This window comes from Candidatus Thermoplasmatota archaeon, assembly GCA_035540375.1.
In the GTDB taxonomy this organism is placed as follows: Archaea; Thermoplasmatota; SW-10-69-26; order JACQPN01; family JAJPHT01; genus DATLGO01.
Genome location: DATLGO010000017.1, coordinates 1 through 54,074 on the forward strand (window position 1 = coordinate 1; position 54,074 = coordinate 54,074).

The 54,074-nt window shown below is 70.1% G+C and carries 57 protein-coding genes; 37 read left to right on the forward strand and 20 right to left on the reverse strand.

The window, feature by feature from the left end:
* The 5 genes from VM889_01915 to VM889_01935 all read right to left on the reverse strand — a co-directional run.
* The coding region (locus VM889_01915) for a hypothetical protein (GenBank protein ID HVL47292.1) at nucleotides 1-228 on the reverse strand (228 nt) is incomplete at its 3' end.
* Between the two features lie 64 nt (nucleotides 229-292).
* Nucleotides 293-1,078, reverse strand: coding sequence for a hypothetical protein (locus tag VM889_01920; GenBank protein ID HVL47293.1), 786 nt, complete (start codon nucleotides 1,076-1,078; stop codon nucleotides 293-295).
* On the reverse strand, nucleotides 1,075-1,776 hold the full coding sequence (locus tag VM889_01925; protein ID HVL47294.1) for a hypothetical protein: 702 nt from the start codon (nucleotides 1,774-1,776) through the stop codon (nucleotides 1,075-1,077). The genes VM889_01920 and VM889_01925 overlap by 4 nt, the downstream gene beginning before the upstream one ends.
* A gap of 100 nt (nucleotides 1,777-1,876) precedes the next feature.
* The gene (locus VM889_01930) at nucleotides 1,877-2,674 is read right to left on the reverse strand and encodes a glycosyltransferase family 2 protein (GenBank protein ID HVL47295.1); all 798 of its coding nucleotides are present in this window, start codon (nucleotides 2,672-2,674) and stop codon (nucleotides 1,877-1,879) included.
* Entirely contained in the window at nucleotides 2,671-4,365 is a 1,695-nt protein-coding gene (locus VM889_01935) for a glycosyltransferase family 39 protein (GenBank protein HVL47296.1), read from the reverse strand. The genes VM889_01930 and VM889_01935 overlap by 4 nt, the downstream gene beginning before the upstream one ends.
* Before the next feature lie 145 nt (nucleotides 4,366-4,510).
* Between VM889_01935 and VM889_01940 the strand changes: the two genes are divergently transcribed.
* From VM889_01940 to VM889_01955, 4 genes are read left to right on the forward strand one after another with little or no spacing between them, the layout of a single operon-like run.
* Nucleotides 4,511-5,833: a hypothetical protein gene (locus VM889_01940; protein HVL47297.1), complete on the forward strand. Its 1,323-nt coding sequence runs from the start codon at nucleotides 4,511-4,513 to the stop codon at nucleotides 5,831-5,833.
* Nucleotides 5,793-6,722, forward strand: coding sequence for a glycosyltransferase (locus VM889_01945; protein ID HVL47298.1), 930 nt, complete (start codon nucleotides 5,793-5,795; stop codon nucleotides 6,720-6,722). The genes VM889_01940 and VM889_01945 overlap by 41 nt, the downstream gene beginning before the upstream one ends.
* The gene (locus tag VM889_01950) at nucleotides 6,719-8,005 is read left to right on the forward strand and encodes an alkaline phosphatase family protein (protein HVL47299.1); all 1,287 of its coding nucleotides are present in this window, start codon (nucleotides 6,719-6,721) and stop codon (nucleotides 8,003-8,005) included. The genes VM889_01945 and VM889_01950 overlap by 4 nt, the downstream gene beginning before the upstream one ends.
* On the forward strand, nucleotides 7,980-8,999 hold the full coding sequence (locus tag VM889_01955; GenBank protein HVL47300.1) for a nucleotidyltransferase domain-containing protein: 1,020 nt from the start codon (nucleotides 7,980-7,982) through the stop codon (nucleotides 8,997-8,999). Before VM889_01950 ends, VM889_01955 begins: the two co-directional genes overlap by 26 nt.
* Here the strand turns inward: VM889_01955 and VM889_01960 are convergent.
* Together VM889_01960 and VM889_01965 are read right to left on the reverse strand one after the other, a co-directional pair.
* Nucleotides 8,899-10,110 (reverse strand): glycosyltransferase family 4 protein, encoded by a 1,212-nt coding sequence (locus VM889_01960; protein HVL47301.1) that lies wholly within the window; start codon nucleotides 10,108-10,110, stop codon nucleotides 8,899-8,901. The genes VM889_01955 and VM889_01960 overlap by 101 nt on opposite strands.
* Entirely contained in the window at nucleotides 10,107-11,216 is a 1,110-nt protein-coding gene (locus tag VM889_01965) for a glycosyltransferase family 4 protein (protein HVL47302.1), read from the reverse strand. Before VM889_01965 ends, VM889_01960 begins: the two co-directional genes overlap by 4 nt.
* 108 nt (nucleotides 11,217-11,324) lie before the next feature.
* Here VM889_01965 and VM889_01970 point away from each other — a divergent pair, with 108 nt between their 5' ends.
* Complete coding sequence (locus tag VM889_01970) at nucleotides 11,325-12,203, forward strand: hypothetical protein (GenBank protein ID HVL47303.1); 879 nt, start codon at nucleotides 11,325-11,327, stop codon at nucleotides 12,201-12,203.
* Between the two features lie 156 nt (nucleotides 12,204-12,359).
* On the opposite strand, the gene VM889_01975 is transcribed toward VM889_01970, so the two are convergent.
* Nucleotides 12,360-13,550, reverse strand: a complete 1,191-nt coding sequence (locus VM889_01975; protein ID HVL47304.1) for a heparan-alpha-glucosaminide N-acetyltransferase domain-containing protein — start codon at nucleotides 13,548-13,550, stop codon at nucleotides 12,360-12,362.
* Between the two features lie 55 nt (nucleotides 13,551-13,605).
* Nucleotides 13,606-14,796, reverse strand: coding sequence for a heparan-alpha-glucosaminide N-acetyltransferase domain-containing protein (locus VM889_01980; protein HVL47305.1), 1,191 nt, complete (start codon nucleotides 14,794-14,796; stop codon nucleotides 13,606-13,608).
* Nucleotides 14,797-14,882: 86 nt separating this feature from the next.
* On the opposite strand from VM889_01980, the gene VM889_01985 reads away from it, so the two are divergent.
* On the forward strand, nucleotides 14,883-15,635 hold the full coding sequence (locus VM889_01985; GenBank protein ID HVL47306.1) for a Sir2 family NAD-dependent protein deacetylase: 753 nt from the start codon (nucleotides 14,883-14,885) through the stop codon (nucleotides 15,633-15,635).
* Nucleotides 15,636-15,711: 76 nt separating this feature from the next.
* The gene (locus VM889_01990; GenBank protein HVL47307.1) at nucleotides 15,712-16,653 is read left to right on the forward strand and encodes a branched-chain amino acid transaminase; all 942 of its coding nucleotides are present in this window, start codon (nucleotides 15,712-15,714) and stop codon (nucleotides 16,651-16,653) included.
* Between the two features lie 41 nt (nucleotides 16,654-16,694).
* Here the strand turns inward: VM889_01990 and VM889_01995 are convergent, their stop codons facing one another.
* Nucleotides 16,695-18,659 carry an FG-GAP-like repeat-containing protein gene (locus VM889_01995; protein HVL47308.1) on the reverse strand — a complete coding sequence of 655 codons (1,965 nt, stop codon included), beginning with the start codon at nucleotides 18,657-18,659 and terminating at the stop codon, nucleotides 16,695-16,697.
* 361 nt (nucleotides 18,660-19,020) lie between these two features.
* Between VM889_01995 and VM889_02000 the strand changes: the two genes are divergently transcribed.
* From VM889_02000 to VM889_02010, 3 genes are all read left to right on the forward strand, one after another.
* Nucleotides 19,021-19,449, forward strand: coding sequence for a 30S ribosomal protein S12 (locus VM889_02000; protein ID HVL47309.1), 429 nt, complete (start codon nucleotides 19,021-19,023; stop codon nucleotides 19,447-19,449).
* A 5-nt stretch (nucleotides 19,450-19,454) separates the two neighbouring features.
* Entirely contained in the window at nucleotides 19,455-20,138 is a 684-nt protein-coding gene (locus tag VM889_02005; GenBank protein HVL47310.1) for a 30S ribosomal protein S7, read from the forward strand.
* Nucleotides 20,139-20,250: 112 nt separating this feature from the next.
* On the forward strand, nucleotides 20,251-20,613 hold the full coding sequence (locus tag VM889_02010; protein ID HVL47311.1) for a hypothetical protein: 363 nt from the start codon (nucleotides 20,251-20,253) through the stop codon (nucleotides 20,611-20,613).
* A 3-nt stretch (nucleotides 20,614-20,616) separates the two neighbouring features.
* Here the strand turns inward: VM889_02010 and VM889_02015 are convergent, their stop codons facing one another.
* Entirely contained in the window at nucleotides 20,617-21,444 is an 828-nt protein-coding gene (locus tag VM889_02015) for a fibronectin type III domain-containing protein (GenBank protein HVL47312.1), read from the reverse strand.
* Nucleotides 21,445-21,529: 85 nt separating this feature from the next.
* Nucleotides 21,530-22,408: a hypothetical protein gene (locus tag VM889_02020; protein ID HVL47313.1), complete on the reverse strand. Its 879-nt coding sequence runs from the start codon at nucleotides 22,406-22,408 to the stop codon at nucleotides 21,530-21,532.
* A 266-nt stretch (nucleotides 22,409-22,674) separates the two neighbouring features.
* On the opposite strand from VM889_02020, the gene VM889_02025 reads away from it, so the two are divergent.
* Genes VM889_02025 through VM889_02055 form a run of 7 tightly spaced genes read left to right on the forward strand, consistent with a single transcriptional unit; the run spans nucleotide 22,675 to nucleotide 30,076 of the window.
* Nucleotides 22,675-23,376, forward strand: a complete 702-nt coding sequence (locus tag VM889_02025) for a glycosyltransferase family 2 protein (GenBank protein HVL47314.1) — start codon at nucleotides 22,675-22,677, stop codon at nucleotides 23,374-23,376.
* Between the two features lie 31 nt (nucleotides 23,377-23,407).
* On the forward strand, nucleotides 23,408-24,595 hold the full coding sequence (locus VM889_02030) for a glycosyltransferase family 4 protein (GenBank protein HVL47315.1): 1,188 nt from the start codon (nucleotides 23,408-23,410) through the stop codon (nucleotides 24,593-24,595).
* A complete protein-coding gene (locus tag VM889_02035) occupies nucleotides 24,592-25,833 on the forward strand; it encodes an alkaline phosphatase family protein (GenBank protein ID HVL47316.1) in 1,242 nt (413 codons plus the stop codon). Before VM889_02030 ends, VM889_02035 begins: the two co-directional genes overlap by 4 nt.
* Nucleotides 25,805-26,857 carry a hypothetical protein gene (locus tag VM889_02040; GenBank protein ID HVL47317.1) on the forward strand — a complete coding sequence of 351 codons (1,053 nt, stop codon included), beginning with the start codon at nucleotides 25,805-25,807 and terminating at the stop codon, nucleotides 26,855-26,857. Before VM889_02035 ends, VM889_02040 begins: the two co-directional genes overlap by 29 nt.
* A gap of 26 nt (nucleotides 26,858-26,883) precedes the next feature.
* Complete coding sequence (locus VM889_02045) at nucleotides 26,884-27,714, forward strand: hypothetical protein (protein ID HVL47318.1); 831 nt, start codon at nucleotides 26,884-26,886, stop codon at nucleotides 27,712-27,714.
* Between the two features lie 17 nt (nucleotides 27,715-27,731).
* Nucleotides 27,732-29,027 (forward strand): hypothetical protein, encoded by a 1,296-nt coding sequence (locus VM889_02050; GenBank protein ID HVL47319.1) that lies wholly within the window; start codon nucleotides 27,732-27,734, stop codon nucleotides 29,025-29,027.
* Nucleotides 29,027-30,076 (forward strand): polysaccharide pyruvyl transferase family protein, encoded by a 1,050-nt coding sequence (locus VM889_02055; protein ID HVL47320.1) that lies wholly within the window; start codon nucleotides 29,027-29,029, stop codon nucleotides 30,074-30,076. The genes VM889_02050 and VM889_02055 overlap by 1 nt, the downstream gene beginning before the upstream one ends.
* Before the next feature lie 48 nt (nucleotides 30,077-30,124).
* Here the strand turns inward: VM889_02055 and VM889_02060 are convergent, their stop codons facing one another.
* The 4 genes from VM889_02060 to VM889_02075 are packed head-to-tail and all read right to left on the reverse strand — an operon-like array spanning nucleotide 30,125 to nucleotide 34,354.
* Entirely contained in the window at nucleotides 30,125-31,798 is a 1,674-nt protein-coding gene (locus VM889_02060) for a hypothetical protein (GenBank protein ID HVL47321.1), read from the reverse strand.
* Nucleotides 31,795-32,658 carry a hypothetical protein gene (locus tag VM889_02065; protein HVL47322.1) on the reverse strand — a complete coding sequence of 288 codons (864 nt, stop codon included), beginning with the start codon at nucleotides 32,656-32,658 and terminating at the stop codon, nucleotides 31,795-31,797. The genes VM889_02060 and VM889_02065 overlap by 4 nt, the downstream gene beginning before the upstream one ends.
* Nucleotides 32,659-33,459 (reverse strand): exosortase-associated EpsI family protein, encoded by an 801-nt coding sequence (locus tag VM889_02070; protein ID HVL47323.1) that lies wholly within the window; start codon nucleotides 33,457-33,459, stop codon nucleotides 32,659-32,661.
* A complete protein-coding gene (locus tag VM889_02075) occupies nucleotides 33,452-34,354 on the reverse strand; it encodes an exosortase/archaeosortase family protein (GenBank protein HVL47324.1) in 903 nt (300 codons plus the stop codon). Before VM889_02075 ends, VM889_02070 begins: the two co-directional genes overlap by 8 nt.
* A gap of 206 nt (nucleotides 34,355-34,560) precedes the next feature.
* Here VM889_02075 and VM889_02080 point away from each other — a divergent pair, with 206 nt between their 5' ends.
* From VM889_02080 to VM889_02090, 3 genes are all read left to right on the forward strand, one after another.
* The gene (locus tag VM889_02080) at nucleotides 34,561-35,229 is read left to right on the forward strand and encodes a hypothetical protein (protein ID HVL47325.1); all 669 of its coding nucleotides are present in this window, start codon (nucleotides 34,561-34,563) and stop codon (nucleotides 35,227-35,229) included.
* A 182-nt stretch (nucleotides 35,230-35,411) separates the two neighbouring features.
* Nucleotides 35,412-36,083 (forward strand): hypothetical protein, encoded by a 672-nt coding sequence (locus VM889_02085; GenBank protein ID HVL47326.1) that lies wholly within the window; start codon nucleotides 35,412-35,414, stop codon nucleotides 36,081-36,083.
* 117 nt (nucleotides 36,084-36,200) lie between these two features.
* A complete protein-coding gene (locus tag VM889_02090; protein ID HVL47327.1) occupies nucleotides 36,201-36,491 on the forward strand; it encodes a hypothetical protein in 291 nt (96 codons plus the stop codon).
* Between the two features lie 187 nt (nucleotides 36,492-36,678).
* Here VM889_02090 and VM889_02095 read toward each other — a convergent pair whose 3' ends face one another.
* Entirely contained in the window at nucleotides 36,679-37,020 is a 342-nt protein-coding gene (locus tag VM889_02095) for a hypothetical protein (protein HVL47328.1), read from the reverse strand.
* A 188-nt stretch (nucleotides 37,021-37,208) separates the two neighbouring features.
* Here VM889_02095 and VM889_02100 point away from each other — a divergent pair, with 188 nt between their 5' ends.
* The 3 genes from VM889_02100 (at nucleotide 37,209) to VM889_02110 (ending at nucleotide 39,523) form a co-directional block, all read left to right on the forward strand.
* Nucleotides 37,209-37,907: a hypothetical protein gene (locus tag VM889_02100; protein ID HVL47329.1), complete on the forward strand. Its 699-nt coding sequence runs from the start codon at nucleotides 37,209-37,211 to the stop codon at nucleotides 37,905-37,907.
* 307 nt (nucleotides 37,908-38,214) lie between these two features.
* Complete coding sequence (locus tag VM889_02105) at nucleotides 38,215-38,493, forward strand: winged helix-turn-helix domain-containing protein (protein ID HVL47330.1); 279 nt, start codon at nucleotides 38,215-38,217, stop codon at nucleotides 38,491-38,493.
* Nucleotides 38,494-38,506: 13 nt separating this feature from the next.
* On the forward strand, nucleotides 38,507-39,523 hold the full coding sequence (locus VM889_02110) for a CPBP family glutamic-type intramembrane protease (protein HVL47331.1): 1,017 nt from the start codon (nucleotides 38,507-38,509) through the stop codon (nucleotides 39,521-39,523).
* A 1-nt stretch (nucleotide 39,524) separates the two neighbouring features.
* Here VM889_02110 and VM889_02115 read toward each other — a convergent pair whose 3' ends face one another.
* Nucleotides 39,525-39,908: a hypothetical protein gene (locus tag VM889_02115; GenBank protein ID HVL47332.1), complete on the reverse strand. Its 384-nt coding sequence runs from the start codon at nucleotides 39,906-39,908 to the stop codon at nucleotides 39,525-39,527.
* 82 nt (nucleotides 39,909-39,990) lie between these two features.
* Between VM889_02115 and VM889_02120 the strand changes: the two genes are divergently transcribed.
* The 9 genes from VM889_02120 (at nucleotide 39,991) to VM889_02160 (ending at nucleotide 49,406) form a co-directional block, all read left to right on the forward strand.
* Nucleotides 39,991-40,635, forward strand: coding sequence for a hypothetical protein (locus VM889_02120; protein HVL47333.1), 645 nt, complete (start codon nucleotides 39,991-39,993; stop codon nucleotides 40,633-40,635).
* A 25-nt stretch (nucleotides 40,636-40,660) separates the two neighbouring features.
* Nucleotides 40,661-41,113 (forward strand): PaaI family thioesterase, encoded by a 453-nt coding sequence (locus VM889_02125; GenBank protein ID HVL47334.1) that lies wholly within the window; start codon nucleotides 40,661-40,663, stop codon nucleotides 41,111-41,113.
* A gap of 426 nt (nucleotides 41,114-41,539) precedes the next feature.
* A complete protein-coding gene (locus VM889_02130) occupies nucleotides 41,540-43,744 on the forward strand; it encodes an elongation factor EF-2 (GenBank protein ID HVL47335.1) in 2,205 nt (734 codons plus the stop codon).
* Between the two features lie 234 nt (nucleotides 43,745-43,978).
* The gene (locus tag VM889_02135) at nucleotides 43,979-44,536 is read left to right on the forward strand and encodes an MEDS domain-containing protein (GenBank protein HVL47336.1); all 558 of its coding nucleotides are present in this window, start codon (nucleotides 43,979-43,981) and stop codon (nucleotides 44,534-44,536) included.
* Between the two features lie 49 nt (nucleotides 44,537-44,585).
* Nucleotides 44,586-45,638, forward strand: coding sequence for a phosphoribosylformylglycinamidine cyclo-ligase (gene purM, locus VM889_02140; protein HVL47337.1), 1,053 nt, complete (start codon nucleotides 44,586-44,588; stop codon nucleotides 45,636-45,638).
* 146 nt (nucleotides 45,639-45,784) lie between these two features.
* A complete protein-coding gene (locus tag VM889_02145; protein HVL47338.1) occupies nucleotides 45,785-46,666 on the forward strand; it encodes a transketolase in 882 nt (293 codons plus the stop codon).
* Entirely contained in the window at nucleotides 46,666-47,616 is a 951-nt protein-coding gene (locus VM889_02150) for a transketolase C-terminal domain-containing protein (protein ID HVL47339.1), read from the forward strand. The genes VM889_02145 and VM889_02150 overlap by 1 nt, the downstream gene beginning before the upstream one ends.
* A 78-nt stretch (nucleotides 47,617-47,694) precedes the next feature.
* A complete protein-coding gene (locus VM889_02155; protein ID HVL47340.1) occupies nucleotides 47,695-48,153 on the forward strand; it encodes a hypothetical protein in 459 nt (152 codons plus the stop codon).
* On the forward strand, nucleotides 48,150-49,406 hold the full coding sequence (locus tag VM889_02160) for a VTT domain-containing protein (protein ID HVL47341.1): 1,257 nt from the start codon (nucleotides 48,150-48,152) through the stop codon (nucleotides 49,404-49,406). The genes VM889_02155 and VM889_02160 overlap by 4 nt, the downstream gene beginning before the upstream one ends.
* On the opposite strand, the gene VM889_02165 is transcribed toward VM889_02160, so the two are convergent.
* Nucleotides 49,407-49,601, reverse strand: a complete 195-nt coding sequence (locus VM889_02165; GenBank protein ID HVL47342.1) for a hypothetical protein — start codon at nucleotides 49,599-49,601, stop codon at nucleotides 49,407-49,409. It lies immediately after the preceding gene.
* 139 nt (nucleotides 49,602-49,740) lie between these two features.
* Between VM889_02165 and VM889_02170 the strand changes: the two genes are divergently transcribed.
* Genes VM889_02170 through VM889_02190 form a run of 5 tightly spaced genes read left to right on the forward strand, consistent with a single transcriptional unit; the run spans nucleotide 49,741 to nucleotide 52,767 of the window.
* Nucleotides 49,741-50,418, forward strand: coding sequence for a hypothetical protein (locus VM889_02170; protein HVL47343.1), 678 nt, complete (start codon nucleotides 49,741-49,743; stop codon nucleotides 50,416-50,418).
* A 38-nt stretch (nucleotides 50,419-50,456) separates the two neighbouring features.
* Nucleotides 50,457-51,134, forward strand: coding sequence for a molybdenum cofactor biosynthesis protein MoaE (locus VM889_02175; protein ID HVL47344.1), 678 nt, complete (start codon nucleotides 50,457-50,459; stop codon nucleotides 51,132-51,134).
* Nucleotides 51,131-51,685: a cyclic pyranopterin monophosphate synthase MoaC gene (gene moaC, locus VM889_02180; protein HVL47345.1), complete on the forward strand. Its 555-nt coding sequence runs from the start codon at nucleotides 51,131-51,133 to the stop codon at nucleotides 51,683-51,685. Before VM889_02175 ends, moaC begins: the two co-directional genes overlap by 4 nt.
* Nucleotides 51,682-52,200: a molybdenum cofactor biosynthesis protein B gene (locus VM889_02185; protein ID HVL47346.1), complete on the forward strand. Its 519-nt coding sequence runs from the start codon at nucleotides 51,682-51,684 to the stop codon at nucleotides 52,198-52,200. The genes moaC and VM889_02185 overlap by 4 nt, the downstream gene beginning before the upstream one ends.
* A 54-nt stretch (nucleotides 52,201-52,254) precedes the next feature.
* Complete coding sequence (locus tag VM889_02190; protein ID HVL47347.1) at nucleotides 52,255-52,767, forward strand: hypothetical protein; 513 nt, start codon at nucleotides 52,255-52,257, stop codon at nucleotides 52,765-52,767.
* Here the strand turns inward: VM889_02190 and VM889_02195 are convergent.
* A partial coding sequence (locus tag VM889_02195; protein ID HVL47348.1) for an FKBP-type peptidyl-prolyl cis-trans isomerase occupies nucleotides 52,757-54,074 on the reverse strand: 1,318 nt, incomplete at its 5' end. The two genes, VM889_02190 and VM889_02195, sit on opposite strands and share 11 nt — an antisense overlap.

A 54,074-nucleotide genomic window follows, 5' to 3' on the forward strand; every position in this document is an offset into this window, starting at 1 on the left:
GTGCCGCCAGAGCGAGACCTTGACCTTCGGCATCGCGAGTGACTCGACGCAGAGCCAGCCCGCGGGGGGCGGGAGGGCGTGGACCTCGAGCGGGGCGGCTTCGCTCACGCAGGGGACGGGGTCGCCGGACGGGTAGCGGAAGGCGCAGGGTGCCGGATCGGGGTCTCGCGGTGTTGCAAGACAACCGAGGACGGGAAAGGCCATCATGAGCGAGACGACGAGAATCACGTGACGGGGTTCGCGCGATTCGATGAATGGACCCCCCGATCGCATTTCCGCCCTTCGCAAAGCGTCAGTGGCCGAGCGCAACATCTTGTAGAATGTTGTTCGACGCATGGGGAGGCATGTGGAGAGGCGTTTGGCGACACGAATTCCCGACAGACAGAATATCGAGCGGTATGACACCGCGGCCGAAATTGTTCCAATGGATGGCAAGGGTGAAATCGGTGCCGTTCAGCAAGAGGTCCCTTGGTCCCCAGAACCCGTACGGACCGAGCATCATGGGGTCGAAGTAGAAGGTGCGGTCTTCTGCCCGGAGAGCCCAGAGAAGCCAGAGGTCCCCGTCTTTGGCGGTCCACTGCGGGTCCAATCTTGCTCCAGCGAGCACGGGTGTCTCCGTTTCGACGATGGCGGCAAACGCTTGAACAAGGACCTTTTCTGTGGCACGCGTGTCCTGGGGCAGAAGCATGATGGGATTGATAGGGACGGGGAACTTTGACAACGTGACCGGAGCACGTCCCTCCGGATCTATGGCGATGGCCAGCCCAACGTCACCCTTCGGCCACTCACCTTCGTAAGCGATCGCGAAACGAGCCGTCCGAACGTTCTCGTAAACCGCGAAATGACCCGCAGCCAATTTGCAGTACCACCCTGGCCCGTCGAGTGAATCAACGAGCGTCAAGTTCAACGTCGATGCTTCGCAAGTGCGCGCCGAACCATCGCGCCAGGTCTGATGACACACTGCGAAGTCATCGAGCCTGATTTGGGGCTCGCTTTCGACAGGAGCCACACAGCCCCCGATCAGGAGCGCCAACACGACGACCACGACCGGGGGCTTCGAACGATCAAAGTCGTTCATGCGTTGGTGCTACCACCACCGCGGAGGAGAGATTCAGAATCGAACGTGGTTCCAGCCCCGCATTCAAGGGATCCGCCAAGGGATGCAGATCCAGACGGCCCGGTGATCGAGACGCCGGCGCCGATTTCCCAACTGAAGCTGATACTGCACGAACTTGATCCGCTAAACCCGCCGGCCCCTGCATCGACGTAGAACTCCGTGGGACCGAGGCCCGCCTCGCCCAGAGGCCGGCAGACCCCGAGCTGGTCCTCGAAGAGCCGCGAGCGCGCGATCGTCATGCCGGTGCCGCTTGGACCCGGCGCCCCCCATTCGAGGCCGAAGACCCATTCATCTGCGCCGTTGTTGAGGTTGTTGGTTTGAAGCATCCATGAGGCCACGAGGTTCCCGAGAGGATCCTTGTAGAGCTGGAACCATGAATTCCCGTTGCCGGTGATAACCCCCGTGACGGGCGCAGCTGCACCGCAAACCGGCGCTTCAGGCTGCACGTCGCACGGTTCGCCGCAGTCAGGGATGCAGTCCGGATCCTCGCACGAGACGAGGCAGCCTCCGACCATCATGCAGTCGATGATGCACTCCGCCTGATCGCTGAGATCGTCCACCGGCCCGCGCTGAGCCGTGAAGCAATCCACGACCCCGGAATCCACCGGGTTCGCCGCCACACCCCCGGCGCCGACGAGACCCAAGACGATCGCGGCCACGAGCACCACTCCGAAGCGCCGACGTGCGAGCACACGACCAGAACCCCCCCCCGCACTTAACACTTCTCATGACCCTGTTTGGACCGGGTTCTTGCTTCCCTCACCCGAGGCGGCGCCCGACGAGCTTCGCGCCGATCCCGATCCCGTCCTTGAAGCGGCCGAGCTTCGTCTCGCCGATGCGGCGGCCGTAGCGGATGGGGAGCTCGCGGATGACGAGGCCCGCCTTCGCGCACTGCGCGAAGAGCTCCGCTTCGATCTCGAAGCGACGCGCGGTGAGCGGGAGGGCCGCGACCTTCTCGCGCCGGAAGCCCCACATGCCCGTGCAGACGTCCGTCGTGCGGACGCCGTAAAGGAGGGTCGCGAGCGTCGAGAGCGCGACGTTGCCGACGCGGTTCACGGTGCTCATGGCGCCGTCCTCGATCTCGCCCGCGAAGCGCGACCCCATGACGACGTCCGCGCCGTCCTCGAGCTCGAGGAGGAAGCGCGGCACGTCCTCGGCCGGGTAGGTCCCGTCCGCGTCGAGCATGACGACGTACGTTCCCTTCGCGTGGTCGAGCGCGGCGCGGAACGCGAGGCCTTTGCCCACGCCGGGCTGGAGGACGACGCGCGCGCCGAAGTCGCGCGCGATCTCGCGCGTCGCGTCCTCGCTCGCGCCGTCCACGACGAGGAGGTCCACGTCGAACCCGAGCGCGGCGAGGACGGGAAGCGGCAATTCGCGGAGCGTCGTCGCGATGCCGTCCTCCTCGTTGCGCGCCGGCAGGAGGATGGTCGCGACGCCGCGCGTCGCGCGATGGGCGGTGTCATCCTGGGCGATGGAATCGGGGGCGAGAAAGCGACGGCGCGCGTCCGCGAAGGCGGATTCCGCGCGCTCGTCCCCCCCGCGGGGGACGGCGCTCAAGCGAGGCCCTCCACGCGGACGAGCTTCGTCTGACCGTCCGCAGACGACCACCGCACGGCGCCCTGGTCGAGGAACCATGGGTGGTTGTTCTTCGTGGCGTTGAACGTGTGGAGGTCCCACCAGACGTACACGTCGCGGCCCCGCATGTCCTTGAAGAAGGACTCGCTCGAGGCGCGGTCCTTGTAGACTTCCGGCCGGTAGTGGACCTGCTCGCCCATGCGCTCCACGAGCGCCTTGAAGAACAGGTTGGACTGCCAGGAGCCCGTGACGATGACGACGAGCCGGTCGTCGTTCGCGAGCGACGCGGCTTCGCGGATGCCCTCGTACTGCTCGTCCTCGTAGTAGCGGTACCACGCGGGCGTGCCCTGCGCGACGGGAACGAGCGAGACGGCGAGAAGCGATGCGGCGACGACCGCCGTCACGGCGCGGCCCGCGCCCGCGATGGGGCGATCCCTCAGGCGCGCGAGGAGGGTCTCGACGACGGACCCGACGCCGAGGCCGCCGAGGATCGCCATCGCGAGGCCGAGGTAGACGGCGGTGCGGTGCGGCAGGTACCACACGTCGAACACGTCGACGACGGTGAAGGGGAGCGTCGCGAGCCCGAAGCCGAGCGCGGCGATGCCGGCGTGGCCCCGCGTTGCGGGCACGGTCGCGATGCCGACGACGGCGAGGGCGACGAGCGTCCAGCCGAACATCATCTCGAAGTCGACGAACATCGGGAAGTGCTCGATGCCCGCGACCCCGACCGTGATGCCGCCCGCGAGCACGAGACCGCCCACGACGCCCGCCGTCGCGGAGGCCGTCCCGCGGCCCGTGCGGGCGAGCCAGGCCGGGACGAGGAACGCGACCGCGAGCGCGAGCGGAATGGCGAGGACGAACCACGGCGGGAGCGCGGCGAACGCGTGCGTCGCGAAGGCGAGCGGCCCGGCGTCCCCGACGCCGTCGCCCACCCAGCGCTGACGGTCCGCGTCGTCGGCGAGCTTGTAGCTGTAGCTCATGAAGAAGAGCCCCGCCGCGACCACGGCGCCGAGCGCGGTCGAGAGGAGCGTGGGACGCGGCTCCGCGGCGACGGCCGAGACGACCACGTAGAAGCCCGCCGCGAGGGCCGCGACGACCATGATCCAGGGGTGCGCGAGCACGAGGGCCGCGCCCGTCACCGCCGCGACGGGGGCCCACGCGGGACCGTCGCGGCCGAGGCGCACGATGGCGAGGAGGAACCACGGAAGGAGCGCGAGGTCGAGCGCGGTCGGCGCGCCGAGGCCCGAGCGGAAGATGTGCTCCGGGGTCGCGGCCATGAGCACCGCGGCGACGACGCCCGCGACCGGGCCCGCCTGGTCGCGCGCGAGGAAGAAGACGCCCGCGACGCTGAAGGCACCGAGGACGGGCGCGATGAAGCGCAGGAGCGTCTCGTGGTCGATCCCGGCGCCGGCCGCGAGCGCCCCGACGAGCGCGTGGAAGCCGGGCGGGTACATGCCGACGCCGAGCGCGACGGAGTCGCCGAAGCGGCCGTTCGCAAGCCACTCCTTCACGAACACGATGTGCGTGTAGGGATCCTCGGCCGCGATGACGGGCGAGGACAGCGGGTCGCTCAGGCGCACGTAGAGCGCCGCGGCGAGGACGGGGACGAGGAGGGGGAGCGTCCAGAGCGCGCCGCGGGTCGAGGAGGCGACACCCAGTCGGGGAGTGACCATGGGCCAAGTACCCCTTCCCAGGCCGGGATTGGCGTTTGGGGTACAGCCTTCGAAGCCGGACACCCCGGGTCGCCGGCCCGGATGGCCCCGTGCGGGGGTTGCACGAGAACGCTTTTCCTCCCGCGCCATCCCCCGCGCACGGGTCATGCACGTCGCGGCCCGGCTGAGGGAACACTTCGCCTCGCCCCAGTACCGCAACGGGTACTTCCTCATGATGAACTCCGTCGTGGGGGCGGCAACGGGGGTCGCGTTCTGGCTCCTCGCCGCCCGGTCCGTGGAGCCCGCGGCCCTCGGCGCCGCGGCGGCGGCCGTGAGCGCGTTCACGCTCGCCGCGCTTCTCGGCAAGCTCGGCCTCGACGCGGCGCTCGTCCGCCGCGTGCCGGCGCTCGGTCCGCGCGGCCGACGGGCGATCCTCCTTCTCGCCCTCGCCGTGGGAGGCGGCCTCGCGGCGGCGGTCGCCCTCGCTTTCGCGCTCGCGCTCCCGTCGCTCGACCCGCAGCTTGCGGGCGTCGTCGGACGCGACGGGCTCGCGATCGCGCTCTTCGCGCTTTTCGCGGTCGCGATCGGGACCGGTTGGGTCTTCGACGCGTATTTCGTCGCGGAGCGCCGCGCCGGACGCTCCTTCGCGCGCAATCTCGTCTTCAACGCCGTCCGGCTTCTCCTGCCCATCCCGCTCCTCGCGATCCTTCCCGGTGGGTTGGCCATCGCCGCCGCGTGGGGCCTCGGCGCGGCCGTCTCCGCGGTCGCGGCCGCGCTCATCGCGCGCGGCGCCTTCGCGGCCCGCGGCGCGCGAGCGGACGAGGATCTCGCCGCGGCCCGGCCGGGCGCAGTGCTTCCCGACGCGGCCGCGAACTACGCGGTCAACGTCGGGGAGTTCCTCCCCTCCCTCGCCCTCCCGCTCATCGTGACGGCGGTCGCGGGCGCGGAGGCGAACGCCGCCTTCTACGTCGCGTGGACCCTCGCCGGCCTCGGGTTCCTCGCGAGCAAGGCCTTCGCGAACTCGGCCTTCGCGGAGCTCGTCGCGACGCCCGCGGACGGCGCGGGCGTCATCCACCGCTCCGTCCGCCAGCACGCGACCGTGCTCGTTCCCTTCGCGCTCGGGGGCATCCTTCTCGGGCCGGAGGCCCTCGCGCTCTTCGGTCCCGGTTACGGCGAGGGATCGCGGCCCCTCCTCGCGCTCTTGCTCGTCTCGCTCGCGTTCGTCGCCGTGAACAACCTCGCGATCACCGTGCTCCGCGAGGAGAACGCGAAGCCGCGTCTCGTCGCCTTCCCGGCGGCGCTCATGACGCTCGTCCTCGCGTTCTCCCTGGTCTCCATCCCGGCCTGGGGCGTCCTGGGCGTCGGCGTGGCGTGGCTGGCCGCGAACGCCGTCGCGGCGGTCCCCGCCTGGAGCATCGTCGCCCGTCGCGCGCACAGGAGGTGGACGCTTGCGGCCCTCGCTGTCGGTGGTCGTCCTCACCAGGAATGAGGCCGCGCACGTCCGCGAGGCGCTCGCGTCCCTCCTCGCGCAGAGCGACCCGGTCGACGAGATCGTCGTGGTCGACGCCGCAAGCGACGACGCGACGTGCGCGCTCGTCCGGGAGGCCGCCGAGCGGGACTCGCGCGTCCGCCTCATCGACTCCCCGCGCATCCTGGCCGTCGGGGAGGCCAGGAACCTCGGCGTCGCGGCCTCGAAAGGGGAATGCGTGGCCTTCATGAGCGCCGACGCGGTCGCCGATCCATCCTTCGCGGCGCGGGTGCGGGCGTCGCTTCGCGGCGCCGACCTCGTCTTCGGCCGTCAGGTCCACGCCCCGTTGCGCCTCACGCTCGCGGCCGCCGTCCGCGGCCTACGGTACCATCTCTACGAGCGGAAGCTTCCCGCCGAAGCGTATGCCTCGAACGTCGTCTCGGCCGCCCGGAGGGAGCTTCTCGAGCGCTTCCCGTTCGGCGCGTCCGAGGCGGATTCGGTGCTCGACGACGTCCTGCTCGCCCGTCGCGCGCGCGAAGCGGGCCTCGTCCTCGCGTACGATCCGACGATGGTGGTGCACCATCGCGACAAGGCGACGCTCGCCTCGGAGTACCGCAAGGTGAGACGGGAGGCGCGAGCCTGGGGCGCAACGCGGCGCGAGACGGGCGGACTCGACCGCGTGGTCGGCTGGGGGGCGCTCGTCCTCGTCGCCCTCGGGGGCGCCGTCTCGTACCCGCACACGATCACGCTCGCCCTCCTCGCGCTCGTGCTCGCGGCGCCGGCGCTCCGCCGGGTCACGCCGGGCGCCTTCGCCCGCTATCGGGGCTGGGCCCTCGCGGCCATCGCCGCGAGCCCTGCCTACGACCTCGCCTTCCTCTTCCATTACATCCAAGGAGCCATGAGCCGATGACCACGACGCCCACGTTCTTCCTCATCCTCGACGCCTGCCGACACGACTACATCACGCCCGAGACGACGCCGTTCCTCGCCGCGCTCCTCGAGCGCTCGAGGCGCGGATCGCTCGTCTCTCCCGCCGGATTCGCGCAGCGCACCGCGATGTTCACCGGGACGTACCCCGACAAGAGCGGCAACTTCAGCGCCTTCGGCTACGGTCCCGAGAACTCGCCGTTCGGTTGGCTCTCGAAGCTGGGTCCGCTCGCGCGATGGTACCGACCGCGCAAGGTGTTCTTCCCGGTGCGCCTCGCGATCAAGCACGCAAGCCGCCTCATCACGGGCAAGTACCACACCGATCCCGCATGGATCCCGCCGACCTTCCTCCCCAAGTTCGAGGTCGTCGAGGATTCCCGGCCCATCTTCGATCCGGGCGCGCTGCCCTCGACGAGCCTCTTCGACCGCCTTCGCGAGGACGGGAAGACGTTCTTCTACGGCGCGCACCCCGTGAGCGGCGACGACGAGGAGATCTTCTCGATGCTCCTCGAGCGCTTCGAGCGCCGCGTCGAAGACGCGCTGTTCGTCGCGCAGTTCTCGACGCTCGACGAGAACGGCCACCACGCGGGGCCCCTCCTCCCGGCGGGCCTCGAGCCTTCGGCGGAGCAGACGGACCAGGACCGCTCGCTCATGCGCCGCGAGCTCGCGGAGCTCGACCGGAAGTGCCGGACGATCCACACCTCGCTCGCCTCGAACTACGGCGACTTCAACTTCATGGTCGTCGGCGACCACGGCATGGCGCCGGTTCGGCGGCGCGTCGACGTGCTCGCGGCCCTCCGGACGCTCGACCTCGAGCCCGGGGAGGACTACACCGTGTTCGTGAACAGCACGATCGCGAACTTCTGGTTCGAGACCGAGCGCGCGCGCTCGGAGATCACCTCCGCGATGGAGCGCCTCGGCGGCGGCCGATTCCTCAGCCGCTCCGAGATGGAGGCGGAGCGCATCGGCTTCTCGACGCGGCGATACGGGGACGCGCTCTTCGCCGCCGATCCGGGCACGCTCTTCTGGCCCGACTACTTCCACGTCGTCGACTCGACGATCAAGGGCATGCACGGGTACATCGACAAGGCGGAGGAGACGTACTCGCTCCTCATGGTCTCGGGCCCGGGCATCGCGCCCGGCGAGATCGGCGCGCGGCCGCTCGTCGACGTCTTCCCCACGCTCTGCCGCCTCACGGGCGTGGAATCGACGGTCGACAGCGAAGGAAGGAGCCTCCTCGATGCCTCTCTCGTGCGCCGAGCTTGATTTCCCCTACACGGCGCGCGACACGCCCGCCCTCCGAGCCCGCATCGACCGCGACCTCGAAGCCGCCGTCCGCGCGACCGCGACGCGCGACCCGTCGGCCCGCGCGCTCGTGCTCACGGGAGGGTTCGCGCGGGGCGAGGGCAGCGCGCGCGAGGCGACGCCGCTCAACGACTACGACTTCGTGCTCGTGCGCGACCGCCCGGGCGGCGGTCCCGTCGCCTCGTCGATCGCGAAGGCGCTGGAAAGGGACCTCGGCATCAAGGTGGATCTCGTGCCCGTCTTCACGGGACGCCTTCCGTGGCTCGCCCCGAAGCTCTTCTGGGTGGAAACACGCGCCGCGGGCCGGGTCATCGCGGGTCAGTCGCGCGTCATCGACCTCATCCCGCCCTTTCCGCCGTCCACCATCCCGCTTTCGGAGGCGCGCCGGCTCCTCCTCAACCGGGCGGTCGGGCTTCTCGAAGGCTCCGCCTTCGGCCCCGAGGCGGCGCGGTGGCACGCGGCGAAGGCCGTCCTCGCGTGCGTCGAGGCGCGGCTCATCGCGCGCGGCCTCCACGACCCCTCGGTCGCGACACGGCTCGCCCGGTTCGAGGCGCTCGGCATGATCGACGAGATCCCGCTCGCGCGATGGGCGACGGCCTTCAAGCTCGATCCCGCCGCCCACGACGCGGTCGACGCGGACGCGACGTGGCGGGCCGCGAAGGACGCGCTGCTCGCCACGCATGCGCTCCTGTTCCCGTCCGCCGCGCGGGCGACGTTCGCGGAGGTCGCGTTCCACGCGGCGCGCTCGCGGAGGATCGCGCTCGATCCCTCGGGCGCGGTGCGGCGCGTCGCGCTCGCGGCGCTCGAATCGTGCGAGGGCCCCGAGGGCCCGGATCGCGCGAAGCTCGCCCGTCTCAACCTGAGCCTCGCCGGCCTCGGGGCGACGACGGCCCCGACCGACTGGCCCGGGTGGGTGAGCGCGTTCCTCGAGGTGCGCGCCGGGACGCTGCAATAGCCTCCTCGAAGAGGAGGTCGGTCGCCTCAGAGATGCCGCGCCAACCGTAACGGGAAGCGACGCGCGCCGCGCCCCGACGCCCGAGGTCCGACGCCCGGCCGGGGTCCCGCGCGAGGTCGCCGAGGGCCTCTGCGAGCGCGCCGGGGTCGCCCGGGGGGACGAGGATCCCGGTCGCCCCGTCCTCGACGAGCGAGGGCACGCCGCCCACGGCGCTCGCGACGACGGGAAGCCCACAGGCGGCCGCCTCCGCGGCCACCATGCCGAACGACTCGGCGTCGGTCAGGCTCGGAAGCGCGAGCGCTCCATGCGCGCGGTAGAGGTCGGCAAGGTCGGCGTCCGGCACGCGACCCGCGAAGGCGACGGGCAGGTCGAGGGCGAGCGCCTTCGCGCGCCATCCGGCCACCATCGGACCGCCGCCCGCCACGGTGAGCGTGAGGCGCGGGTCGGCGGCGTGGGCCCGGCGGAAGGCCTCGAAGAGCACGTGGAAGCCCTTCCAGCCGTAGGCCGGATCGAGCCGCCCGAGGTAGAGCAGCCGCGTGGGCTCGGCGGGCTTCGGCGCGGGATGGAACCGTTCGAGATCGACGCCCGGGGGAATGACGGTCGTCTTGTCGGCGTACCGCGCGAGGCGGTTCGCGGCGACAAAGGGACTCACGGCGACGATGCGGCGCGCGGCGCGGAAGGCCCACGGCTCGACGGTCGCGCCGAGCAAGCGGGCCGCGGCCTCGAGGCCGGGCCTTCCGCCCTTGAGCAAGCCGGCGTGGTACGTCGCGACGTACGGCGCGTTCACGAGGCGCGCGGCGAGGGCGGCGCCTTCGAGCGCCCCGGGAACCGGCCCGTGGCCGTTCACGACGTCCGGCCGCCAGGCCTTGACGAGGCGCGCGAGCCGCGAGGCCGCGCGCAAAGCGACGGGCGTGTTCGACACGACGGCCGAGGCCGGAAGACGCTCCACGAGAACGCCCTCGTCGTCCAAGGCATCGGGATCTTCCCGGGTGGCGGCGACGACGCGCACGTCGTGCCCGCGCGCGACGAGACCGCGAGCGATGCCGCGGGCGTAGTTCTCGAGGCCGCCCCCCTCGGGCGGCCACCAGGGCGTCGCGAGGACGATCCTCATGGCGCGGGCTCCGTCGCCGCTCGATAGGCCTCCTCGAGCCCCTTCGCGACGACCGGCCACGCGTAGCGGCGAGCGACGGCGCGGCGCAGGTCGTTCGCGGACGGGAGCGCCGCGCGCCCCTCGAGCACGTCGACGATGCGGCCCGCGAGGTCCTGGGCGTCCCCGGGTCGGGCGACGAGGCCTCCGAGCGACGCGACGTGGCGGACGCCCGGCAGGTCCGACGCGACGACGGGTGTGCCTGAGGCGAGCGATTCGAGAAGCGCGACGCCGAAGGCCTCCTGCGTGTTCACGCTCGGCAGCACCGTGACGGCGGCCTTCGCATAGAGCGTTGCAAGCGTTTCGTCGTCGACGCGACCCAGGAACGTCGCGTCCACGCCAAGGTTCCGAGCGAGATCCTCGAGCCCGTCGCGCAGCGGCCCGTCGCCCGCGACGACGAGCGGCGCGGGGCGGCGCGCCTGGACGCGGCGCATCGCGGACAGGAGGACGCTCACGCCCTTGTACGGGACGAGGCGGCCGACGAAGAGCACGTAGCCCTCGCGCCGCGAGGCGGGGCGGAACCGCGCGACGTCGACGCCGTTCGGGACGTGGACCGTCGGGACGCGCGACACGAGTCGACCAAGGCCCGCGGGCGGCTCCGGCGAGCGGTGCACGACGAGACGCGCGGCGGCCATCGCGCGGCCGAGCGTCGAGCCGTAGACGTTCGTCGCGAGCGCCATCGCGGTCGAGGTGGGCGCGACGTCGAAATGGTAGTCCACGACGACGGGGGGTCCGCCGCGCACGCGTGAAAGGAGCGGGACGAGGTCCGACATCGTCGGATACGTCGCAGGGACGTGCACGACGTCGGCGTCGAGGCGCGCCCACGCGAGCGACGAGAGCGGGGCGCGGAACGCGCTCGCGAAGCGGCGCACGGCTTCGACGCGGACGCCCTCGGGGGTCCGGGCCGTGTAGGGTCGGCGGGCGGTCGTCCACAGGGTGACGTCGTGGCCCCGCTTCGCGAGCGCCGCGGCGCTTCCGGCGAGGCTCGCCTCGACGCCGCCCGCGAGGCCCGACGGGTCGCCGGGTTCCTCGGGCGTCGGCGGGTAGGGACTGAGGAGCGCGACGCGCACGGCGCGCCGGCTGCCGATGCGCGGCAAGCGGTTTGTGGGTCACGCCTCGAAGGCCAAACGTGATGCCTGCGGCGCGCCATGCGGGCGGGCGATGGACGGTGCGCGCGCGTGAGGGTGCTCCACGTGAACAACCCCGCGAACGTCGGGTGGGCCCTGACGCGGGCGCTCCGGGAGGAAGGCATCGTCGCCGAGGTGCTCGACCTCTATCCGTCCCCTTTCGGATTCCCTTCGGACCTCGACGCCGACCAGCGCGGCGTGGGCGCATTCCTGACGGCGCCGCGCCTCGCCCGCCTCGCGGGCCGGTACGACGTCCTGCATTTCCACGACTGCTTCCCGCGCGCCTTCAGGCTCGGCGTCGCCCTCGCGTCGGCGAAGCCGAAGCTCGTCTTCCATCACCACGGGAGCCTCCTGCGGTCGGGCGCCGCTCGTCACGCGGACGCGCCCGGCGCGCACCTCGTCGCGACGCCGGACCTCCTCGGCCACCTCCCGAAGGCGCGGTACGTGCCGACCCCGCACGCGCCTCCGGTCGACCCCGTGTACCCTTCGGGCCGCGGCCCCATCCTCGTCGGACACTACCCTTCGAACGAATCCACGAAGGGGACGCCCGCGATCCGCGCCGCCGTCGCGCCGCTCGTCGAGGCCGGGCTCGCCCGCTTCGACGTGGCAAGCGGCCTCAAGCACCGCGAGGCGCTCGCGCGCATGGCCGCGTGCGACGTCGTCGTGGACCAGTGGCGACCGGACATCAACGCGCACGGCGTCGTGACCCTCGAGGCGATGGGCCTCGGCAAGCCCGTCGTGTGCTCGGTCGAGCGCGCATGGTACCCGGGCATTCCCGTGCTCGCGGGCGATCTCGAGGTCGCGCTTGCGGAGGCCGCCCGGCGACCCGAGCGCCTGCCCGAGATCGGTCGCGTGTCCCGGGCCTACGTCGAGCGCGTGCACGCGCCGAAGGCGGTCGCGGCGCAGCTCCTCGCCGTGTATGAAGGATGACCGCCCGGAGCGGGCGGGTGAGAAGGAAGGGCCCCCAAGAAATTAGAGGTGTTGCCGTACCTGTTGCTGGAGATGGGTGCCCTTGGGCCTGCGGGGCAGGCTTGATCCGATGACGGATCGGGGCTACTTAAACTCCTTCCCAACCCTCTGTTCGCTTCACAGGTAGCTCAGCCACCAGTCCTTGCGACGGCGCTTCACGTCCGCAAACCACGCGCACAGGGGATAGAGGAGGAGCACGACGCCGATCCAGACGGCGTAGACGACGGGCAGGTCGAAACCCCAGGTGGGCGGGAGCGCTGCGAAGAAGACGCCCACGAGAGGCCGCCAGTCGTGGCCGACCACGACGGCGAAGACCGGGACGAGGAGCCGGAGGATCCACAGATGGAGCACGTAGTAGAAGAGGGGGACGCGTCCGAAGGTGACGAAGATCCGGCTCCACGCGCCTTTCGCGCGGTCGAGGGCAGGAAGGATCGCGAGGGCAGGCCCGAGCGTCGCGAGGAGGAAGAGGAGCGAGGGCGGGTACTTCTGCACGTTCATGAAGTCCATCGCCGTGCGGACGGGGTCGCCCTGGTCGCTCCAGCCGCCCGGGTCGCCGTAGACCTGCGAGGCGCGCAGGACGAGGAAGAGCGCGACGGCCGAGAGCCCGATCGCGACGAGCGCCCGGTCGCGCATCGCGCGGTCCCCCGTGAAGAGGCGGCCCAGGCCGTATCCCGCGGCCATTACGCCGAACCAGGGGAGCACGGGATAGCCGGGGCGGATGAGGAGCCCGGGGACGGGCTCGACCGCGCCGCGCTCGTGGAGCATCTTCCACAGCCAGTCGAACGGCCCGAAATGGGCGGGAACGAGCGGGTCGGCGAGGTTGTGGAGGGCGAGGATTGCGAGGCCGATCGCGCCGACGACGCCGGGCCCGAAGCGCACGAGGAACGAGAGCGCGACCATCGACCACCCGATCGCCCAGATGACCTGCGCGATGATCGTGCCGAAGTTGAGGTCGAGGAACCAGCCGACGTGCACGAACGTCATCTCGACGACGACGAGCCACAGTCCGCGCGTCCACAGGAACCGCGGGAGGTCCACGCGCCCCCGCGATCCGGAGAGGAACGCCGCCGTCCCCGCGAAGAAGACGAAGACCGGCGCGGCGAAGTGGGTGATCCAGCGCGTGATGTAGTACTCGGGCGTCGTGACCGCGTGATCGAGCGGATTGAATCGCGCGAAGGTGAAGAATGCGCGGGCGTGGTCGAGCGCCATCACGACCATGACGAGGCCTCGCAGGAGGTCGATGCCCTCAAGACGGCCGGGGGCGGCCCGAGGCGCGCTTTGCGGACGGGCAGCTACGAGGGTCGCCACCGTCGTGCTATCGTGTCGCGCGTCATGAAACCTTGGCCGCAACGGCCGCGGCGGATCAGAGGTAGCTCAGCCACCAGTCCCGGCGGCGACGCTTGAGGTCCGCGAACCAGGCGCAGAACGGGTAGAGCAGCAGGACCACGCCGGCAGTGACGAGATAGACCACCGGCAGGTCCCAACCGTACCCTTCCGGGAACGTGAACTGCGGGATCGAGACGACCCGCAGCCCCGTGAACCCGCTGAGGTTCGCGAACACGATCGCGAGACCGTGGATGAGGATCAGGTGCACGACGTAATAGAACAGGGGCACGCGTCCCAGGGTCACGAAAAACGCCGCCGCGCGCCCCTTCGCGCGCTCGAGGAGCGGCAGCGCCGCGACGACGGGCCCCAGCGTGGCGAGGATGAAAAGGAAGGAGGGCGGATACTTCGTGACGGCCATGAAATCCATCGCGGTGCGGGCGAGGTCGCCGCGGTCGGCCCAACCGTCCGCATCGCCGTAGACCTGCGCGCCGCGCAGCACGAAGAAGAGCGCGACCATGCCGAGGCCGACGATGGGAAGGACGCGCGCGCGGCGTTCGCCGTCCCACAGGAAGACCTGGCCGAAGCCGTATCCCGCGGCGATGACGCCGATCCACGGGAGGACCGGGTAGAACGCGAGGATCATCGCGCCGGGCCCGAGCGGGATCACGCCGCCCTCATGGAGGAGGACCCAGAGCGGGCCGAGCGAACCGAAGTCGGACGGCACGAGGGGGTCCGCGAGGTTGTGGAGCGCGACGATGCCGAGGCCGATCGCGCCCGTCGCGACCGGGCCGAGGCGCACGAGGAAGGAGAGCGCGACCATGGACCACCCGATCGCCCAGATCACCTGGGCGGCCATCACGCCGAAGTTCAGGTCGTAGGTCCATCCGAAGTGGACGAAGGTCATCTCCACGGCGACGAGCCAGAGACCGCGGGTCCAGAGGAATCGCGGAAGCGCGGCCTCGCTCCTGCGTCCGTAGAGGAACGCGGCCGTGCCGGCGAGGAGCACGAACGTGGGCGCGACGAAGTGGGTGATCCACCGCGTCACGAAGTACTCGGGCGTCGAGTCGGCCCAGCTCACGGGGTCGAAGCGCGCGATCGTGAAATAGACGCGGACGTGGTCGATCGCCATGAGCACCATGACGACGCCGCGCAGGAGATCGATGCTCTCGAGCCGCCCCGCGGTCGAAGCGGCGTTCTCCACCGTCCGCTCCGCGAGGACTGTCGCCATCTCCGCCTCCCATCCGCGAGGACCGCGCGCGGGCATCAAGGTTTGGCCGCCGAAGACTCAAGGTCGAGGGACACCCTCGCCGGGTCGTGGACGACGCCATCCGCGCCCTCGCGCGCGCCGAGCGCGTCCTCGCCTTCACGGGCGCGGGCGTCTCGACGGCCTCGGGCATCCCGGACTTCCGTGGCCCCGACGGGCTCTGGAAGCGCTTCGACCCCGCCGAGTTCGAGTACGACCGCCTCGTCGCGGATCCTTCTCGGTTCTGGACGCTTCGCGCCAAGCTCGAGGCCGCGCTCAATCTCGAGGCTGCCCGGCCGAATGCCGCGCACCGCGCCCTCGCGGCAGCCGAAGGGTCGGGTCGCCTCGTGGGCGTCGTCACGCAGAACGTGGACGGCCTCCATCTCGCGGCGGGCACCTCGCCCGAGCGGCTCGTGGAGCTGCACGGCGCGGCGCGGGAGGTGCAATGCCTCGTCTGCCGCGCGCGGCATCCCGTCGCGGTCGCGCGCGAGGACCTCGCAAGGGGCCGCGTCCCGCCGCGGTGCCCCGCTTGCGGCGGCGCGCTCAAGCCCGGCGTCACGCTCTTCGGCGAGACGCTCGACGCGGCCGCGTGGGCGCGCGCCGACGCCTTCGCGCGACGCGCCGACATCGTTCTCGTCGTGGGTTCGAGCCTCGGCGTGTATCCCGCCGCGCTCGTCCCGCGCCGCGTCGTCGAGGCGGGCGGCGGGCTCGTCATCGTGAATCGCGAGCCGACGCCGTTCGACGACGACGCGGACGCCCTGGTCCGCGAGGACGTCGCGACGGCCTTGCCGCGGCTCATGGCGGGCGCGGGTCTCGTCCGGTAGCGGCGGCGGCACCGATGCGCGATTCCCGCGGGTCCGTCGGCGGAAGCCTTTTCAGCCCGCGCCGCGACTCGAAGTCATGACGGTCCGCACGCCCGCGTGGGCGCTCCTCGACGGCGAGCTCGTCTTGTGGGAGCGCGCGACGCTCCACGCCTCCACGCACGGATTCCTCTACGGCACCGCCGTCTTCGAGGGCGTGCGCGCGTACAAGCAGGAATCGGGCGGCGTCGCCGTCTTCGAGCTCGCGGCCCACAGCGACCGCCTCGCGCGCAACGCCCGCATGATGGGCTTCGCGGGCGCCCCCGACGGGACGACGCTCGCGGGGTGGACGCTCGACCTCCTTTCCGCGCTCGAGGCGAAGGAGGACCATTACATCCGTCCCGTCGTCTATGTCGGCGAGGGCGGCATCGGCATCCACCCGACGACCCAGAAGACGAAAACCGTCATCATGGCGACGCCGATGCAGAAGTACTTCTCGAAAGGCGTCCTCGCGGCGAAGGTCTCGAGCTGGATGCGCATCAGCGGGCGCGCGATCCCCCCGATGGGCAAGATCAACGGCGCGTACGCGAACTCCTACCTCGCGAGCAAGGAGGCGCGCGAGGCGGGCTTCGACGAAGCGATCCTGCTCAACGAGCGCGGCCTCGTGAGCGAGGGCTCGGGCGAGAACATCTGGCTCGTGCGCGACGGCGAGCTCGTGACGCCGGGGCTCGACGGGGACATCCTCGACGGCATCACGCGGCGCCACGTCCTCGACCTCGCGCGCGACCTCGGCCTCGTCGTGCACGAGCGGGGCGTCCCGCGCTCGGAGCTCTACGCGGCGGACGAGATCTTCTTCAGCGGCACGGGCGTCGAGATCAGCCCCGTGGGCCGCGTCGACCACGTGACGATCGGAAACGGCGAGCCGGGCCCGGTCACGCGCGCGATCCACGACCGCTTCCACGCCTCGATCCGCGGCCTCGTCCCGAGCTACGCGCGAAAGCTCACGCCCGTCGTTCCCGGACGCCAAACGAAGAAGACGTAGGCGAGCGGCATCGGCGGGTTTCGTCCGACCCCCGGCGGACGCTACCGCGATTTCCGGCGAAGGATGGCAAGCGCGGCCGCGATCGCGATGAAAAGCCCCGCGGCCGGCCCCGGGATCGGGATTCCGCCGACCGATTCCTGGGGCCGCTCCTCGAGCGTCACCGCGATGGGCGTCTCGCGATCGCGCACGATGGCCCCCTCGACCCCTCCGGCGCCGAAGCCTTCGCGAGAGGCCTCGATCGTCGCGCGCCCGGCCTTTGCCGCGAAGCGCGCGGTGCCGTTCGCGTCCGACGTTGCCTCCATCGTTCCGTTCGGGGTCTTTGCCACCACCTTCGCGCCCGCGATCGGCGCTCCGGTCGCGTTCACGACGCGGACGATCAGCGTTCCGACGGGCGCCTTCGCGGGGGTCTTCTTCTCGCCCGCGCCCGAGAAGAGCGGGCCGTCGAGGGCGTGGTTGAAGCGCTCGTTGTTCGAATAGGCCGCGTCGAGCGCGACGTTCGTGTCGTACACCATGATCGCGCCTTCGCGGCACCCGACGTCGAGCTTCGGACCCGCGCATCCCTCAGCGCCCCGCATGAGCGGGATGACGACCTGGGCGTACCCGTCGCCCGCGATGTCGGCGACGATGGGTCCGCGGCTCGCCTTCCACCCGCCGGGCGGGAACGGGATCCAGCCCTTCTCCTCGCCCGTCTTCGGGTCGTGAAGCGCGAGGCCGTCGAGCGCGAACTTCTGCGCCTCGACGACGATCTCCTGCGCGCCGTCTCCGTTCACGTCCGCGATCGCGACGTTCTTGTTGCTCCACGTCGCGTCCACGCCGACGCGCCACAGGAGCTTGCCGTTCCGCCCGTCGAGCGCGAAGAGGTTCGACGGGCGACCCGTCGTCTCCCAGTTGCCCGGATTGTGGCCGATCGTGTTCCAGTCGATCATGATCACGTCGAGCGTGCCGTCGCCGTTCGCGTCGAAGGGCGCCGCCTGCATGTAGTTCAGCGGGTTCGCCTCGGGGAAGCTCGACTTCCAGAGAAGCGACCCGTCGGGCTTGAGCGCGTAGATCGTCTGGTGCTGCTTCGTGTGCCAATCGGGCGCGCCGCCCTTCACGGCCTGGCGGGCCGCGAAGACGACGACGCGCGTGCCGTCCCCCTTGAGATCGAGCACCGCCGGCGCGACCGGAATCGATGCGGGGCGGGACCCGTGGGCCTTCGAGGAGAAGCTCCACCGGAGGTCCCCGGTGGCGACGTCGTAGGCCATCACGTCGCCGCCGTCCGTGGCGAACACGGCCTCGACGCGGCCGTCGCCGTCGAGGTCCTGCGCGATCGGCCCGCCGTTGCCGTCGTACGAGAGATTGTACCATGCGTACGTGTTGTTGCCCGTGAGCGCGTACTGCCCCGGCATGCCGTCGGTCTGCAGCAGGATGATGGTTCCGCCGCCTGGCGCCTTCGCGAGGTACGGCGCGCCGTCCGCCGAAGGCTGGCCCGGCCAAGGGTCCGCCTTCGGGAAGCGCTTGGTGTAGTTCGCGTCGAGCTCCGTCGGGTTCGGCGTCCGCTGCCAGAGCTTCGTGAACGCGAACGTCCCGTCCGGGTTGCGTCCCGCGAACTCGTACACGGTGACGACGCCCATGCTGTTCACCGACACGAGGTCGGGCTTCCCGTTCGCGTTCACGTCCCCCACCGCGACGCCGTTGATGTCGCGCGCGGCCCAGCCGGGCCAATGCATCGTTTCCAGGTCCGCGAGCACGCGCCCGTCGAGCACGTCGAGGACGTAGAGACGCAGGTTGTCGTTCTGGGAGATGAGCTCCATGCGCCCGTCCCCGTCGAGGTCGTGGAGGTTCATCTGGTGCGTGTCGAACGCCATGAAGGGGTGCAGGGGATTCGCGACGGCGTTCGTCACGAGGAGACGCTCCACGAGCGCGCCGCCCATGCCCGTCGGGCCCGGACGCTCGGCGGCGGTCCCAGGCGGGACGGCGGCGGCGACGAGCGCGGCGAGAAGGAGGACCGTGACGATGGGACGCAAGGGGAGACACCCGGGCGCGACGCCGGGGGAGGAGGCGGCCTCACCGTTGTGGTACAACGAGGGAATCGGGACCGGGAGCCGGGAGCCGGGAGCCGGGAGCCGGGAGCCGGGCGCCGGGCCCGGGAGCCGGGACCGGGAGCCGGGCGCCGGGCCCGGGAGCCGGGAGCGGGCGTCGGGTCCGGGACCGGGTCCGGGACCGGGAGCGGGACCGGGACCGGGTCCCGGCCCCCAGCCCCCAACCGTTATATATTCCAACCCGCCTCCGGCGCCTTACTCCACCGGAGAGCGCAGCTTGCGGACCTCCCCTTCGCGGGAACCGTTCGGCCTTTCCCTCGGAGCTGTACAGACGCCAGGTGAACACATGGCAAAAGGTCTCTTCGCCGCCCGGAAGCTCCAGGACGACCGGCAGAAATTCCGCTGGTCGGACCGGTATTACAAGCGCCGCACGCTCGCCCTCAAGGACAAGTCGGACCCGCTCGAGGGTGTCCCGCAGGCGCGTGGCATCGTGATCGAGAAGGTCGGGATCGAGGCGAAGCAGCCCAACTCGGCCATCCGCAAGTGCGTCAAGATCCAGCTCATCAAGAACGGTCGACAGGTCACGGCGTTCGCGCCGGGCGACGGCGCGATCAACTTCATCGACGAGCACGACGAGGTCATGATCGAAGGCATCGGCGGCCGCATGGGCCGTTCGTACGGTGACATCCCGGGTGTCCGCTTCAAGGTCATCCAGGTGAACGGCGTCGCCCTCACGGAACTCGTGAAGGGCAAGAAGGAAAAGCCGATGAGGTGATGTCGATGACGGACGAGCAGAACCCCGCCAACCCCGCCCCGCCCGCCGACACGGACGCCCCGCTCGAGGCCGCCGCCGAGGAGTCCCTCGCGCCGCAGCGCCCGGTCATCGTCGTTCCGAAGTTCCCGGTCCCGCCGCTCTTCGGCAAGTACGCCTTCGACGAGGTGTCGGTCTCCGACGTCTCGCTCGCGAAGTACATCAACCTCAGCCCGACGCTCGTGCTCCACACGAGCGCGCGCCACGCGAACAAGGCCTTCGGCAAGCAGCGCATCCACGTCGTGGAGCGCCTCATCAACGAGATGATGAAGACCGAGACGTGGACGGGCAAGAAGGCCTCAGCCTACCGCGCCGTCAAGGACGCGTTCGCGATCATCCACGAGCGCACGAAGGACAACCCGATCCAGGTGCTCGTGAAGGCGCTCGAGAACGCGGCGCCCCGCGAAGAGGTCACCCGCCTGCGCTACGGCGGCATCTCGGTCCCCAAGGCCGTCGACGTCGCGCCCTCGCGCCGCCTCGACGTCGCGCTCCGCAACATCACGTCGGGCGCGGTCGCGGCGAGCCACAAGAGCAAGAACCCCATCGCGCAGTGCATCGCCGACGAGATCCTGAAGGCCGCGAAGAACGACATGAACTCGTTCGCCGTGGGCAAGAAGGAAGAAGTCGAACGCGTCGCCAAGTCGGCGCGCTGAGCCGTTCGACCGGCCTACGCGGGCCGCGACGCGGCCCGCCTCTCTTTTTCCTCCCCCGGTTGCCCGAGCGGGAGCGCCGCAAGCTTTTCATTCGCCATGCCGATGAATCGTCATGCCGGGAAGGGCGAAGCGCACCGCGAAGATCTCGAAGAAGGCGAAGACCGCCGGTCGCAAGACCGCGATCGACGACGGCCGCCTCGAGGTCCGCAACGTGAACGTGCCGGGCCGCGTGGTCCGGCTTGACGCCACGAAATTCAAGGCCATCGAGAAGGCGCTCCTGGCTTCGCTCCCCCGGAAGGCGCCAGGCCTCACGCAGGCGGCGATGATGGAAGCGGTGGCCGCTCGCGCGCCCGCGGCGCTCTTTCCGGGGGGAGAGAAGGTCGGCTGGTGGACCAAGTCCGCGCAGCTCGACCTCGAGGCGCGCGGACGCGTGAAGCGTTTACCGACCAAACCCCTGACGTGGGTGCGAAATTGAGCGTCACGGGCGGCGCCGCGCGGCGACACCCACGATCGCGAGCCCCGCGAGCCCGAGCGCGAGCGTCGGGAGCTCGGGCGTCGGGAGCGCGGAGCTTCCGGACGGTTGCGCAACGGAAGGCGACGACAAGGCCCGCGGTCCCTCGAGGCCACCGGTGACGGCCGAGACCGCGTAGTAGTAGCTGGCGCCGGGCGCAAGGCCCCGGTCTTCGTAGCGGAGATCCGCCGTGAACGCGATCAGCATCAGCGCATCCGCGCGAACGCCCCGGTAGACGCGGTATCCCGTCGCCCCCTCGACGGCGTCCCACGTCAGGTCCATCGAGCCCGGTTCGGGGCCAGGCACCGCAAGCAGGTTCTGGGGCGCGCCCGGCGGGGTCGGCAGGACGGTCTCATCGACGAAATCGCCCTCCTCGCCGATCCCGACCGAGGGCGAAGCGCCGCCGGTTTCAAACGCATTCTCGGAGGAGGCCTGCGTTCGCGCTCCGCGCGAGGGCGCAACCGGGGGCGTCGCATCCGACGCGTCGTCGGCGCCGTCGTCGCCCTCCCCGGAAACGCCGTCCGGAGAGGTCGAGCCGACGGGGCCTTTCGGGACGCGCGCGGCGGGAGGCGCGGGCCCTGGGCCGGCCTCGTCGTCGGGTGACGCGGTCCCGACGAAGGTCGCGCCGCCCGCGACGGTGCCGACGAGGGCGTTCCAGGCCTTGAGGGCCCCGGCGACCACGTTTTCGATCAGACGGGCGACCGCGTCCGGATAGGCGATGGCCGCAAGCGAGACGCCGATGAGAAGGAGGGCGACGCCGACCGTCAGGATACGACGGCGGGGCTGGTTCGTCATGGGGATCGCGACCGCGATCCGCAGGCGAGGCCATAAGGAACCGTGGAAGCGGCGCATGGAAGGCCACCCCTCACCGGTCGTGACGTCAGGGGGCCCGGCGGCGGAGCGCGAGCCCGAGCACCGCGAAACCCGCGGCGCCCAGGACGAGCGTCGGGAGCTCGGGCGTCGGGAGGGTTTGCTCGCCCGAGGTCTGCGCGACGCTCGACGTCGTCGCGGAGAGCGGACCCGGAACGCCGCCCGTGAGCGCGGCGACGGCGTAATAATAGGTCGCGCCGGGTGAAAGCCCGGTGTCGGTGAACGTCGACGTGGACGTGGTGTCGAGGAGCGCGAGCGAGGAAGCCGTCACGCCGCGGTAGACCGCATACGTGGTCGCCGCGGCCGGGCTCCATGCGAGATCGATCTCGCCCGGGTTCGACCCGGGCCTCGCGACGAGCCCCGAGACGAGGACGGGCGGAGGCGGCGCGACGAGCGGCGTGGGCGAAGTCGTCGACGACGACGACGACGACGTCGAGGGGCCGAGGGGCTCGTTCGATCCAGCCGGGGAGCTCGGTGGGCTCGACGCGTCATCGGTCGAGGGCTCCTGGGTCGCGTTCCCGCCCTCGCTGTTTCCTCCGGAAGGGACCGGCGAGGACCCGCGGTCGTCGTCCGGTGCGTCATCCGGCGTGGGGCCGCCGACGGAGGGCGCCCCGGCGCCGGTCGAGGTCGGATCGAGCGCGTCCGGAGGGATGCCCGTCGACGGCCCTCCGCCCACGACCGAACCGAGGAGCAGGAGCCCCGAGGCCGAGCTGCCCGCGATGTATTGCACGATCGCGGCGGCGTGGCCGAGCGCGCGCGTGACCGCGCCTGCGACCTCGTTCGGCGCGAGCGCGAAAGCCGTCGCGAGGGCCGAAAGCAGAAGGATGAGCGTCCAGAAGACCGCCGGGAAACGGCGAGGCTTCCGGCGGAGAGACCCTGCTTCATCCATGGACGCGCGGTCCGTGGGCGGGGGGCTGCTTGAGCACGCCGCGCCTCACCTATGGAACTCATCTCTAGAAGCGCCCTCGGAACGGACCCGTCAGCGCATAGAGGTCAGTTACAGACTGTCCTTCACGAGAAGGCGTGCAGAAGGGCCAAGCGTCACTCCATGCACTGCAGCGCTGCCCTGGTTGGCACTCGGGCATTCAGGCTGGTTCCATGACTCCGATCCTTCAAGCTCCCGCGCAGATTCCCGTCTCCACCGAACGGCCGTCCGTGACGGCCGTCCCGGTCCGCGGCACGGTCACCATCCTGATTCCGACGAAGAACGAGGAAGCCGGCATCGGCGAGACGCTCCGCGCGATCCCGCTCGCGGCCCTCGCGCAGCAGAACTGGCTCGTCGACCTCCTCGTCGTCGACGGCTCGAGCCGCGACCGCACGCGCGAGATCGCCGCCAACCTGGGGGCGCGTGTCGTCGTCCGTCGCGGCAACGGCAAGGGCAACGACTTCCGCGCCGCCCTTTCCGCCATCAAGGGCGACATCGTGGTCATGATCGACGCCGACAACACCTATCCGGCGGAGGCGATTCCCGAGTTCGTCGAGGCCGCCGCGAACGGCTCGGACGTCGTCATGGGCACGCGCCTGAAGGGACGCATCGAGGAGGGCGCCATGACCTCCACGAACCGCTTCGGAAACCGCGCCCTCTCGCTCCTCGCCTCGGTCCTCTACGGTCGCCGCTGCACCGATGTCTGCACGGGCATGTGGGCCTTCAAGCGCAGCGCGCTCGATAAGCTCCACCTCAACGCCGAGCGCTTCGAGATCGAGGCGGAGCTCTTCGCGCAGAGCGCGAAGGCCGGCCTCCGCATCAAGGAGATCCCGATCCAGTACCGCCTCCGCAGCGGCAAGAGCGGGCTCAGCGCCTGGAAGGACGGTCCGAAGATCGCGGCGAAGCTCGCCCGGAAGCGGATCGTTCGATAAGTCTTTATCGAAGGTCGGCGAGGACGGGCCGTTGCGGATCTGTTTCATCGCCCCCTTCAATCCCGTCCCCCGCGAGGGGACGACGCAGGGCGGCCACATCGGCGGCGTCGAGCGGTACAGCGACTGCCTCACGCAGGAGCTCGCCGGGCGCGGCCTCGATGTCACCATCCTGTGCACGGGCGAGTCCAACGAGGTCACGCAACGCGGCCGCGTGCGCATCGTGCAGCGGCGCCGCGCGGGCGTCTTCATGCGCACGCCCTTCGGGTTCATCCTCGATGAGGCGATGAAGGACTATGATCTCTACCACGTCCCCGCGACGTATCCTTCGTACTCCGAGCTTCTTCCCCTTCTCGCGAAGCTCCGCGGGAAGCCCTCGGTGCTCGATTACCATTTCGACGTGCCGCCCATGGGCGCCGCCGTGAAGATCCTCGCGCCTCTCTACTACGCCTTCGCGAAGCACGCCTTCGCGACGACGGGCGCGATCATCCTGAAGAACCACGGCTACGAGATGACGTCGCCGGGCCTCCGCACGCTCCCGAGCGACATCTTCCGCGTGATCCCGAACGGGGTCGACACGGATTTCTACGCGCCGGTCGCGAACCCGACGCGCGACTACCTCCTCTTCGTCGGTCGCCTCGTTCCCTTCAAGGGCGTGGCGACCCTCCTCGAGGCGCTCGCGCTCGTCCCGGCCGCGGACCGCCTGCCGCTCAAGGTCGCGGGCTCGGGCCCCGAGCGCGCGAACCTCGAGGCGAAGGCGCGCGCGCTCGGCCTCGACGTCGAGTTCCTCGGATTCGTCACGAACGAGCAGCTGCGCGACCTCTACGCCAACGCGCGCGCGACCGTTCTCCCGAGCATCAGCCACCAGGAGAGCTTCGGCATGACGCTCATCGAGTCGATGGCCTGCGGCACGCCGGTCATCGCGAGCGAGCTGCCGGGAACCACGTACGTCGCGGCCTACGGCGGGAACCTGTTCGCGAGGGCCGACCCCAAGGATCTCGCGCGCGCCCTCGTCGAGACGGCGCGCGGCACCCGCGACGCGCCGCGCGGCCACGCGCTCGCGGCGGCCATCCGCGCGAAGTATTCCTGGGCCGGCGTCGCCGCCCAGATCCACGCGCTGTACCTCGAACTCGACGCCGCCGCGCGCGGCGAGCCGCTTCGCCGCGTTGCCGTCGAAGGACCCGCGCCCCCCGAGACAACGTCCGCGAGGGTCAGGCCGTGAAGCTCCTCGTCATCTTCCTCGACGGGTTCCACCCCGATTACCTCAAGCATCCGCGCGCCAAGGCGCTCGCGGACCTCGCGGCGCGAAGCGCCGTGAGCGAGATGGAGCCCGTGCTGGGGTTCTCGAACGCGAACAAGGTGTCGCTCTTCACGGGCACGGCCCCCGACGTGCACGAGCAATGGAGCTACTTCCAATACGCGCCGGACAAGTCTCCATTCAAGACCGCCGCGACGCAGGCGTTCCGATGGATCGACCACGTTCCGGGCGAGCTCCCGCGCAAAGGGCTCAAGTTCGCGCTGTCGAAGACCTACGTGGCGCGCTACGGCCGCGCGAGGGGTTATCCGAAGCTCAGCTGGGAGAACGTGCCGATCGGGCTCCTCGAGAACTTCGACCACACGGAGCGCGACCTCCTCAAGGGCGTCGGCGTCCCCTCGCTCTTCTCCATCGCGACCGCGCACGGCCACCGCTGTGCTTGGGTCGACGTGCCGTGGTATCCCAAGGACCGCCATCTCGCGAAGCTCGAGCACGCGATCCGCGAGAACGACGTGGTCGTGATGTACAACGCGAACATGGACGCCGCCGGCCACTGGTTCGCCCCCGAAGCGGGCTCCAAGTTCGATGCCTGGCTCGAGCGCACGGACGCGCTTGTCGCCCGCGCGCTCGGATGGGCCCGCGAGCATTGGGGCTCCGCGTTCGAAACGATGCTCGTCTCCGACCACGGCATGGCCTCGACGATGCGCCACGTGAACCTCCCGAAGATCCTCAAATCGATCCCGGGCCACGGCAGGGATTTCATCCCGTTCATCGACTCCACGATGGCGCGCTTCTGGTTCCACACGGACTCCGCCAAGCGCCGCGTCGAGGATGCGATGGCCGCGGTCGGAAACGGTCGTTTCCTCGACGAAAGCGACCGCCGCGCGCTCGGCGTCGACTTCGCGCACCGCGGCTACGGCGACGCCATCTACCTTCTCGAGCCCACCACGGCGTTCTACCCAGCCTACGTCTCGTGGGTGAAACCCCGCGGCATGCACGGCTACGATCCGCGCCACCCGACGCAGACCGCGGCGTTCCTGACGACGGGCCGCACGCCTTCCCCGCGGGTCCGCTCCACGACGCTCCTCAACGACATGCTCCACTCGATCGGCATTCGCGAGCACCCGCCGCCCACGCGCGGCGGGGCGACCGCCCTCACGGGGGAACGCCACGCCCATGCGTGCGCAGCGTGCGGCGGACATTGAGCGCGCGCTCGCGGAGCGCCTCGCCCGCGAGAACGGCGTGGTCTCCGTCGCGCTCATGGGGAGCTTCGCGAAAGGCAATCCCGCCTTCGACGAAAAACGCGGCGTGTTCACGAGCGACCTCGACGCCCTCGTCGTCGTGAAGCCGGCCGCCTACCCGCGCTTCGTGCTCAGGCAGCGGGCGATCGCCGCCTCGCTCGAGGGGGCGCTCCGCCTGTCCGTTTCCGTCGCGCCGCTCACGCCTCGCCTCCTCGCGACGGCGCCCGCGAGCGTCTGGTTCGCGGAAGTCCGCTTCGGAGGTCGCACGATCCACGGTCCCGACCTCCTCGCGACGATCCCGATCGCAAAGCCCTCGGACGTCGCGCCGACCGAGGGCGTCGTCGTGGCGCTGAACTACCTGCAGGAGCTCGCGCGCCTGCGCCTCGACGGCGCGAGCGGCGAGCCGGGTCACGTCGCGAAGGTCGCCCGGGCGCTCCTCGGGGCTTCCGACGCGCTTGCGGCCGCAGGCGGGTTCTACGACGCGGCGCTCGACCGCCGCGTTCAGGGCGTCCTCGCGTCGAAGGACCTCGAAGCGCGCGCGCCGGCCTTCCTCGCCCGCTTCCGCGACGCCTCCGCCCGCGCCTTCGCCGCGCGGCGCGACCCCGCGCCGCTCGAAGCAGTCGCATTCGAAGCCTGGTGGAACGAGGCGCGCGCGACGCTCGTCGACGCGACGCTCCTCGCGGCCGGCGCCGCCGAGCGCGACGCGCCCGACGCGGCGCGCGCGACCCTCGCGCAGGCCCTTCGCGCCGCGGACGGCCCGGGCGCCGCCCTCTCCTTCGCCATCCTCTCGGCCGTGCACGCGAAGCGTCCGTGGCCGCTCCTCGCCGTCGCGACCCGGAGGCCCGCCTCCGTCCGGGCCGCCCTTTTCGACGCGATGCGCGAGGCTCCGGGTCCAGGTTGGGCGGGGGTGGTCCAGCCCATCCTCGCGCGATGGCGCGCGGCGAGCCCGGCGTACACGCCGTTTGCGAGGCGTTTGAAGAACGTTTAAAGAGGGCTTCCACGATGGGACACGCCATGGGACCGGCCGGACGCAAGCCCGCGTCCTATGACCTCGCCTTCGCGGCGTTCGTGGCGGCCGCGGCCGGCATCGGGATCGTCATCACGAACCCGGTTTCGATGGTTGCGGCCGCGGTGTTGCTTGCGTGGGCGACCGGCTTCCTCGTGATTGAGACGGTGTGGCCCGGGCGCGCGGCCCCCGTCCATGGACGCGTCGAGCGCCATGCGCTCGCGGTCGGTTTCTCCCTTGTTGTCCCGCCCCTTGTTGCGGCTGCGCTGCACGTCGCAGGCAGCCTGGACCGGGCTAACTTCACCCTTGCATTCGGTTTGGTCTTCATCGGCCTTTGGGTCTCGGCGGCGCTTAGACGCGCCCGAGGCCCCTCCGAGCAGATTGCGCCGGTCCGGCCGGCGCGCGTGCCGCTTGCTCCCCGCGAGCGCGCCCTGACCATCGTGGTCCTCGTCCTCGGCATCGCCGCCGTCGCGGCCGTCGGAGCCAAAATCGCGGCGACGACGGATCCCGCGCCGCTTGCGCTTCACGTCGTGACGTCGGAGAACCGTATTCCCCTTCACCCCCACAACGTGACGGACGCCGACTCGCGGATCCTCTTCGCCATCGTCGACGGCGGGCCGATCGCAGAAGACGTCGTGGTCGTCGCGCGGATCACCAATGGAACGTGGAGCGAGACCCGCACGCTCGCGCTCGAACCCGGCGCTCGGCGGGTTGCCGAATTCGTTCTCCCCGATCGCGAGCCCGGTCCAGCCTGGATGGAAATCACCGCGACGGGCGCCGCGACGGGCGAAACGAGGGCGCTCCGAATTCTCGTCCGTTACGGGAATGAGGGACCTTGAGCGAATTGCGGACGCGCTTGAAACGCCTTCGGAGCGACCCGGTCCTCCAGAACACGGCGTATTTGGTGGCGAACTCGGCATCCCTCGCGGCCTTCGGCTTCGCATTCTGGATCTTCGCCGCCCGACGCTTCTCGCCCGAGGAAGTGGGCGTTGCAACGGCTCTGATCTCGACGACGCAGCTTGTGACGCTCCTCGCCTCCGCGGGAATGAGCTTCGCCATCCTTCGGCAACTCCCCCGCGCGGATCGAGCCGAACGCGACCGCCTCGTGAACAGCGCGCTTGCGTTCACAGCCCTTTTCGGCCTCGTAGCAGGCGTCCTCGCAGGACTTGCCTCGCGGCTGATGATCCCCGCTCTCGCGGAAAGCCTTGCGACCGCGGGCTTCGTCGCGGCCTTCGCGGGACTCGTCGCGTTCCAAACGCTGAGCGGCGTCGTCGATGCCGTCTTCACGGCCGTCCAACGCTCCAGCCTTGTCTTCTGGAAGAACAATGTGGGCAACGTATTGAAGATCGGACTTGTCGCGCTCCTTCCGGTCTCGCTGGGGGCGACCGGCGTCTTCGCCGCGAACTCAGTCCCCTTTGTCCTCACGGTCGTGGCGAGCCTGCTCGTGGCTTTCGCTTGGATCCTGAAAGGGTATCGTGTGATGACCGCTCCGGCACTGAAGACCGCCGCGGGTCTCATGGGATTTGGCCTCGTCGCCCACGTCGCTCATCTCCTCTTCATGGCGCCGCAGCTCGTGCTCCCGCTCATCGCGCTCGAAGCGCTCGGCGCCGCGGAGACCGCCTACCTCTACACGTCCTGGAAGCTCGCTGGACTCATGTGGGTCGTGACGACGGCGGCCTCGGGGCCCCTCCTTGCCTTCGGATCCGCCAACCCCCTGCTCTATCCCGCCAAGGCGCGGAGGACCCTCGCCGTGTCCGTCGGCCTCACGCTTGGCCTTTCGATCGTCGGCCTTGTCGCGGCTCCCTTCGCGCTCGCCCTCTTCGGCGGAGATTACGCCGCAAAGAGCGCTTCCCTCGTTGCCTACCTCTTGTTCTCGAGCATCCCGCTCGGCATCTTCGCCATCTATCAAGCGAGCCTCCGCGTGTACGCACGTACGACGGAACTCGTCGCCGCGAGCGCCGCCTTTGCGGCGCTCACGTTTGCGGCCTTTCTCTGGGTCACGGTATCGCCCACATTGGAGGGATACGGAATGGGTTGGCTCGCGGCGACAGGGGTCGCGGGTCTCGTCGCGACCTGGCGGCTTTTCGGCCCTGACGCCATCCTCGACGCCGGGATTGCACAGGCTCCGGCGAGTGCAGGGGCGGAGGATTGATGGACATGAAGGCAATCGACGGCGCGGAACGCCTGATGATGCGAATGAGCGAGCGCCTGCCTGCGAACGAACACCGCATCCTGGTCCTCGGATCATTTGGCTTCGGCAATCTGGGCGATGAAGCCATTCTCAGCATGCTGCTCGATGACCTCGCGGGTCGGGACCTCACGGTCGTATCGCGCGACCCCGACGCGACGCGCGCCATGCACGGCGTCCGTGCCGTGCAGGCGGTTTCTCCTGCCTCCGGTTGGGCTGCGTGGCGAGCCGATGCCCTCGTCCTGGGAGGCGGCGGCGTCTTCAGCGGGCTCGGCGGGAAGCTTACGAAGGGTCTCGCCTACTATATGCGGGGCTTCCAAGCGATCGGGAAAGCCATTCATTTCCACGCCCTTGGCATCTACCCGGACACGGATCCCGCGACGCTCCGCATCCTTCTCCCCGTTCTTCGAAAGGCCCGTACGCTTTCGGTCCGCGACGAGACCTCGCACACTTTCCTCGAGAGCCTCGGCATCCCCTCGACTCAGATTCCCGATCCCGTGACGGCGCTCGAGCCCCTCGGGCGCGAGGCAGCCGTCAAGGCGCTCGAGGCTGAAGGCATCGACGCGGGCCGACCATGGATCGGCGTTTCGCCGCGCCGCGTCCGCAAGAACCAGGAGCACCTCGAACGCGAGCTTCTCGGCGCGCTCCGGGCGCTCCAGGCTCGCGGACACCCGATCCTCTTCCTTCCAACGGCCCATTTCCCATATGGGACCTACACGAACGATCTGCATTTTTCCCGAGAACTCGCCGCGAAGCTCGACCCGCAGCTGACGGGTGTCGTCGCGGGTCTGCATCACCCGAAGCTCGCCGCGGCGCTGTTCCGGATACCCCGCGTGCACGTTCCCATGCGGCTCCATGCGATGATCTTCGCCTCGCGCGTGGGACGTCCGTCGACGGCGATCGCCTATGCGGACAAGGTCGCCGACGTCGCGGACGAGCTGGGGATCGGCCACGTTTCGATCCCTGAGCTCAATGCCGACGACCTTGTGCGTCGCGTCGAAGGTCTCCTTTGAAGTCGCCGCCTATATAGGGTGACGTCCCGCGGAATTCGTGCGACCGCTTCACCGGATGAAGGGGACGCCGACGCCGCGACCGACCGGCTTGGCCCGACAGACGATGGCGCCTCCATTGTCGAACACGACGCTCGCATCGTCGCAGACCAGACCCGTGATCGTGGAAGGGGCGGCTCCCTCGAGCGCGGCATATGTCACCGCCTGCGCGGTCACGAGCCGCAAGCTGTAGAATTGCGCCTGATCGGGCGCGAGGGCTCGGCCGCCGCCTTGGAGAAGGCCCTTGGCGTCGAGCGGCGCGTTTGCCGCCGTGAAGTGGATGCCGAGCGAAGAACGATAGGCGACCTCGTCCTGGGCGTAGATGTATTCGAAGGCCTGGACCTCAGCGCCTGTCGGCCGATCATAGCTCTCGACGTAGCCGTTGCGGAGAGAGCCTGCGATGCCTGCAAGCACGAGGAGGAAGATTGCGGCGACTTTCCACGTCCGGCGCCAGTCCAGCGCGGCGTAGGACCAGCCCACGACGGCGGCGAGGGGAACGAAAAGAACGAGGATGGGACGGCTGAAGAATTTTCCACCCGCCGTGCCGACGAGGAGGGGACCCATGAAGACGCCCCACAAAATAGCGAAACGACCAAGGTCCGATTTCCAGGCCCGCAGGACGAATGGCGCAAGGGCAAGGGCAAGGAGCGCGAGGAATGTCACGTTTGCAAGGAGGACCCATTCCGTCCCTTCGAGAAGCCTCGTGACGCCCGTCACTTCCTTGTCCTTCTCGAGCGCGTCCACGACGATGCCCCGCGCGTGGTTGAAGATCCAATCCGATCGATACGTGATCCAAGCGATCCACATCGCGAGGACGGTCCCTCCGATCTGCAAAGGGAACGCCTTCAACGCGTTCTTGACGCCGCCGACGATCGCCCCCGATTCCATGCCGAGGACGGCGAGCAGGGCCGGGAGCACGAGCAGCGGGGAAAGGGGATGCGAGACCGTGAGCGCGGCGGCCGCGGCGAAGAACGCGACGGCAAATATGGTGCCGTCGCGGCGTCGCATCGCGAGATAGACCAGGAGCATGCCCATCGCCAGCCCATAGGATTCGGGCGCGAGGTTCGTCCGCATCCACACGAGGGGCGCAACGGCGAGGAGAACGATGAGCGAGATGCCCGTCGCGACCCCGATGACGGGAGAGGACGAGCGCGTCCGCCGCATCGCCTCGCGCAGAACCAGATAACCGAGGGCCGCGTAGGCCGCGACGCTTGCGAGCGGATATAGACGGATGAAGATCCACGGCGCAAGTCCGCTGAGGTAGTGGGCGAAGCCGACGAACGTCCAGAATCCCGGATAGGCGTCTCGGTACATGCCCGACGGGGTTCCCGCGAGCGTTTGGATCGCGATGAGAAGGTTCCGATTCGTGTCGTGCAGATGTCCATACGGGAGAAGAAGCACGACCGGGATGACGGTAAGGAAGCCGGCGGTCATGGCTGCGAGAACGCGCGTGCGAGGCCGCGTCGCGACGAACGCCGCGACGAGCGCGTTTGCATACGCCGCGAAATACGCCGGCGGCATCTGAAACCAGAGGGGCACGCCCGGTTCGTAACGCGGTACGGACGAGGTGACGGCGGTCACCACCGTGAGCAGCAGCGCGATGCCGAGGAGACCGAGCCCGATTTCCTCGCGCGAGACACGAAACGACGTTGCGGCATCCGAACGCAGGTCCGTGGAGAGGCTCACGAGGAAGCCTCCACGGATCGCGCGGCAAAGATGTGGCCGTCGCGGCCCAAGACACGGACGACAAGCTCGCTCGGGTCGAGCCCGCGACCTGCCACGAGCTCGAGAATCCAGGCCTCGCCGGGCGCGAGGCGGTCAGGATTGTGACGGACCGCGAGGCGTTCATTTCCCGCGATGGCTTCGACCGTAAGGGACGCGATGGTGGCGGTGGCCCCGATTTCGTGACGCACCACGACGGCGATGCGGCCGGATGCGGCGTCGTAAGAGGCCCTGTCGATCCCCACGAGCGCATTCACGCGCCCCGGCGCCGGCGCGACCGCCCCCGCGGCGGCGGCGAGCGGCAGCACGGCGACGAGCGCGAGCGCAAGAACGAGGCCGCGCCGCGCCGCGAGCGCGCGGTGGCCGAGGGCGAGGATCGCGAGCAGAAAGAGGGCGAGGACGCCGACGAGGACCGGGAGGGTCCGCGCGAAGGCGAGGTGGTCGGCCGGCACGGTGTATTTCCGAGCGTCGAAGGGATAGAAAAGGGCCGCGCTCGCCGTCGCGCCGCCCGGGGGGACGGGGAGGAGGTCGAGCACGACGTGGCCGAGGAACACGACCGGAAGGGCCGCGAGGAAGCGGACGGCGGCGGGCGACGCCCCCCGGGCGCGCGCGACGAGGTAGGCCGCGGTCGGCAGGACGGCGAGAACGAGGAGATTTGTCGTGGTGCCGCGCGCGACGAGTCCCGGGATCGGGAGATGGTCGAGGTCGGGCGCGAGGCCGGCGCCGATCGCGAGAACGAGCCAGCGGCCGCGCAGTCCCATCGCCCAGGCGAGCGCGAGGCTCGCGACGGCATGGACCCAGACCTCGCTCGTCGGCTCACCCACCTAAGCGGATCCGGCGATCTTCGAGGCGAGATACTCGGCGACGGTGGCGCTGCCCTGGCGCTCGCTGAAGACGAAGAGGCGGGGCACGACCTCGCCCATGAGGTCCATCATGATGCCGCGATGCGCGGAGTAGTCGCCCTCGGCGGGCACGAACATGCTGACGCGGATCCACGCGATGCGGTCCGTCACGTCGCGCTTCTCCTCTTTCATGTAGAAGTAGAGGTTCAGTTCGCGCTGCGTGGCGCCGTCCTTCGTGGTGCGCTCGACGACGAGCTCCTTCGCTTCGATCGCGCCCTTGAACACCCGCCCCTCGCGCTCCGAGAGCCACCCGCTCTCGGCCCAGCTCGAATCCTTGACGGGAACCGTGACGGTGGTGGTGAGCTCGTCGCGGATCGTGAAGCCCTGCGCCTTGTAGCAGACGGGCGCGGGGTGGAAGCTCGACACGTTCGTGGACTGGATGATGAGCAGGCTCACCGGCACGTAGACCCCGGGCGCGCGGTAGTCGCGGCTGAGGAGAAGGTCGGTCGAGAGCAGCTCCTGCAGGAAGTTCCAGTCGTATTCGTACGACATGTTCCAGCGGCCAAGCGACGTCGGGAAGTCGCGCAGGCTCTCGGGGTCGCCGATCGGGTGCTTCGTGTCGACGAATTGCCGCTTCTCGCGTTGGCCAGACTTCAGCTCCGTGTCGATGAACGTGACGCCGCCCGTCTGGAAGGCGTCGACGGGGGACGCGAGGACGACGGCGAAGACGGTGGCGCCGAGCACCACGTAGAGCGGGCGGTAGTTCGGTTTCGTCTCAGCCATTCCGGTACACCTTCGCTTCGATCTTGATGAGGAGCGCGCGCAGGGCGAGGACGCCCGCGAACGCGACGAGGAAGAGGAAGAGGCTCGAGAGCCCGTGGAGGAAGGACTGGCTGACCTCGGGACCCCAGACGACGCCCACCCAGATGCTCGTCGCGACCCGCAGCACGTTCGCGGCGAGCGCGATGGGGACCGCGGCGAGGATGAGGAGGCCGCGCGAGACGTTCCTGAGCGGCGAGACGCCCGCGACGAACGTGCCGAGCGTGAGGATGCTGATGAGGCTCGAGAGGCCGCTGCAGAGCGGGATGACCTCGAAGCGCAGGTCGCCGGCCTGGATGATGAAGTTGTCCTGCACGAACGAGATGCCCGTCACCGCGAGCACCTTCGTCGTGCCCCAGACCGCGAGCTTCTGGAGCTCGACGCCGATCTCGAGCAGGCCGGGGAGCGGGACTGCGAGCAGGAGGAAGAGCGCGGGTCCCGCAAGCGGAAGGGCGCTCTTCGGGCCGATCACGTAGACCGCGACGCCCCAGAGCGCGGCGATGAGGGAAAGCGAGTAGACGAAGGGATCGGCGAGGGTTGCTGCGGTCGCGTAGAGGAGGATCGCGGGCGCAAGGAAGAGCACGGCCCGGGTCGCGCCCGCGCCCTGGCCTGCGCCGAACCGCGCGCGGACGCGCCACGCAAGGAACGTCGCGAGGAGGGGGACGAGGATGCCATGACCGTAGTATTCGTCGTTCATCCACGCGTTGGCGAGCCAGCCGAGGGTGGGCTCGTACAGGAAATAGAGTCCCAGCGCGATCACGAGGAGCGGGATCGCGTGTGACTTGAGCGCCCGCGCCGCCGCGAGGGCCTCGCGGACGAGGCGCGCCTCGAGTCGGGTGGACGACTGGCCCGGGTGCATCGGGGCGGACGTACCTTGAGGACATTAAAAGCGATATGGAAGAGGCCTCCACATGGCCCCTGAACGGGTTTTGTCGAAACCCCGCCCGGACGCACCCGAAATGGAGGTGACTTCTAGCTCAGTCGTCGAGAGCCGGCGTTCCGAAACGCTTTGCCGCCGGTTACATGCTTACCCCCCACGGGCCTCAGGGCTCAGGTTGGCAGTCCATGAACAAGGGACACGTCGTCAAGGCCGCGATGGTCGCGCTCGCGGTTCTCGTTGGCTCATCGGGCACGGCTCAGGCCGCGTCCCAGACCTGGTATCTCGATTTCAACGGAACCGTCTCGTCCGAGGCCATCCGCGGCTCCCCGCCGGAGCAGTGGCAGACCTCGATCGCCGATGGCGGCCTCTACTACTGGTTCGAGCCGAACGCGAACACGGCCAACGTGAACCTGGCGGACGATCTCTGGACCTACTCGCTGCGCCTCGTCACGCATGCGACGGGCTCGTTCAAGCTCCACGTCGGCAAGGGTGCCGTCGCGAACGGCGAGGCCGTCCCGGCGTCCTTCCAGTCGTTCCATGAAGTGACCGTCGCCACGTTCGGAACCGCGACGCTCTACACGGGCTCGCTCGTCCACAACGCCTCGGCCGGCGACTTCTGGATCCACCAGGGCGAGCACCTCATGTTCGCCCTCGAGAATGTCCCGGACGGGGACCAGGGCTCGAAGCAGGCGAACCAACGCCGCACGGTGATCGTCCAGACGGGCGACGAGGCCTCCTGGTTCGCCTCGCCCGCGAGCGACCCCGGCATCCCCACGCCGGAGCTCCCCACGGTGCTCCTCATGGCGGCCGGCGTCGGCCTCTTCGCCTTCGTAGCGCTGCGCCGCAAGGCGTGAACGCTCCCCGGGAGGGCCGGCCCGCCCTCCCGCACCCTTCTCTCTTTTGTTCCGCGCCGCCCGTGACCGAGGTCGGATCGAGGTCTCCTCCATGTCTTCGATCAAGACGCCGCTTTCCAACATGGCTTCCCCTGGAGCACGTTCGTCGGCTCGGGCATCCCGCCCAGGTTGGCTTTGACTCCATGAGCAAGGGGCACGTCCTCACAGCCGCCTTCGTCGCGCTCGCGGTCCTCCTCGGATCGTCCGGCACGGCGCAGGCCGCGTCCCAGAGCTGGTATCTCGACTTCAACGGCACGATCTCGTCCGTCGCCCCCAAGGGCTCCCCGCCCGACGAGTGGCAGGTCGCCGTTGCCGACGGCGGCAAGTACTACTGGTACGAGAAATTCGCGAACACGGCCGACGTGAACCTCGGGAGCGACGTGTGGACCTTCTCGATCCAGCTCACGACGCACTTCACCGGCAAGTTCAACCTCTTCGTCGGCAAGGGTCAGCTCGTCGGCGATGAGGCCGATCCGTCCTCGTTCCAGGCCTTCCACGGCGTCACGATCTTCGCCGGCGGCACCAACACGCTCTACACGGGCAGCCTCCTGCACATGCCCATCACGGGCGACTTCGTGATCAACGAAGGCGAGCACCTCATGTTCATGCTCGACAACATCCCCGACGCGGACCAGGGCTCGAAGAACGCGAACCAGCGCCGCACGGTCATCGTCCAGACCGGCTCGCCCGACTCGTACTTCGCCTCGCCCGCGAGCGACCCCGGCATCCCCACGCCGGAGCTCCCCACGGTGCTCCTCATGGCGGCCGGCGTCGGCCTCTTCGGGTTCGTCGCCCTCCGCCGCCGCGCGGCGTAGATCGCACCCACGACGGGAGGGCGAGCCGCCCTCCCGCCCTCCTTCCTTTTCAGATCCTTCCACGTGAAGGCTTTCTCCTCAACCTTTATCTTGCGCAGCGTCTCCTCGGGTTCGAACATGACGCCGATCGCGCTTGCTTTCTCGAGCTTCGCGAATCCCGTCACCGCGGAGGTCGCGTCGAGCGCTCCCGGCGTCGCGACGCTCTACGGCGCGACGGCGGCCCTCCTCCTCGTGGTCGGTCTCGTCCTGCGCGAAGTCCTCGTCGTCTACGCCGCGGGGCAGCGCGAGCGCGGGACGCTCAAGGCCGAAGCCGCGGACCACGTCTCGACGGCGGCGCACATCGCGCTCGTGCCGCTCGCCGCCGTGTTCCTCGTGGCCTTCGCCCTCCAGGTGCTCGAAACCCTGTAAAGGCCCAAGCCCGACTCCGATCGCGACGCGACGGCCGGCGCTCGACCGGGGTACCCGGCGCGGGCATCGCATCCCCCGTCCCGCGAAGGCGCGGTCTTGCGCAAGCCTGAGCGACGCGGCCGCTCCGCTCGCCTGGAAAAAGATGAAAACAGGAGGCGCCCGCGCCGGGCGCCTGGATTCTCCCGGTCTAGGGGAGGTAATAGCCGAGGAACGTCTGGTCCGCGACCCACCGGTGCGTGATGGGTTGACCGTGGGCGTCGAACTGGACGATGCCGTTGATCGTGACGAGGCAGACGCCATCCGTCTGCTGGAGGCCGGCCCACGTGTTCGTCTCGACCCGGATGTCCGCGTCCGCGCGGATGTAGTACCGCTCCGTCGCGACGAGGATTTCGCCCTCGCGGATCGTCACGGGCGCGATCTCGAGGAGCGCGGTGTCCTGGGGCGGGCAGTCGTCGTCGTGGCCATCGTGCGCGGTCGCGAGCGTCGGCACGGTGAGTGCCACGAGCGCGAGCGCGATGAATCGGTGCATGTCCAGCTCCTCCAAGGGGAACGGCGCGGCGTTCCGTCCTCGCCGACTTCTCGCGTGACGCCATAGCCTTTATCCTCAAGGCCTATCGATCCGCTCGATCGAGGTCGCCTCCAGAGCTGTCCTAGATAGGCCTGGGCGCGAAGCCAATGCCGCATACGCTTTCCTAGTGCGCGCGGGTTCCGAAGCTGGTGACGACAGTGAACAGGATCGCGCTCGCGCTCGTGACGGTGCTCATTCTCGCGCTTCCGACCGCGGCGGCGACGTACCAATCTCCCCCCAACAGCGTCGAGCGGTGGACGCTTGCGGGATCCGGCACCTCGCCCACGGCCCCGTTCACCATGTTCCGCGTCATCCCGCAGGCCGCGCCCCCCTCCGGCGGCGTCGTGACGCTCGCTCCGAACGAGATCGCCTACTGGACTTCCAACGAGTCCGCCCTCGCCAACTTCGAGATGGGCGGCGGCGGCCGCACCTTCACGGTGCGCCTCCAGATCCGCGCCGGTTCGAACCTCGAGGTCGCCGTGGGCGTCTTCAACGCCACGTTCACGCCCTGCGGCGCGCCCCAGCAGATCAACGTCGGCGCGGCCGGCACCCTCCCGCCGCTTGAGATCGTCGACCAGACGCGCGCGGAGATCTTCACCGCCTCGTTCCAGCCGGCCTCCTGCCCCGTGAAGAAGGGCGAGACCTTCGCGATCGCGGTGAAGGCCCTCGGAACGCCGGCCCGCATCGGCACGGAGGACGCCCAGCGCATCAACGGCGCGCCCGTTCCGCGCAGCTCCGTCTCCTACGCCTTCACGCCGCCCGCATGGCCGACGCCTGAGCTCCCGACCGTCGCGCTCTCGATCGTCGGTCTCGGGATGGCGGCCTTCGCCGTCTCGCGCCGCCGCTGAGCCGCCGGTCAAACGACCGGCTCGGACGTTCCGGCAGGCCCGATCGCCCTCCCCCGGGCGGACCCCGGGGGTCCGATCGCCCGCGGACGGCCGCGGGGCGGACGTGTCAAGCCTCGATGTGTTCACTCACTGCCGGTTCTCAGGAGGAGTTAAGAGGAGATCACGCATAGAGGCGTCCTGCAGTCCCGGTTGGCAGAGGCTGGGATGACGAGCCCTTTCAGGGGGGAGCGTCGTCCATATTGCAAGACCGATGCGACGCGAGCCCCCGCTCCGTCGCGCGTCACGGGAGGCGAGGCTGGTTGGCACATTGGCATCCGAGAAGCGAAGCCGCATCGAGATCATCCAGGAAATCATGAGCCTGGTGGCGCAGGGCCACCGCAAGACGAGGATCATGTACGGCGCGAATTTGAGCTATGACATGCTCGTCAAGTATCTCGACCTTCTCGTCGAGAAGGGATTCATCACGGTCGACGACAAGGGCCGCTACGCGGTGACGCCGACGGGCAGCGAGTTCGCGCGCGACCTCGACCGCGTCACGCGGCACTTCCGCGTCGACGAGACCCCCGCGCCCGCGATGCGCCTTTGAGAGGCCAACGAACGTGGCGGAGGGACTGACGGACGTCGTCTGCGCCGCCTGCGGCGCGCGCACCTCGGTCCCCCTCGAAGGCGCCGGTCGGTTCGTCGTGAAATGCCGCGCCTGCGGAAAGCGCGGCGTCGTCGACGTCGCGCCGGAGGCGCGCACGCGCGGCAGGCCCGCGGAGCTCAAGCGCGTTGCGCGTTTCACGGCGTCCCCGGTGTTCGAGCGCATCTACCACCGGCTCGAGGACGTGTCGTCGCACGTTCCCGCGAACCGGTGGGAGATCGTCGGCGTCTACTTCGGCGTGACCGCGCTCGCCGAAGCGGCCGTGTACGTCAATCCCTATTACGGATTCCTCCTCCACGCCGTCGTCCTCTTCGGCCTCCTCATCCACGCGGGCGCCCTCTGGAACCGCAGCGAACCGTTGAGCCGGCTCGCGGTCGCGATCTCGGTCCTGCCCGTGATCCGGCTCGTGAGCCTCGCGATCCCGCTGTCGCAGTTCTCGTTCCTCCAATGGTTCCTCATCCTCGGCGTCGTCGTCTCGCTCGCGACGATCACCGCCCTCGGCGTTCTCGGCGAATCCGCCCGAGCGATGGGGCTTCGCGCGAGCGAGCCCCGCCACCGCGCGCTCGAGATCGGCGTCGTCGCGCTCGGCGTTCCGCTCGGCCTCATCGAGTACCACATCCTCGCGCCGAGCGCGCTCGTGCCGAACGCGAGTCTGCCCGCCCTCGTCGGACCCGCCCTCATGATGATCGTGTTCGGCGGCGTCCTCGAGGAGCTCATTTACCGCGGCCTGCTCCTCAGGACGCTCCTCGGACCCTTCGGAACCGCGGGCGCGGTCGCGATTCCCGCGCTCGCGAACGCCATCCTCGCGATCGCCTACGGCTCGGCCGCGATGGTCTTCGTCGTCCTCGTCGCGGGCCTCGCCTTCGGCCTCGTCGCCCGGCGCACCGGAAGCGTCGTCGGCGTGGGCCTCTCGCACGGCGTCGCGAACACGCTGCTGTTCGTCGTCCTTCCGGTCACCGGGATGCCGTTCTGACTCACGGCCGCTCGTAGGTGACGCGGTACCCCACGAGGATGCCGCGCTCGAGGACGGGCTCTTCGGAAACGATGCGCGCGTCCGGGTTCTCGCGCTTCCATGCGGCAAGCGCCTCCGCGGGCGCCGCCGCGTCGAACGCCTTCTTCGCGTCGAACGCGGCGGGGTCGAAGCCGACGTAAACGGCGCCGCGGCCGTCCTTCCCGTCGTCGAGCGTCGAGGCCGCGACGGTGTTCGCGCGTTCGTCGTGCCCCTGCGAGGCGAGCGCGAAGCCAACGCCGACGAGCGCAACGAGGAGGACGGCGTCCGTGAAGCGGACGCTCCAGGCGGGGGCCTCCGGGCTGTTGATGAACTTGTACGTCCGCACAAGATCCGAGATGCTGCGCACGCGACGGCTCTGTCGCGGGCCCCTCATGAAGCTTCGGCCGGAAACGGCGGACCTTAAGGCGCGAAGGCGCGCTCCCCAAGCCGTGGCGGCCAAGCCGGACCTCGACGCGTTCACCCCGCGCGAACGCGCGCTCGTGGAGCGGCTCGCGACGCCGAGGGCCGTGCAGCGATGGCTTGAAACGGTCCCGTACAACAAGGAGAAGGAGGGCCCGACGTGCCGCTCCTTCCGCGGCGTCGTTCGCGCGGGGACCGCGCACTGCCTCGAAGCGGCCGTGAGCGCGGCCGTCATCCTCGAGCAGCGCGGTTTCCCGCCGACGCTCCTTTCCATCGACTCGCGCGACGGACTCGGCCACGCCGTGCTGCTTTTCGAGGATCGCGGACGCTGGGGGGCGGTGTCGCGATCGCGCTATCCCGGCCTCCACGGCCGGCGTCCCGTCTTCCGATCCGTGCGCGACCTCGCGTGGAGCTACTTCGACCCGTTCGTGGACTACACGGGCGAGATCACGGGCTACGCGGTCGTCGACCTCGCCGAGGCGGTGCGCGGCGACTGGCGGCTTGCCAAGCGCCACGTCTGGCGCGTCGAGCGCGCGCTCGTCGAGGCGCCGCACACGAGGCTTCGCGCCTCGCGCGCCCGCGTGCGACGGCTGCGGTCGTGGTACAAGGCCTGGAAGGCCGAGAACCCCGACGACGAGCCGCCGTTCTACCCCGGCCACGAGCGATGGCTTTGAGACGCGGCCCGCGCATCGGGGGCGCGTGACCGACGCGGACGTCATCGCGACGCTCGACGACCTCATCCGCATCCCGCCCTTCCACGCGTACCTCGGGGTCGAGGTCGTCCGGGCGGCTCCCGGCCTCGCGGTGCTGAGGATCCCGCCGAAGGAGGAGTTCGTGGGCAACCCGCTTGTGCCCGCGGTCCACGGCGGCATCATCGCGGCGCTCGTCGACCTCGCGGGCGGCGCCGCGCTCTTCATCGAGACGCAGATCCCGACCCCGACGATCGACATGCGCGTCGACTACCTGCGGCCCGCGATCGCCGGGCGACCGCTCATCGCGGAGGCGCGCGTCGCGTCGTCCGGCAAGCACGTCGCGTTTGTGGACGTCGACGTGAAGGACGACCAGGACCGCCTCGTCGCGCGGGGCCGCTGCGTGTACAGCGTGAAGGATCGCGCCTCGCCCCCGCCGGGCCGCGCGTACCCGATCGGGTGATCCGCCGAGCGCGAGGAACCTGGTGGCGGAGCCCACCTTGACAGCCTCCCGTCACCCGGACGCGACCCGGGAGGGATCAACGGTTTGCGCGCCCCGTCCCGGACCCGGTCCCGGACCCGACGCCCGGCGCCCGGTCCCGACGCCCGGCGCCCGGTCCCGACGCCCGGCGCCCGGTCCCGGACCCGCCACCCGGCACCCGGCTCCCGGTCCCGGTCCCGGCTCCCGAGGCCCGACACCCGGTCCCGACGCCCGACACCCGGCACCCGAAGCCCGGCGCCCGGTCCCGATGCCCGGCACTCGGTCCCGGTCCCGGCCCCGCCACCCGGCGATCCCCGCGCGCGGGCGCTCGGAATGGTTTTTATAGGGATTGGCCCTTCAACGCTCCGTCCCGGGGTCACCCCGGGCCCCTTCCAGAGAGGGAACTCCATGGGCCGAAAGGAAGACAACATCGCGAAGGCCCGCGACCTCATGCACAAGCCGGAGTACATCCGGAACATCGACATCGCGGCTCACATCGACCACGGCAAGACCACGCTCTCGGACAATCTCGTCGCGGGCGCGGGCATGATGTCGGAGGAGCTCGCGGGCAAGCAGCTCGTCATGGACTTCGACGAGCAGGAAGCGGCCCGCGGCATCACGATCAACGCGGCCTCGGCGTCGATGGTGCACACGATCGACGGCCAGGACTACCTCATCAACCTCATCGACACGCCCGGCCACGTCGACTTCGGCGGCGACGTCACGCGCGCGATGCGCGCGGTCGACGGCTGCGTCATCGTCGTCTGCGCCGTCGAGGGCCCGATGCCCCAGACGGAGACCGTCGTGCGCCAGGCGCTCCGCGAGAAGGTGAAGCCGATCCTCTTCATCAACAAGACGGACCGCCTCATCAACGAGCTCAAGCTCGGCCCGGTCGAGCTGCAGCAGCGCATCGCGAAGCACATCACCGAGGTCAACGGCCTCATCATGAAGATGGTGCCCCAGGAGTTCAAGGAGGCCTGGACGCTGCGTCCCGAGACGGGCAACGTCGTCATCGGCTCCGCGTACAACAACTGGGCCATCTCGGTCCCGTGGATGAAGAAGACGGGCCTCACGTTCAAGGACGTCATCGATCACTGCAACGCGGGCGACCAGAAGGGCCTCGCGAAGAAGGCGCCGCTCCACCGCGTGCTCCTCAACGCGTCCATCACGCACCACCCGGCGCCGCACGTCGCGCAGAAGTACCGCATCCCCCACATCTGGAAGGGCGACCTCGAGAGCGAGGTCGGCAAGGCGATGGTCAACTGCGACGAGAACGGGCCGCTCACGCTGATGGTCACGAAGATCATCATCGACCCGCACGCGGGCGAAATCGCGTTCGGCCGCCTCTTCTCCGGCCGCGTCCAGAAGGGGCAGGACCTCTACGTCATGGGCCAGGCCGGCAAGAACCGCAGCCAGCAGGTCGCGGTCATGGTCGGCGCCGACCGCATCCCCGTGGACCAGGTCACGGCCGGCAATATCGCGGCCGTGCAGGGCCTGCGCGACGCGATCGCCGGTTCGACGGTCTCGACGTCCCCCGACATCGAGCCCTTCGAGCGCATCGTGCACGTGTCGGAGCCGGTCGTCACGGTCGCCGTCGAGGCCAAGCAGACGAAGGACCTCCCGAAGCTCGTCGAGGTTCTCCGCACGGTCGCCAAGGCCGACCCGTCGATCCAGGTCCAGATCAACCAGGAGACGGGCGAGAACCTCATGAGCGGCATGGGCGAGCTCCACCTCGAGATCACGGAGTACCGCATCCGCAACGACCACGGCGTGGACATCAAGACGTCCGCCCCGATCGTCGTGTACCGCGAGTGCGTCCTCGGCCGCACGCCGCAGCCCTTCGAGGGCAAGTCCCCGAACAAGCACAACAAGTTCTACGTCACGGCCGAGATCCTCGAGGATTCCCTCGTCCAGGCGATCAAGAACGGCGAGATCCCCGACTCGAACGGCAAGATCAAGGATGTCAAGGCCCTCGTTCCGAAGCTCGTCGAACTCGGATGGGACCGCGACTTCTCGAAGGGCCTCTTCGGCCTCGTGGGCACCAACGTCTTCGTCGACGTGACGAAGGGTATCCAGGGCATCCACGAGACGAAGGAACTCATCCTCGACGCCTTCAAGGAGGTCTGCGCCCGCGGACCCCGCGCGGGCGAGCCGATCCAGGCCGTCAAGTTCGTGCTCCACGACGCGAAGCTGCACGAGGACGCGGTCCACCGCGGCCCCGCGCAGGTCATCCCGGCCGTCCGCAACGCGTGCTACGGCGCGATGACGGTCGCCGGCACGACGCTCCTCGAGCCGATGCAGAAGGTCTACATCAGCGTCCCGCAGGACGTGATGGGCGGCGCGACGCGCGAGATGCAGCAGCGCCGCAGCGTCATCGAGGACATGGAGTCCGAAGGCGACATGGCGATCATCCACGCGAAGGCCCCCGTCGCCGCGATGTTCGGCTTCGCGGGCGCGATCCGCTCGGCCGCCCAGGGCCGCGTCCTGTGGTCCACGGAGAACGTCGGCTTCCAGGCCCTTCCCCGTGAACTCCTCGACAAGGTCACGGGCGAAATCCGCACGCGCAAGGGCCTCAAGCCCGAGCCGTACGGCGCGGACTACTACGCCGGCTGAGCCGGACCTGAAGTTCCGGGTTGCGCCCCGGGCGGGTCGGAAGACCCGCCCGGCGCGGAGCCGTCGGGCGCGGGGGGCGGCGAGCGCCCCATCCTTTTCCCCTCATTCACCCGTCCAGGTCCATTTTATATCAAAAATGCGAAGCGGCGGGATCGCCACATCCACCGCGCGCGGTGGAACCGTCATCCTCACGTTCGCCTGGAACCATGGGGGCTCCGCTTCGGGTGATGTAGGTTGACCACTCCACCAGGTCTCGCGGACGGACGGCGCCTGCGGCGGCACGACCATGCGGTCTTCGTTTACGGCTCCATGACCGAGCTTTCGAAAGCCCTGGGCGTATTCCTCAAGCGGGGCATCGACCGGCGCGAGGTCGCCGTCTTTGTCCACGCCTTCGAGGACGACGCGCGCGCCCGGGACTTCGCGCTGCGCAGCCACGCCGCCGCGGAACGCCTCGACGCGGAGAAGAGGCTCGTCGTCGCGCATCACGTCGACGCATTCGAGGCGAGGAAGGGCGCGATCGACTACACGCACGTCTCGGAAGTCGTGACTTCCCTCGACCGCATGGCGCAGGAAGGGGGCTGGGACGGCGTCCGCATCTTCGTGGACGCGAGCCGCGTGTACTTCGAGTCGGGCCGCGTGAAGGAGTGGTTCGCCTTCGAGACATGGCTTGGACCGACCCTCCACGCGTCGTGCGGCCTCATCTGCGCCTACCGAAAAGCGGACCTGGCGGATCCCGCGATGGTGCAGCGGGTGGCCGCCACGCACGCCTATCGCTACGGCGACGAGACGTGACGGGCGAACCTTTTTCCGGCGCGACGGGCGTCGCGGCCGCGTGACCCGGATGCCCTCCGAACCCTCGAAGCCGCTGACCTACGCCTCGGCCGGCGTGGACATCGTCGCGAAGGACGAGGCCGCGAAGCGCATCTCGGGCCTACTCTCCTTCGCGCGCCAGGGCGTCGGTCGCCCCCTCGGGGGCTCGGGCCACTTCGCGGGCATGGTCGAGTTCGGCGAGTACGCGCTCGTCCTCGCGACGGACGGCGTGGGCACGAAGCTCGAGGTCGCGAACGCGCTTCGCAAGTGGGACACGGTCGGCATCGACTGCATCGCGATGAACGTGAACGACGTCGTCTGCGTCGGCGCCGAGCCGCTCGCCTTCGTCGACTACCTCGCGGTCGAGAAAGCGGACCCGGACCTCGCGGCCGAGATCGCGAAGGGGCTCAACGAGGGCGCCCGTCGGGCGAACGTGAGCATCGTCGGCGGCGAGACCGCGGTCCTGCCGAGCCTCGTCAAGGGCTTCGACCTCGCGGGGACGTGCCTTGCGTACGTGAAGAAGGACCGCATCATCGGCGGGTCGCGCATCGCGCCCGGGGACGTCGTTGTGGGCGTCGCGTCGAGCGGCATCCACTCGAACGGCCTCACCCTCGCGCGCCGCGCGATCGCCGATGCCGGAATCGCGCTCTCGGACAAGGCGCCCGGCGGCGGGACGGTCGGGGAAGCCCTCCTCGAGCCGACCGCCATATACGTACGCGCCGTGCTCGAGATGCTCGAGGCGGTTCCCGACGTGCACGGCATCGCGCACATCACGGGCTCGGGGCTCCTGAACATCCCCCGCCTGCGCAAGGACGTCCGCTACGTGATCGACCGCCCGCTCGACGTGCCGCCGATCTTCGATCTCGTCGCGGAGGCGGGACGCGTCGAGGCCAACGAGATGCACCGCACGTTCAACATGGGCATGGGGCTCGCCGTCGTGCTGCCGGAGGCGGGCGCCGCGAAGGCCGTCGAGGCCCTCTCCCGGCACCACAAGGCCGCGGTCGTCGGCCGCGTCGAGGCGGGCACCGGCACGGCCGTGCCGTCGCGCGGCGTGGAGCTTCGGGGCGCCAAGGCGTCGTTCTGACCCCCGCGCCGGGGAACCTATTTATCCGCGCCCTGGCATGGGACGCGCGTCGAGGGCCGCCGCCGGCCCGCGGCGCGACGCCGGCCCGAGGGCCCGCGAAGCGGCCGCGGACGCGCCGACGCGCCGCCATCGCGGGTGGGAGAAACGTGACGGTCAGCGAGGAGCGCCTCCTCGAACTCGAGGAGATCGCGCTCAAGGTACGGAAGCTCGTCATCGAACAGGTCTATCACGCGGGATCCGGCCACCCGGGCGGGTCCTTGTCGTCGACGGACGTCCTCACGGCGCTCTACTGGGAGGTCATGCGCCACGATCCGCAGAACCCGAAGTGGGACCGTCGCGACCGGCTCGTCATGAGCAAGGGCCACTGCTGCCCGGCGCTCTACGCGTGTCTCGCGCTCCACGGCTACTTCCCGATGGAGGACCTCAAGACGCTCCGCAAGATCGATTCCCACCTGCAGGGCCACCCCGACATGAAGAAGACGCCCGGCGTGGAGTTCAACGGCGGAAGCGAGGGACAAGGGCTCTCCGGCGCCGTCGGCATGGCGCTCGCCTCGAAGCTCGACGGAACGAAGCACCGCGTGTACTGCATCGTCGGCGACGGCGAATGCCAGGCCGGCATGATCTGGGAGGCGGCCGCGAGCGCGAGCCACTTCCGGCTCGACAACCTCGTCGCGGTCCTCGACCGGAACGGTCTCCAGATCGACGGCCCGACGGAGGAGATCATGAGCATCGAGCCCATCGCCGAGCGCTGGCGCGCGTTCGGGTGGTACGTGATCGAGGTGAACGGCCACGACCTCAAGGAAATCCTCGAGGCGCTCGAGAAGGCGCGCCGCGTCACGGGCAAGCCCACGATGGTCATCGCGCACACGGTCAAGGGCAAGGGCGTCTCGTACATGGAAGGCACGCTCTCCTTCCACGGCAAGGCGCCGTCGCAGGACGAGTACGTGAAGGCCATGACCGAGCTCGACCTCGCAGGAAAGCGCCTTGCGGACCGCAAGGCCGCGGCGGCCCCGGCGGGGGTGGCGTGATGCCGCTCGCGCCCGACGTCGTCCCGAAGATGAACCTGCGGGACGCCTACTCGCACGCGCTCGCGGAGGTCGGCCGCGTGAACCCGAAGGTCGTCGTCCTCGACGCGGACCTCGCGCTCTCGACGAAGACGAAGCGCTTCGGCACGCTCTTCCCCGACCGCTTCTTCGACGTCGGCATCGCGGAGCTCAACCTCATGGGCGTCGCGGCCGGCCTTGCGGCCTCCGGCAAGATCGCCTTCGCGAGCACGTTCGCGACGTTCGCGGCCGGCCAGCCGTACAACGTCATCCGCCAGAGCATCGCGTACCCGAATCTCAACGTGAAGATCGTCGCGACGCACGCGGGCCTCTCCGTCGGCGGCGACGGAGCGACGCACCAGATGCTCGAGGACCTGAGCCTCATGCGAGGGCTGCCGAACTTCAAGGTCTTCGTGCCCGCGGACGCTCCGCAGATGGAGTCGATCATCAAGGCGATCGTCGAGGTCGAGGGTCCGTGCTACGTGCGCTGCGGTCGCGACGACTCCCCGATCCTCCCCGAGCAGCGGCCGGTCGAGGTCGGCAAGGCCATCGTGCTCCGACCCGGGGCGGACGTCACGCTCGTGGGGTGCGGCACGATGGTCTGGGAGACGCTCAAGGCCGCCGACAAGCTCGAAGCGGAGGGGTTCGACCCGCGCGTCATCCTCGTGCACACGATCAAGCCGCTCGACGAGGAGACCATCGTGAAGGCCGCGCGCGAGACGGCGGGCATCGTGACCGCCGAGGAGCACTCGGTCTACGGCGGCCTCGGATCGGCCGTCGCGGAGACCGTCGGCGAGCACCACCCGTGCCGCGTGAAGCGCATCGGCACGACGACGTTCGGCGAGTCGGGCGACGCGAAGGCGCTCATGGCGAAGTACGGCCTCACGGCGAAGGAGATCGCCGCGGCCGCGAAGGAGATCGTCGGCAAGCGCTGAGCCTCCGGGGGAGCGCCGTTCGGACGCGGGCGGCGCGCCAGCGATAGGGTTATCATCGCCCACGTCGGCTTGACGCCGATGCCCCGCGAGCGCGCCGTGCCCGTCGAATCCGTCGAGCCCGCGCCCTCCTCCGAAGAGCTGCGCGCCGAAGCCGCGCGCCGCCTCGTCGACGCCGCAAGCGGCGCGGCCGCCCGCGCCGCCACCGCGGCGCAGGATGCGCTCGACGAGGGGCTCGACGCCGCGCTCGAACTCGCGACCGTCTCGCTCCCGCGACTCGCCCGCCGCGTCTTCTACACGATCTTCGGGGTCGCCGCGTTCGCGCTCGGCCTCGGCCTCGTCGCGCTCTTCAACCGTCCGCTCTTCGAGCTCTACGCCGTCCCGATCGCGGGGATCCTCCTCGTTGCGCTCGGCGTCGGGCTGTTTGTTCTCGGGCTGCGGCTCTACGACGCGACGGCGACCTTGCGCGCGCTCGTCGCCCTCGCACGCCGCTGGCGCGCCCGGCGGGAGCGACGGGCTCGCGAGAGGAGCGAGCCATGACCGACGCGCCCGCGACGTCGGCCGCGGAGGCGGCGCGCACCCTCGTGCCGCGCGGTCCGGTGCCCGACGTCGCGGTGCGCTCGAGTGTCGAGCGCGGCCGCTCCACGGTGCCCGGCATCCAGCAGACGCCGTTCATGTGGCCCGACCTCGACGGAGGACCCCCGCCGCGTCGACGGGGACGGGGCGAAGGGGCTTACGCGATCTACCACGACACGGAGATCGGCAACGACCACCGCGTCACCTACATGACCGTGATCAGCGTGGACCCCGGCCCGGACGCGGACCACGTCCGCGACGACACGATCCACGTCGACGCGCGCCTCATGGTCGAGAAGCGGCTTTTCCTCGAACTCATCGACCGCGAGCGCGCGTTCACCGACCGCGTGACCTCGAAATGGCGCGCGGGGCTCGCGAAGAACCTCGCGATGCAGCGCACCGCCGTCGGCCACCTGCATCTCGCCTGGGTCATCGCCGTCCTCGCGGCCGTCATCCGGTTCGAGGCCCGCGTCGGCCACGCGCTCATCAACGTGTTCCGCGGCGTCATGCGCGGCGCCGTCGGGCTCCCGGACGCGCTCGCGACGCGCATCCAGCGCGCGCAGGGCCACCTCGGTACGCGGCTCGGCCGTCGCCTCCTCAGGAAGGGCATCTTCGAGCCCGTCGTGCTGAACACGGCCGAGAAGGGCGTCATGTTCTTCCTCGCGCTCGCGACGCTCGGCGCCATCGTCCTCTTCCTGAACACGCTCGTGACGCTCCTGACGCCCGAGAACGCGGGCGCCTACCGCAACCTGCTCACGGATGCGAGCCTCATGTTCCTCGGCGTGCTCTGGCTCCCCTACATCGTCGAGCCGGCGATCGCGCTCCGGGCCGCGAACGATGGCCCCGTGGCCGCCCTCGCGGGGCACCTCATCGGAAAGGCCATCGGCGTGTGGCTCCTCTATTTCGTCGGCGAATCGCTCTACGAGACCGTGAAGAAGGCCACGAAGGGGCGTCCGCGCGTCGCGAAGGCCGTTGCCTGGTCGCAGGCCAACGCCGACAAGCACGGCTTCGCCCTGCTCTTCCTCCTCAATTCGCTCCCGCTCATGCCCGACCTCCTCCTCTACGTCTTCGCCCTTTCGGGCATGCGGTACAAGACGTACATGGGCGGCATCATGGCGGGCACCCTCGTCAAGTTCGGCGCCATCGTGATCGGCGTCGAGATGGTGGGGCCCGACAAGGTCACGGCCTTCTTCGCGGACCCGTTCGGCGCCTTCTGATCAAAGGTCGCCGCGCGAGCGCAGGATGACGGCCGCCCCGACGAGCGCGAAGGCCCCCATGAGGAGATGGCGTCCATCCTCCTCGGAGAAGACGGGGGGCGCCTCGGCGGCGGCGACCACGCCGGTGAAGAGGGAAACGCCGACGGCGGCGAGCATCGCGAGCACGGTCACGACGAAGGCGGTCCCGGGGTTCACGGGGGGCCAAGCGTCCTCGCCCGCCACCTTCCCCCCGCGACCGTCGTCGCGACGCGGCCGAAACAGGCTTGAGGGGCGACCCGGGGCCCCGGGTTGTCGGTACGAACTCTCTATATAGGCATCGCCCTTTGGGCCGCGCGTGATCACCCTCGACGTCCTCGACTGGCTCGCGCGCCTCGACGACGCGCTCGAGAACCGGCTCACGTTCGCGGAGCGCAAGCTCGCGCGCCGCGAGGCGAAGAGCCTCATCGAGGACATGGCGTTCCGCTTCGGGATGTTCGAGGAGAGGCCCCTTCCGGACGACATCGATTACGCCCGCGCGCTCGAGGCGCTCAAGGACCCCCCGGCCGCCGCCGCGGCCTTCGTCGCCCGGAAGCCAGTCTACAAGGCGCGGGTCAGGCGCAAGCGCTTCACACGCATCGCCGTGCTCGCGCTCGTCGTCGTCGGAGGATGGGCTTTCGCCGATTTTGCGACGAGCGAGGTGGCGACCCCCCTCGTGAACATCGCCGACGGCGGCATCGATCCCATGACGAAATCGAACGAGACGACCTTCGTGGTGACGCCGGATTTCACGCGCGTCCGTTTCGACGCGAACGTCCGCGTCTTCAACGACGACGGCCTCGTCATCGTCACGGTCCGCGACCCCGACGGCCTCGTCGTCTGGACGCAGGACTTCTCGCGTCGCGGGACCGGCGTCGCGCATCGCAACATCCAGGGCGACGAGCTCAAGGCGGGCGAGTGGACCGTGCGGTACGAGTTCGGCGACGCCGCGGGTCACCTTCACGTCGAAGCGCACGGCGTCACGCCCCGGCGTTGACGAAGCCTTATCGGGGGGTCGTTCGCATACCCGGGACGATGTCGCGCGTCACCGTCCGCCTCTTCGCCGCGCCCCGGGAAGCCGTCGGAGCCCGCGAGGTCACCGTCGAGGTCGCTCCCGGCGCGCGCGTCGCGGACCTCCTCGACGCCGTCGTGAACCGGCACCCGGCCCTCGCGCCGTGGCGGCCCCACCTCCTCGTGAGCGTGAACCGCGCCTTCGCCCTCCCGACGTCGCCCGTCGCCGCGGGCGACGAGGTCGCCCTCATGCCCCCGGTCTCCGGCGGATCCGGTCTCCACGAGGGACCCTTCGACACGGACGCGGTCGTTCGCCGACTCGCGGCTGCGGGCGGCGGCGCCGTCGTGACGTTCACGGGGGTCGTCCGCCCGACCTCCGGAGACCGGCCCGGCGGGAGCGTGGTGCGCCTCGAGTTCGAGTCCTACGAGGCGATGGCGGAGGAGGCGCTCGCGGACGTCGCCTCGCGCGCCCGCGCGAAGTTCGGCGTTCTCGACGCGGTCGCGTACCACCGCGTCGGCGTCCTCGCGGTCGGCGAACCCATCGTGCTCGTCGCGGCCGCGGCCGCGCACCGGCGCGAGGCCTTCGAGGCCGCGCAATGGATGATGGAGGAGATCAAGAGCGTCGTCCCCATCTGGAAGCGCGAAATCGCGCCCGGAGGCGACGCGCGATGGGTCAGGGACCCCGTGGGAGGCGGCCCTTGACGGCGGATCCCTTCTTCGAGGGTCGTGCGCTCGCCGCGGCGAAGGCCAAACGGTTCGCGGAGCGCGACGCGCCCGCGAAGACGCCCCCCGCGCAGGAGGCCGCGCGCCCGATCGCGATGGCGGAGGTGGGCGCGAAACCGCACGTCCGCCGCGAGGCGACCGCGACCGGATTCCTCGCGCTTTCCGCCGCGAGCGTCCAGCGCATCCGCGCGGGCGCCGTCGACAAGGGCGACCCCCTCGCGGTCGCGCGCGTCGCGGCGGTCATGGCGGCCAAGCGCACGCCGGACCTCGTTCCGCTCTGCCACCCGATCCCGCTCACCGGCGTGGACGTGGACCTCGCCGTCGAGGACGCGGGGCTCCGCGCGACCGTGACCGTGCGCGCGGAATACCGCACCGGCGTCGAGATGGAAGCACTCGTTGCGGTCTCGGCCGCGCTCCTCTCCGCGTGGGACGTGATGAAGCCCCACGAGAAGGACGCGAAAGGACAATACCCGCAGACGTCGATCCGGGAGATCCGCGTCCTCGAGAAGCGGAAAGGTGACGCGTCGTGAGCCGAAGTGTCGAGGAGCACCGGAAGCACGCCGAAGGCCGCTCGGTCGCCTTCGCCGTCGTCACGGTGAGCGACTCTCGGAGCGCGACGACCGACGCCTCGGGGGACGCGATCGCGCGCCTCGCGGTCGAGAGCGGGCACGGCGTCGCGCGCCGGACGCTCGTTCGCGACGAGGCCGGGGACATCCGGGCCGCCGTCCTCGACGCGCTCGACGATCCCGCGGTCGAGGCCGTGGTCACGACGGGCGGCACCGGCATCGCGCCGCGCGACGTGACCCTCGAGGCCCTCCTCGACCTCTTCGAGAAGCGCCTTCCCGGCTTCGGCGAGATCTTCCGCATGCTCTCGTTCGAGTCGGTGGGGAGCGCCGCGACCCTCACGCGCGCGGAAGGCGGCATCGCGCGGGGGAAGGCGCTTTACGTGCTTCCGGGCTCCCCGGCCGCGGTCGACCTCGCGATGCGACGGCTCATCCTCCCCGAGATCGCGCACGTCGCCGACCTCCTCGCGCGGCGCGGCTGAGGATCCAACGCCGCCACCACAATCGCCATGGCCTGCCATCGCCGCTTGCGGGGCATGGCCCTCCGTCTCGTCGTCCCTCTCCTCCTCATGGGGCTTCCCGCGATCGTCGCCGCATCGGCTGCATGTGAGCCGGGAAACCCGCCCCTCGCGGACGCGGGTTGGGCCTATGTCGACCCGGACGGGGCCTGGATCGAGACGAACGGCGTGCCGGGCCTCCAGCGCGAGGAGGGCGCCTGCGGCCCCTCCGACACGCCGGTCGTCGCCGTCGCCCATCCGGTCGGCCTCGGGGACGGGTCCGTCGCGCGGTTCGCCTTCAACGGGACGCGCGTCGCGGCCGCCGCCGAGGTCGGGGGCGCGGGCCTGTGGAGGCTCCGGGTCGCGGTCGCGGATGCGGATGGAATGCGTTGCGAGGAAAGCGAGGAGCGAGCGCTCATCGGTTCCGCGCGCCTTCGCGCCGCATGCACCGGGCACGGCGCCGGCGGAGCGTGCGGCGTCGCGGTGCTCGAGCGGCGCGGGCTCGACCGGTGGGAGACCGTCGACGCCCGGGCGCGATGCCTCAGGCCTTGAGACCGAGGACCGTGACGTCGAAGGTGAGCGTCTCGCCGCCGAGCGGGCTCGGGTTCGGATAGGTCGCGACGATCGCGTCGTCGGACACCTCCGTCACGGTGAACTGGCGCGGCTGCTGGAACGGATTCGATCGGTCCGTCCACTGCGTCCCGATGGCGGGCGAGTGGCGGACGACGATCTCCGTGTCGGTGACCGAGACGACCTCGCTTGCGCCGGGCCAGCGGGCGTGGAAGGTGAACGGCTCGCCGAGGGCCTGGGTGGGCGTGACACGGAACTGGACCGCGGTGTCGTTCACGGAGACCACCTCGCTCGCGTTTTTCCAGGCCTCGTAGTCGGGGAGCGTGTAGCGCTCGCCGAGAGCGAACTGGAAGCGGTACGTCATCGACTCGCTCGTGATGTTGAGGACGACCAGATTGTATTCGGATCCCGTCGCGCGATCCGTGAAGCGGAAGGTGTCGCCCGCCTCGTAGTCCGAGGGGACGCCCTGCTTCGTCTCCGAGAGATGGCTCGCGAAGTCCCGGATCGGGATGGGGCCCTGCACGCGGAGCGGGACCTCGTAGATGCGGTCGAGCACCGTCTCGCGCGCCTCGCGCACGGGAACGGACTTGTTCCCGTAGCCGTCCGAGGGCGGGACGACGATCGTGCGCGTCTCGCCGACCTTCATGCCGACGACGCCCTTCCAGAAGCCCGGAACCGTCGTCGCGCCGCGACCCGTCGTGACGTCGAGCGGCTGGTACGCAGGCGAGGGGCGGAAGAGGCCGCTTTTCGGGATCGAGGAGATCGCGACGGCCTGGATGTTCGTGTCGAAGAGCGTCCCGTTCGCGAGGCGACCCGCGTACCACACGCGCGCCGTCTCGCCTTCGTCCACGCTCTCGACGCCCGCGCCCAGGATGCGCACGACGAAGCGCGCGGTCGCCTGGCGGGGCTTCTCGCCGTCCGTCGAGGCCGAGAGCACGACGAGGTGCTCGCCCGGCGCCGCGCCGGCGGGGATCGTGATGGGGAAGAACGCGCCCGTCGCGCCGGAAGCGGAGAGCGTCACGGGCGAGGAGGCCACGGCGAGCGTGTCCGAGGAGGCGACGCGGACGACGAGCGATTCGCCGCCGGTGGCCGTCGCCGAGAACGGGAGCGCGAGCGTCGACCCGGCGGTCGCGTTCAACCGACCGACGACGGGCGTGATGGAGACCGCGCGGAACCCTTCGGTTTCGGGCTCGAAGGCCTGGTACGCTCCGTACGTGGCCCCGCCCATGACGACGAGGAAGACGAGGAACGCGCCGAGGCGCAGGGCGAACGACCCGGCGCCGCGGGGG

What these genes read in the sequence shown, in the direction of transcription:
- VM889_01920 (HVL47293.1), bottom strand. Translation starts at nt 1,078, where the DNA reads ATGAACGACTTTGATCGTTCGAAGCCCCCGGTCGTGGTCGTCGTGTTG.
- VM889_01935 (HVL47296.1), bottom strand. Translation starts at nt 4,365, where the DNA reads ATGGTCACTCCCCGACTGGGTGTCGCCTCCTCGACCCGCGGCGCGCTC.
- VM889_01940 (HVL47297.1), top strand. Translation starts at nt 4,511, where the DNA reads ATGCACGTCGCGGCCCGGCTGAGGGAACACTTCGCCTCGCCCCAGTAC.
- VM889_01950 (HVL47299.1), top strand. Translation starts at nt 6,719, where the DNA reads ATGACCACGACGCCCACGTTCTTCCTCATCCTCGACGCCTGCCGACAC.
- VM889_01955 (HVL47300.1), top strand. Translation starts at nt 7,980, where the DNA reads ATGCCTCTCTCGTGCGCCGAGCTTGATTTCCCCTACACGGCGCGCGAC.
- VM889_01960 (HVL47301.1), bottom strand. Translation starts at nt 10,110, where the DNA reads ATGAGGATCGTCCTCGCGACGCCCTGGTGGCCGCCCGAGGGGGGCGGC.
- VM889_01980 (HVL47305.1), bottom strand. Translation starts at nt 14,796, where the DNA reads ATGGCGACAGTCCTCGCGGAGCGGACGGTGGAGAACGCCGCTTCGACC.
- VM889_01990 (HVL47307.1), top strand. Translation starts at nt 15,712, where the DNA reads ATGACGGTCCGCACGCCCGCGTGGGCGCTCCTCGACGGCGAGCTCGTC.
- VM889_02000 (HVL47309.1), top strand. Translation starts at nt 19,021, where the DNA reads ATGGCAAAAGGTCTCTTCGCCGCCCGGAAGCTCCAGGACGACCGGCAG.
- VM889_02005 (HVL47310.1), top strand. Translation starts at nt 19,455, where the DNA reads ATGACGGACGAGCAGAACCCCGCCAACCCCGCCCCGCCCGCCGACACG.
- VM889_02010 (HVL47311.1), top strand. Translation starts at nt 20,251, where the DNA reads ATGCCGGGAAGGGCGAAGCGCACCGCGAAGATCTCGAAGAAGGCGAAG.
- VM889_02015 (HVL47312.1), bottom strand. Translation starts at nt 21,444, where the DNA reads ATGACGAACCAGCCCCGCCGTCGTATCCTGACGGTCGGCGTCGCCCTC.
- VM889_02020 (HVL47313.1), bottom strand. Translation starts at nt 22,408, where the DNA reads ATGGATGAAGCAGGGTCTCTCCGCCGGAAGCCTCGCCGTTTCCCGGCG.
- VM889_02040 (HVL47317.1), top strand. Translation starts at nt 25,805, where the DNA reads ATGCGTGCGCAGCGTGCGGCGGACATTGAGCGCGCGCTCGCGGAGCGC.
- VM889_02045 (HVL47318.1), top strand. Translation starts at nt 26,884, where the DNA reads ATGGGACCGGCCGGACGCAAGCCCGCGTCCTATGACCTCGCCTTCGCG.
- VM889_02055 (HVL47320.1), top strand. Translation starts at nt 29,027, where the DNA reads ATGGACATGAAGGCAATCGACGGCGCGGAACGCCTGATGATGCGAATG.
- VM889_02070 (HVL47323.1), bottom strand. Translation starts at nt 33,459, where the DNA reads ATGGCTGAGACGAAACCGAACTACCGCCCGCTCTACGTGGTGCTCGGC.
- VM889_02075 (HVL47324.1), bottom strand. Translation starts at nt 34,354, where the DNA reads ATGCACCCGGGCCAGTCGTCCACCCGACTCGAGGCGCGCCTCGTCCGC.
- VM889_02080 (HVL47325.1), top strand. Translation starts at nt 34,561, where the DNA reads ATGAACAAGGGACACGTCGTCAAGGCCGCGATGGTCGCGCTCGCGGTT.
- VM889_02085 (HVL47326.1), top strand. Translation starts at nt 35,412, where the DNA reads ATGAGCAAGGGGCACGTCCTCACAGCCGCCTTCGTCGCGCTCGCGGTC.
- VM889_02090 (HVL47327.1), top strand. Translation starts at nt 36,201, where the DNA reads ATGACGCCGATCGCGCTTGCTTTCTCGAGCTTCGCGAATCCCGTCACC.
- VM889_02095 (HVL47328.1), bottom strand. Translation starts at nt 37,020, where the DNA reads ATGCACCGATTCATCGCGCTCGCGCTCGTGGCACTCACCGTGCCGACG.
- VM889_02130 (HVL47335.1), top strand. Translation starts at nt 41,540, where the DNA reads ATGGGCCGAAAGGAAGACAACATCGCGAAGGCCCGCGACCTCATGCAC.
- purM (HVL47337.1), top strand. Translation starts at nt 44,586, where the DNA reads ATGCCCTCCGAACCCTCGAAGCCGCTGACCTACGCCTCGGCCGGCGTG.
- VM889_02150 (HVL47339.1), top strand. Translation starts at nt 46,666, where the DNA reads ATGCCGCTCGCGCCCGACGTCGTCCCGAAGATGAACCTGCGGGACGCC.
- VM889_02155 (HVL47340.1), top strand. Translation starts at nt 47,695, where the DNA reads ATGCCCCGCGAGCGCGCCGTGCCCGTCGAATCCGTCGAGCCCGCGCCC.
- VM889_02160 (HVL47341.1), top strand. Translation starts at nt 48,150, where the DNA reads ATGACCGACGCGCCCGCGACGTCGGCCGCGGAGGCGGCGCGCACCCTC.
- VM889_02175 (HVL47344.1), top strand. Translation starts at nt 50,457, where the DNA reads ATGTCGCGCGTCACCGTCCGCCTCTTCGCCGCGCCCCGGGAAGCCGTC.
- VM889_02190 (HVL47347.1), top strand. Translation starts at nt 52,255, where the DNA reads ATGGCCCTCCGTCTCGTCGTCCCTCTCCTCCTCATGGGGCTTCCCGCG.